Origin of the sequence: Bradyrhizobium algeriense (assembly GCF_003062295.1) — a bacterium.
GTDB lineage: Bacteria > Pseudomonadota > Alphaproteobacteria > Rhizobiales > Xanthobacteraceae > Bradyrhizobium > Bradyrhizobium algeriense.
This window is the reverse complement of the sequence record NZ_PYCN01000013.1, coordinates 1-54,981: the sequence shown is the minus strand read 5'-3', so window position 1 is coordinate 54,981 and position 54,981 is coordinate 1. Positions and strand designations below refer to the sequence as shown.

The window sequence follows — 54,981 nt, the reverse complement described above, 5'->3', positions numbered from 1 at the left end:
ATGTTCGCCAAGATCGACGTCAATGGCAGCCATGCGCATCCGTTGTTCAACCACCTGAAGAATGAGAAATCGGGGCTGCTCGGCTCGTCGATCAAATGGAATTTCACCAAATTCCTGATCGACCGGTCGGGCAGGGTGGTCGGGCGCTATGCCCCGACCGTGACCCCCGAGGGGCTACGAAGAGAAATCGAGGCACTGCTGTGAGCGAGACCAACAAAGCGATGAACGACGAATTCCCCGACCGTCTCTCGGTCGATCCGAACAGCCCGTATTACAATGCCGATATCCTCGCGCGCGACGTCGGCATTCGCTTCAAGGGCGTCGAGAAAACCAATGTCGAGGAATATTGCATCAGCGAGGGCTGGGTGCGCGTCACCGCCGGCAATGCCAAGGACCGCTATGGCAACCCGCTGACGATCAAGGTGCACGGCCCGGTCGAGCCGTATTTCCGCGATAAACCTTCCACCTGACCCCGGCGTCGTCATTGCGAGCGAAGCGAAGCAATCCATCCCTCCGTACGCGTGGCTCGATGGATTGCTTCGCTTCGCTCGCAATGACGACAGAGACTGAAAGCCAATCCCATGTCCGTCCGTATCGTCGACGTCTGCGAAATCACAAAACCGATCTCCTCGCCGATCCGCAACGCCTATATCGACTTCACCAAAATGACGACGAGCCTCGTCGCCGTCGTCACTGACGTCGTGCGCGACGGCAAGCGCGTGGTCGGCTACGGCTTCAACTCGAACGGCCGCTACGGGCAGGGCGGCCTGATCCGCGAACGCTTTGCGCCGCGGCTGAAAGAGGCCGATCCCAGGAGCCTGCTGGATGCCGATGGCGGCAATCTCGATCCGGACAAGGTCTGGGCCGCCATGATGTCGAACGAGAAGCCGGGCGGCCACGGCGAGCGCTCGGTCGCCGTGGGCACCATCGATATGGCGGTGTGGGATGCGGTGGCGAAGATCGCCGGCAAGCCGCTGTTTCGTCTGCTCGCCGAGCGTCACGGCCTCAAGGCCGATCCGCGTGTGTTCGTGTATGCCGCCGGCGGTTACTATTATCCCGGCAAGGACCTGTCGGCGCTGCGCGGCGAAATGCGCGGCTATCTCGACCGCGGCTACAACGTCGTGAAGATGAAGATCGGCGGCGCGCCGATCGCGGAAGATCGCGAGCGCATCGAAGCTGTCTTGAAGGAGATCGGCAGTCAGACACAACTCGCCGTCGACGCCAATGGCCGCTTCGATCTCGAGACGGCGATTGCTTATGCAAAAATGCTGCGGGAGTATCCGCTGTTCTGGTACGAGGAGGCGGGCGACCCCCTCGACTTCGCGCTGCAGGCGGCGCTCGCTGAGTTCTATCCCGGACCGATGGCGACCGGCGAGAATCTCTTCAGCCATCAGGATGCAAAAAACCTGATCCGCTATGGTGGCATGCGGCCGGACCGCGACTGGCTTCAATTCGATTGTGCGCTGTCCTATGGCCTGTGCGAATACCAGCGCACGCTGGCGGTCTTGAAGACCCACGGCTGGTCGCCGAGCCGCTGCATCCCCCACGGTGGTCACCAGATGTCGCTCAATATCGCGGCCGGTCTCGGGCTTGGCGGCAATGAGAGCTATCCCGACCTGTTCCAGCCCTACGGCGGTTTCCCGGACGGTGTTCGTGTCGAGAACGGGCACATCACCATGCCGGACCTGCCGGGCATCGGGTTCGAGGGGAAATCCGATCTCTACAAGGAGATGAAGGCGCTGGCGGTGTGAGCCCGGATCACATAGGAAAAGATTGGCTGTCCAAAAATCTTATGAAATTAGTGGCTTGGATAGGAAATTCGGCTTGGCGCCGAGTGTGAATTTCCACGCCGCCAGCCTGCCGTTCATCGATCTCTGAAGGATGCCGCGATCTTGCCCAGTAAACTTTCCCGTCCCCAACTCTCGCTCTCGAAGCACAAGATCCGGGTCTTGCTTCTCGAAGGGGTCAACGACAGCGCCGTGCAGATGATAGAGGCTGCGGGCTATTCCAACATGGTTCGCTTGTCCAAGGCGCTCGAGGGCGATGCACTCAAGGAAGCCATCAAAGGCGTGCACCTGCTGGGTATCCGCTCACGCACGCAGATCACAACGGACGTTCTTGAGGCCGCGGACCGGCTCATCGCGATCGGATGCTTCAGCGTCGGCACCAATCAGGTGGAAGTTGACGCCGCGCGCCGGAGCGGGATTCCCGTGTTCAACGCGCCGTTTTCCAACACGCGAAGCGTCGCAGAACTGGTGATCGGCGAGATCGTCACCCTGCTGCGCCGGATCGTCTCGCGTTCCAACGCCGCGCATCAGGGGCGCTGGGACAAGTCCGCAAACGACAGCTACGAGGTGAGGGGCAAGACGCTCGGCATCATTGGCTACGGCAATATCGGCTCGCAGCTCTCGAATCTCGCGGAAGCGCTGGGCATGAGGGTCATTTTCTACGATCATACCGACAGGCTTCGTCATGGCAACACCGAGCCGACGGCGACCTTGCATGAGCTGCTGGCGCAAAGCGACGTGGTGACGTTGCATGTGCCGGAGACATCAGCCACGCATGGGATGATCGGGCGCGAGGAGATTGCGGCGATCAAGCCGGGAGCATATTTCATCAACAACAGTCGCGGTACGGTCGTTGACCTCGAGGCGCTCGCGGACGCGCTGCGCGAAGGCAGGCTTCGTGGCGCCGCGGTTGACGTCTTTCCGGTCGAGCCGCGTTCGAACGCAGATCGCTTCGTATCGCCGCTTCAGGGTCTGGAAAATGTTATTCTGACGCCGCACATCGGCGGTTCGACCGAAGAGGCGCAAGAACGCATCGGTGCCGAAGTGGCGCGCAAGCTCGTCGACTACAGCGATTCCGGCTCGACGATGGGCGCTGTCAATTTCCCCCAGGTCCAGCTACCGCCGCGGCCATCGGGGACGCGGTTCATTCAGGTACAGCGCAATCTGCCGGGCATGCTGGGACGTCTGAATGAGGTGCTCGCGCGCCACGCCGTCAACATTGCCGCGCAATATTACGAGACCGACCACGACGTCGGCTATGTGGTGCTCGACGCTGATGCCTCCGCCGCCGACGGCCAGCGCGTGCTCGCGGACATCCGCGCCCTGGAGGGTACCATTCGCGCCCGATTGCTCTATGAATACAAGATCTGAGCCCGGCGCTACGCCGTCTGCCGCATCGGCTGCGCCGCGCCATACATCAGCGTGCGCCACAGCCATTCGACGGGGCCGTACCGGTAGCGGCGCAGCCACCAGGCGCTGAAAAATACCTGTCCGATGTAGACGGCAACGCCGATGGCCAGCGCGCTGGCGACGCCGAGGCGGCCGAACAGGCCTAGACCATAGCCGTAAAAGATCCAGCCGAAGATCAGGGACTGCGCGAGGTAGTTGGTGAAGGCCATGCGCCCCAGCGGCGCGGCCCAGCCGAGCAGCCTCTTTCCGCTCTCGAGATTGGCGATGCCGATGATACCAGCGCCATAACCCAGCGCCAGCAGGATGGTGCCGAGAGGTTCCGCTAGGGCGCGGGTCCGGCCGCCCGTGATAAAGCCGCCGGCATGGCAAAGGATCAATGCTGCGCCAAGGCCGATACAGGCGGCGGCGATCGAGAGGAGCAAATGGCGTGGCGGGTTTCGCAGAATGCCGGTGCGCCAGGCGAACGCGCCGAGAACAAACAACCCGATCGTGCGCGGAAAGATATAGGCGTGCAGGGCAACGAAAAGGGGAATCTCGCGGAGCCGGAACGCCAGCACGTCGAGGAAGCCGCCCGTCGCATAGATGCGGTTGGCATCCATGACATCCTGGGCAATCGCGGCCGTGCCGGGCCACAATCCCGGCGGCGGAAAGACCTGCATCGCAAGGTACAACCCGAGAAACGCCAGCGCGGCGACAGCCAATAGCCAGCGCGGACCGAACAGGAACGGCAGGACGATGAATCCAGCGAGCGCATATTCGGTGAGAATGTCGCCGTTCCAGATCAGGCAAAGGTGGATGAGCCCAAACGCCAGCAACACGATGAGTCGGCGCACGAGCAACAACGTGCGGCGCTCGCTCCTGGCCAGCCGCCCGAACTGGATGGCAAGGCCCGTTCCGAACAGCAGCGAAAACAGCGCAAATGCCTTCAACTCGACGGCCAGCGTCAGGATGGTTTCGATGGCGCTGTCGATTGGCGACAAAGATAGAGGAGGCTTGGGGAAAAGAAACTGCTGGAAGATCGAAACGCGAAATATGGTCACGACGTTGATCGCGAGAACGCCGAGTAAAGCAACGCCCCGCAACACATCGATGGCGTCGATCCGCTCGGCGGGGCTTATCGGCCGGAGAGGTGCGGCGCCATCGGAAGCCATCGCAATATGATTTCCAATCGAGCGGCGGATGAATCCGCGGCCGCTCTACGACAGCCGCATGTCCAGTAGCCGCCGGCCCTCGGTCTTGATCAGTTTCTTCACCGCGCTGGAAGCGGCGATGTCGCCCTGGTTGGCGTAGGCCTCGTGGTTCTTCTCAATGTCTTCCAGCCGATAGAGATAGTTGACCATGATCCCGGCCGACTCACGCAGGCCCTTCGGCGAGAGGTCGCCGAGCCAGTTGATCTTCTCCAGCCGCGCGCCGTTGCCGATGTGGAAGCGCGCCACCGAATCGATCAGCCGGCCTTTTGGCGTACGGGCTTTGAGGAAGTAATGCGCGGCCAGCGGCTCCAGCACGGCGCGCAATTGCGCGGTCAGCTCCGCATCCTCGAACCAGTCCGGCCTGTCGAGCGCCTCCAGCAGCGTCCGTTCCTCGTCGCTGACCGGCGCGTCGTCGGCCTGCTTCAGCCATTGCATGAAGCCCGGCACCGGCGACAGCGTGATGAACGTATCCAGCTTCGGCAATTCGCGCCGCAATTCCTCGGCCACCTGCTTGATCAGGAAGCTGCCGAAGGAAATGCCGCCTAGACCTTTCTGCGTATTCGAGATCGAATAAAACACGGCGGTGCGCGCGCGTTCGATCGGCACTGGCTGACGCTCTGCGGCGAGCAGCGGCGCGATCGCGGTTGGAATTGCCTCGGTCAGCGCAACCTCGACGAAGATCAGCGGTTCGTCGTTGAGCTGGGGATGGAAGAAGGCGTAGCAGCGCCGATCGATCGGGTCGATACGGCGGCGCAAATCGTTCCAGTCGCGGATCGCATGCACCGCCTCATAACGGATGATCTGTTCCAGAATATTTGCTGGCGTCGACCAGTCTATCCTGCGCAGCACGAGAAATCCCCTGTTGAACCAAGAAGACAGCAAATGCACCACGTCGCGGTCGAGCGCGGCCAGATCCTTGTTGCCCTTCATCAGGGCAAGCAGGTCGGCGCGCATCGCCACCAGCTCACTGGTGCCGCCCGGCGCGCGGTTGAGCCGGCGGATCAGCTCCTGCCGCTGCGGCTCGGAAGCAAAGTGAAGGTCGCTGGCATCGCTGTCGTTCGGCTGGCTGCGCCAACTCTCGATCGCCTGCGACAGTTTTTCGCGGTCGGGGCCGAAATCTCTCGCCAGCGTTTCGAAGAAGGTCAGCCGGCCGGCGGCGTCGAGGTCGTGGTAGCGGTCGAGCACATCGCGCGCCATCGCGGTGCCGGACGCTTCGCCGCGGCCGGACAGCAGCGCCTTGCATAGGTCAAGCAGCTCGGAGGCGTCCTGGCGGGCGACTGACGGCTCGCCCCGCCGAAGCAGCGTGCGGCCACGTTCTGATATCGTCGAGAGAAGGTCGGAAAAAAAGGCGTTGGCCATGCGGTGGGTCGAATCCAGCTGATAATGCGGAATCTTATATGAGATTTAGGACGGTGCCGATCACAATCAAGCGTATGGATCGTACGTAAATATGTCATGCCTCTAAAAGCATCGTCATGGCCGGGCTTGACCCGGCCATCCATCTCCTTCTCGGAAAAAGCATTTTACGAAGGTGATGGATACGCGGGTCAAGCCCGCGTATCCCCGGTTTACTCCTTCCCGGCAAATTCCGTCGGCGTTTTTCCGGTAACCTGCCGGAAGGCATGGGAAAACGCAGGCACACTCGCATAGCCCAGATCCGAGGCAAGCTGCTTGACCGAGACGCTCGCCTCCGTCGACAGCTTCTCGATCGCGGCAGCGATGCGGGCGCGCTGGCACCAGCTCTTGAAGCTCAATTGCGTTTCCGACGAGAACAGCCGCGACAGCGTCCGCACCGAGGTGCCGACCTCGCGCGCCAGCGTCTCGATCTCATGGTCGCCGGTCGGGTCCGCCAGCACGATGTCGGCGGCGCGCCGGCAGCGCGGCTCATGTGGCAGCGGGATGAAGGTCGCGGAATCCTCCGCCTGGTCCAATTCCATCATCACCAGCTGCAGCAGCAGCGCGGTACGTTCCCGGTCGCCGCGATCGTCGAACAGCGCCAAGATCGTCTGGTGCAGCAGCGGCGACACCCGCACCACGAATTCCGCATCCAGGCTGTGGCTGCGCGCTTCGCGCTGCAGCCAGTCCAGTTCGAAATAGAGCGTCCGCATCTCGATATCGGCGAGCACGTCGATCGCATGCTCCGACAGCGCAGGCACCCACACCGCGCGGTCCGGCGGCACCAGCCAGCGGCCTTTCGGCGTCGTCACCTGCATCGTGCCTTTGGCGGCATAGACGAGCTGCGCCTCGCGGTGCATGTGGGTGTCGAGCCGGACGCCCTTCTTGTAGCTGTTGGCGATCATGTGGATGCCGTCGCCGGTCGAGGTGAGGCGGCCGATAATGGCGGCAATTGGCTTTTCGGCGATATTCATTGGCGACATCCCGTCAGGACAACCCCGTATAACCTATTTCGGAAAATTGCGGGATTCGGGAATCGACCATGAACAGCCCCAGCCGGGTGATCACTTTCGTCAACGCCGCCCATTTCATCGACCATTATGCGATGCTGATCTTCGCCGCAGCCGTCATCATCATGGGGCCGGCGCTCGGCATGGCCTATTCGGAACTGCTGCCTTACGCCACCCCGGGCTTCGTCGCCTTTGGTGCGGGCTCGCTGATCACCGGCTGGCTCGGCGACCGCTGGAGCCGCCGCCACATGATGGTGATCTTCTTCTTGGGCATCGGCGCGTCGATGATCGCGGTCGGCGTCGTCTCGAGCCCGCTGCAGCTCGGCGCGGCGCTGCTGGCGATCGGCCTGTTCGCCTCGATCTATCATCCCGTCGGCACCGCGATGATCGTGTCCTATGCCGACAAGCTCGGCCGCGAGATGGGCCTGAACGGCGTCTGGGGCAATCTCGGCGTGGCGTCCTCGGCGCTGGTCACCGGGGTGATCGGGCAATATCTCGGCTGGCGCTGGGCCTTTATCGTCCCGGGCATCGTCACCATGCTGATCGGCGTGGCCTTTGCGCTGATGGTGGTGCACGAGGACCGAACCGGCACCAGGCAGGCGGCGGCGCAGGCCAGGGTGGCGAAAGAGGACATGTGGCGGGTGTTGCTGGCCTTGCTGATCGTGGTGATCGCGATATCCACCACGTTCAACGCCATTACCGTGGCGATGCCGAAACTGTTCGCCGAGCGGCTTGCCGGCGTGACCGACAGCCCGGCGTTGCTCGGGGTCATCGCGGCCGGCGTCTATGTCTTCGGCGCGATGACGCAGTATACCATCGGCAAGCTGATCGACCATTATTCGCTGAAGACTGTGATGCTGCCGCTGTCGTTTTTGCTGGCGCCGTTCATGTATTTCGCGGCGACGCTGTCGAACCTGCCGCTGATCATCGCCTCCATCGGCATCGTGATGGGCGCGTTTGGGCAGGTCACCGTCAACGACGCCATGGTCGGCAAATACACCAGCGAGGAATGGCGTTCGCGCGCCTATTCGGTGCGCTACTTCATCGGCTTTACCGCGGCGGGCGCATCCGTCGGCCTGGTGGCGTGGCTCTATGAAAGAGGCGGCTTCGCCACCATGCTGCAGGCGTTCGGCGCGCTGTGCCTGCTGGTGATCGTGGCGGCGCTCATCCTGCCGCAGGAGATCAAGGTGCCGGCGGCGCAGACCGCGCCGTGAGGTCATTCGATCTTCGGCAGCGGGCGGTCGAACTCATGGCGTCATCATTCGGTCATGGTGCCGGCGGCTGCGCATGGGTTACTCACAGCCTGGAAAGCTTGGAATATCAGGCACGTGTGCGCACGACGCGGCTGCTCGTGACGATTTGCTGCGGCGCAATAGCGCAACTGTACGGGCCGTGAACCCAAACAGAACACTTGACCATCGCCACCCTCCTTGTGTGAGGTGCGCGCATGACCCGAATCCGGCTTTTCCTGTTCATCATTGCGATATTGGTGCCCTCGCTCGCGGCGGCGCAGCAGTCCATGAAATTCGAGGAGGCCGGAGCCATGCTGGCCGCGAGCTGCGGCAAGGACATCGATGACAATTGCCGCGGCGTCAATCTCGACGCGACGCGCCTGAAGGAGTGCCTGGGCCGCAACCAGGACGTGGTGTCGGCGAAGTGCAAGGCCGATTATCCCCAGGCCCTCGGGGCGATCCAGCAGCGCATTACCGCGCGCACCTCGCTTGTAAAACTGTGCAATTGGGAATTGAAACACCTTTGCGGCGAGGTTCGGCAGGATCCCGTCAAGGGTCTGCAATGCCTGTTGGACCAGACCAAGAAGGCGACCCCGAACTGCAACAAGGCGATCAGCGCAGCGGGGTATCGCTGATGCTTTGGGGAAAGAAGCCGCGCGGTATCGCTCTCGTGCTGGGCGCCGTGGCCCTGTTTGTCTTGCCGACGGCCGCACGCGCGCAAACGGCGACGTCGACTGGCGATATCATTGAGAAGCTTGCCGTTGAGGCCGAGTCGGATATCGATCTGGCGGCCCTGCGCCAGCAGGCTGCCGACCGCATCAAGGCGAGGGCCGATGCCCAGCCGCAAAAGCGGCCGCCGATCGCGCCCCAACTGACCAAACTGCCGCAAATCCGTTTCGACGTCGTGTTCGACCAGGACTCGTCCCTGATCCGGCCGGCCTCCTACCAGACGATCGGCAGCATCGCCGACGCGCTCACAGATCCGAAGACGCGACCCTATCGCTATCTGATCGTCGATCATGTCGAGTCTGCCGGAAGACGCGACCACAATCTGATCCTGAGCCAGCGGCGCGCCGAATCGGTCCGGGATGTGCTGGTGAACACCTTCAAGGTTGCACCGAAGCGATTGCAGGCCCTTGGACTCGGCGAAGAACAGTTGCAGGATGTCAATCGTCCGGCGTCGCCAGCCAATGCGCGCGTCCAGATCATTGCGATCGGCAAGTTCGAAACGGCCGATCCGGCAACGCCGGCTGCAGCGGCACAAAAAGGCCCCGCTGCGGCCAAGAAAAAGAAGCGCTGATCATCCGTGAAAGGGTGAGCGCGACGCCAGCCGCCGGCTGGGGAAGGAGCACCCGATGTTCAATCAACCTTCGCCGAAAATGGCCGGCCTCTTTCTGGGAGTAGCAGTGATGATGACGGCGCCCGCCGCTGCCGATGCCTTGAAGGATGAAATCGCGCCGACCGGCAAGCTGCGGGTGGCGATTGCGATCAGTCCGGCCGGTGGCGCGTTCTGGTCGACCAGGACCGAAACCGGCTATGCCGGCGTGCCGGTCGATCTCGGCAAGGCGATGGCAGAGCAACTTGGCGTGCCCGTCGAATATGTCGCGCACAACAATTCCGGTCAGATCGTCGATGCGGCGTCGAAGGGCACCTGGGACGTCACCTTCCTGCCGAAAGATCCGGAACGTGAGGGCAGGATGTCGTTCGGGCCGATCTATGAGGTTGCGGACGCGACCTACATCGTCAAGCCGGGCTCGCCGATCACGAATTTCGCAGCGCTCGACCAGCCCGGGATCAAGGTCGCCGCGGTCAACAACACGACCACGATGCGCGGCGCCATCGCGCATCTGAAGAACGCCAAGGTGACAGGCTACCAGACCTACGACGAGATCTTCGGCCTGCTCAAAGCGGGCGAGATTGACGCGTTCGCGCTGTCGCGCGACCAGCTCAACGCCATGGCAAAACAGATCCCGGGCACCCGCGTGCTCGACGAAACCTTCAAGCAGACGGTCACGGCGGTCGCGGTGCCGCCCAATCATCCGCTCTCGCTGGCGTTTGCGGAGAAGTTTCTGACCGAGGCGATCGCGAACGGCACGCTGCGCAAGGCCTATGACAATAACGGCCTGAAGGACCGGCCGGTGCGGACGCAGACGAAGTAGGCCGCGCACCCATAAACTTGGGGGCGTGACGCGACGAAGATTGTGTCCGGTTTGCCTCTTGAGCGACCAAACTTGCGCGGCGGCGCAATATGTCGCGAAGGGCCAGAAGCGGAAATGTCTGAATGCAGCAGCAAGTGACCGTTGTGCGTCTAAAAGTCGATACCTCGTTCCTGTTGAGCGGCAGATTCACAAAGCCCAGGTTGCCGCAGCTAGTGCATCTCAGGCGGCAACAAAGTCACCCTCAGTAGAGGTCGCGTTGCGCCGCGCGCGGCCGGGTATACAGGGCGCCGCTCTATGCGCCAATTGACGCATTCATCTGTCATTTCTAAGCTATGCCGGAAATTCGCGAAGGGGCTAGGTGTGCTTTCAAAACTCAAAAATCTGGCCGCAGGCGCCATGAAAAGCGTCAGCGGACGGTTCGCGAACGCCTCCAGGGCAATTGCGGACCTAGCCGCCAGTCTTGCTAACCGCGCCGCGGCGGCCGCTGATCTGGGCCGCATTCTCGATATCATAGAGATGGTTCCAGGCGTAAGTTTCGACAAACCCGAGCCCGATGCCGACTATCTCAATACGTTGCTGGCTGCGGTGCAGATGGGCGAGCTTACGCTGGCCGTGCATTACCGCCAGCAAACCGAAGCCAGCGTGGTGCGCTTGCATCCCATCGCAACGGCAGAGGCCAATGCACTAGCCGGCTCGGACAATAAGTTCTCCTCGAAAATCCTGGTGGACGGTGAAAGCGACAAACCTGCCATCCAGATGCTGATGAACACCGAGCATTTGGCGGAAAATTACCGGCACGTTTCCGCCGATACGCTGATCAACGCATTGGCCTTCCCGATCGAAAATGTCAAAGGCGGTTTCATCATCGCCAAACCGTTTCGTGCGATCGCGCGACCAATCGCAGGCTGGCTGCTCAACATTATTTTCGACCAGGGCGAAAAACTGCACCGGCGTTTCCTCGGCAATCGCGGTGAAGATCAACCCCAACCACCTTCGCCACCTGCGGACGAGGAACAGACCGATGCGCCGCATGCCTCAGGGACCTCGGAAGGCGGCGACGTCCAATCGGGGCCGCGATCGAACCATCGGCAAGCCGCGGAATGATGGCGCGAATTGCTGGATGTCGAGAACTCCCTTCCTGCGCGGCAGGCGCTAACATATGTGCAACTGCACAAATACAAGGCATTCGCTTCGGTAAGGGCACCGCGCGATAGGGCCATAACCACGTAGAAATACGCGCTTTTTTGAACCTATGGCTCGATTTCGGGTTGGCACATCGATTGCTTAATCCTGTCTCAGTCAATGACGACTGCCGTCCTTTCGGATTGCCAAGGCCAGCGTTGGCCGAAGGCGTTGGGATCAAGCGGCCTCACGTGAGGCGCTTCGAGCAGTCTTCTGGACCACCTCACGATAGCTCGCGCATCTCCAGTTTCTGATCGGGCGTGACCTGCGTCGTTCTGTGCCGTTCAAAGGCGGCGCGGGATTTGTCGCGCACGAGGACGGCAAGATTTTTTCACTTAATCGGTGCACGGCTGCGCAGCATCCGGCGCGCTTCAACGTTGTCTCGAAAGGGGAACTGGAATGGCCTATCTCGCGCCTTCGGAATTCGTGACCAAGATGGTCGACGCCGGAGAATCCAAAATCTTCATGTCGACGCGCGATACGGTCATCCGCGCCTACATGGCCGGCGCGATCCTCGCGCTCGCCGCGGCGTTTGCGATCACCATCAACGTGCAGACCGGCGTGCCGATCGTCGGCGCCGCGCTGTTCCCGGTCGGCTTCTGCATGTTGTATCTGCTTGGCTTCGACTTGCTCACCGGCGTGTTCGTGCTGGCGCCGTTGGCGCTGATCGACAAGCGCCCTGGCGTGACGCTTGGCGGCGTGCTGCGCAACTGGGGCCTCGTCTTCATCGGCAATTTCGCCGGCGCCTTCACGGTCGCCGTGATGATGGCGATCGTGTTCACCTTCGGCTGGTCGCAGCCACCGGACAAGGTCGGCCAGGTGATCGGCACGATCGGCGAGAGCCGCACCGTCGGCTATGCCAATCATGGCGCGGCCGGCATGCTCACGCTGTTCGTCCGCGGCATGCTCTGCAACTGGATGGTCTCGGCCGGCGTGGTCGGCGCGATGATTTCCACGCACGTCAGCGGCAAGGTGATCGCGATGTGGATGCCGATCATGCTGTTCTTCTTCATGACCTTCGAGCATTCCATCGTGAACATGTTCCTGTTCCCGTCCGGCCTTTTGCTCGGCGGCAAGTTCACCTGGTGGGATTATATTTTCTGGAACGAGATCCCGACCGTCATCGGTAACCTCGTCGGCGGTCTCGCTTTCACCGGGCTGACGCTGTACGCCACCCACATCAAGACCGGCCCGTCGCGCAGCGCGTCGGCTGCGGCATCTTCGCGGCCGTCCTCGCGCATTGCCGCTTGATCTTAAGATGAGGATGGGCCTCTCCTCGCAAGGGGAGAGGCCCATTGTCGTGAAAGCCGGGAATGCCGCGTGAGCTGAAAATATCGGTCGGACAATTTTCCGATAAGGGCCTCAAGGAAACCAACCAGGATTTCCATGGCGTCCTGATACCGGACGAGCCGCTGCTCAGCCTCAAGGGCATTTCCATCGTGCTGGCCGACGGCATCAGCACGAGCAAGGTCAGCCGGGTCGCCGCGGAATCGGCGGTCAAGGGGTTTTTGACCGACTATTACTGCACCTCGGAATCCTGGTCGGTGCGCACCTCGGCGCAGCGCGTGCTGGAGGCGACCAATTCCTGGCTGCATTCGCAGACGCGCAGCCAGTATGCCTATGACAAGGACCGCGGTTATGTCTGTACGCTCTCCGCCATGGTCATCAAGTCGACCACGGCGCATCTCTTTCACATCGGCGATTCCCGCATCTATCGTCTCTCCGGCAACACGCTGGAGCAATTGACCAATGACCACCGCGTTGTCATCTCCTCGCAGCAGAGCTATCTCGGCCGGGCGCTTGGCGTAAATCCGCAAATCGAGATCGACTACCAGATGCTGCGGCTCGAGCCGGGCGACGTCTTTGTGCTGGCGACCGACGGTATCTACGAGCATCTCAGCGCCCGCCGCATTGCAAAGGCGGTGAACGAAGGCGGTGCCGATCTCGACGCGGCCGCGAAGGCGATTGTCGACCAGGCTTTTGAAGCTGGCAGCGCGGACAATCTCACGGTCCAGATCGTCCGCGTCGATGAGGTGCCCGATGGCGCCGCAAGCGAAGTGTTCGCGCAGCCGCATGAGCTACCGCTGCCGCCGCTGTTGGAGGCGAGGGCGGTTTTCGACGGCTACCGGATCGTCCGCGAGTTGCACGGCTCCAGCCGCAGCCACATCTATCTCGCCGTCGATATCGAAACCGACGCCGTGGTTACCATAAAAATTCCGTCGATCGATCTGCGCGACGATCCCGCCTATTTGAAGCGGTTCATGATGGAGGAGTGGGTGGGACGGCGGATCGACAGCCCGCATGTGCTGAAACCCTGCCTGCTGCAGCGCAAGCGCAATTTCCTCTATGTCACGACCGAATACATCGACGGCCAAACGCTGACGCAATGGATGATCGACAATCCAAAGCCAGGGCTGGAAACCGTGCGCGGCATCGTCGAGCAAATTGCAAAAGGGCTGCGCGCCTTCCACCGCAAGGAGATGCTGCACCAGGACGTCAGGCCCGACAACATCATGATCGACGCCACGGGTACGGTGAAGATCATCGATTTTGGGTCGACGAAAATCACTGGCGTCGTCGAGGCGGAGCCATCAGGCATGCACAACGACATTCTCGGCACGCAGCAATACACCGCACCCGAATATTTTCTCGGCGAGCCGGCGACGTCGCGCTCCGACCTGTTCTCGCTCGGTGTCATCACCTATCAGATGCTGACGGGAAAGCTGCCCTATGGTGCGCAGATCGCGAACGCGCGGACGCGATCGCAGTTCAACAGGCTGGTCTACCGTCCGGCGTCGCATGGCGACCGGGAATTGCCGCAATGGATCGACGGCACGCTCGAAAAGGCCGTGCATCCCAATCCCTACAAGCGCTATGACAGTTTTTCGGAATTCCTGTTCGACCTGCGTCATCCCAATGCGAACTATCTCTCGACATCATCGACGCCGCTGATCGAGCGCAATCCGCTGCTGTTCTGGAAAAGCACGACCGTCGTGCTGGCGCTGACCGTGATCGTGCTGCTGGCCATGCAGCACGGGATGCATCGGTAGAGCGCCCCGGTCCGCATCTGGCTTTTCTCGGGACGCAAGCCCTACTTTGCATGGGGTTGTTTTCGCGATTTTGTGCCCAGGCCCTGCGGTGCTTTAGTTCGTCGCGCCCGCCGGTATCGGGTCCATGCCGCTCTTGACGATCTCGGGGCGGGCGGCGGGCGAGGCGAGGAACTTGATCAGCGCCTTGCCGGCGTCGGGCTCCTTGGAGACGGTGGCGATGCTTGCGGAAAACACCGTGATCTTCTGCAATTCGTCCGGCAAGGGTCCGACGATGTCGATGCCTTCCACCGGCTTCAATTCGCTCATCTGCTGGAAGCCGATCTCGGCGTCACCGCGCGCGACGATCTCGCCGACGGGCGTGGCCGGGACCTTCCGCGCCTTGTCCTTCATTTCGTCGGCAATGCCGAGCTTGCCGAACATCTCGGTCGAGACATAGACGCCGCTGGCACTGTCGGAATAGGCGACGGTCTTCACCGCCAGCAGCGCGCGCTTGAGCGCATCGGGTGTGCTGATATCCGGCTTCGGCGTTCCCGATTTCACCGCGACCCCGATCGGCGATTTGACGAGATCGACCTTGCTGTCGGCGATCGCCTTTCCCTTCCTGGCGAGATCGTCGAGCGCATAGCCGACCATGATCAGGACATCCGCAGGCTCGCCGCGCTCCAGCCGCACGGGTATGGCGTTGGTCGTCGTGCCCATCGACGGCCCGTAGGCAGTCAGCACCTTGTGGCCGGTGCTGCGCTCAAATTCAGGAACCAGCGCCTTGTAGGCCGCGGCCAGTCCGCCCGAGATCATCACGTGCACCTCGGCAGCGCCGGCCGTAACGGTCAGCAAGAATACGCCGAGAATGGCCAGCGCGAACGCGCGGAAATGGATCGAAAGACGCATGATGGTTCCTCCCGGACGACTCTTGAGCGGTCGGCCTTGGCAGGATGTTAGCGCGCGAACGGGAAGGCGGCTAGAGCCGCTTCTCCGTCATTGCGAGGAGCGCAGCGACGAAGCAATCCATCCCTCCGAGCATGCGAAGCGATGGATTGCTTCGCTGCGCTCGCAATGACGTGGAGAGGTCGGAGGAACAGCCTCACGAATTCACGTGCACGAAATCCCGCAGCAGCGGATAGATCTCGTTGTTCCAGCGCTTGCCGGAGAACACGCCGTAATGGCCGACGCCGGCCTGCATGTGGTGCACCTTGCGATAGGCGCGCACGCCGGTGCAGAGGTCCTGCGCCGCCAGGGTCTGGCCGATCGAGCAGATGTCGTCCTTTTCGCCCTCGACCGTCATCAGGCCCATGCGCCTGATCGAGGCCGGGTTCACGGGACGGCCGCGATGCATCAGTTTGCCTTGCGGCAACAGGTGCTCCTGAAATACGTCGCGCACGGTCTCGATGTAGAATTCCGCGGGCAGGTCCATCACGGCGAAATACTCGTCGTAGAAGCTCTTGATGATTTCCGCCTTCTCTTTCTCGCCCTTCGCCAGGTGATTGGCGAGGTCGATGTGCTGCTTGATGTGCCGCTCCAGATTCATCGATACGAAGGCGGTCAGCTGCACGAAGCCGGGATAGACCTTGCGGAACGCGCCCTTGCATTGCACCGGCACGTAGTTGATCAGGTTTTTTTCGAACCAGTTGATCGGCTTGCTCTTGGCGAATCCGTTGACCTTGGTCGGCTGGATCCGCGTGTCGATCGGCCCGGCCATCAGGGTCAGCGTGGCCGGGCGGGCGGGATGATTGTCCTCTGACATCACGGCGGCGGCGGCCAGCGCCGATACTGATGGCTGGCAGATCGCGACCATGTGCGCGCGCGGACCGATCTTGTCGAGGAAGGTGATCAGGTGGTCGGTGTAGTCCTCCAGCCCGAAGCGGCCGTGGCCAAGTGGAATGTCGCGCGGATTGTGCCAGTCGGTGATGTAGACGTCGTGGTCCTGCAGCAGCGTCTTCACGGTGCCGCGCAACAGGGTGGCGAAATGGCCGGACATCGGCGCCACCAGCAACAGCCGCGGCTGCTCCGGCGCGTTCTCCTTCTTGAAATGCAGCAGCGACCCGAACGGGGTGGCGAAGGTGACTTCCTCGGTTACCTCCAACTCCTGATTGCCGACCAGTATCTTGTCGATGCCATAGGCCGGCCGCGCATAGGTCAGCGAGGAGCGCGAAATCAATTCGAGCGAAGCGGCGAGCCGGCGAAATAACCTGTCGGAGACGCCCTGCGGCACCAGATTGAGATATTTCAGCCCCGCCGCGGCCCCGGTCCGCCACGGCGACGTCAGGTCCATGTGGTTCTGATAGGCCTGGTACATCATTGACATCATTCACGTCCGCCCCCGTCCGGTGATACCATGCAATATCGACGCCAGAGCCGGCCCGGCCGCCTTTAAAACTGGCACGTGGCTTGCTCCGCAAATGCCTGACGCACAGGCATTGGGCGGCGGCGCGGCTGGCTGCCCATGCCTGCGCGGGGGGCGTTTTGGGGTTCGAGGGAAGGCCATATGGCGAAGACCACACTGACCATTTCCAGCAAGAATTACTCGTCCTGGTCGCTGCGCGGCTGGCTGTTGGCGAAATTCGCAGGGCTGGAATTCGAGGAGGTCATCACCGCCCCCGACGATGCGTCGGCGCGGGCCGAAATCCTGCTGCTGTCGTCATCGATCCTGGTGCCGTGCCTGCGCCATGACGGCGCCACCGTCTGGGATACGCTGGCGATTGCGGAATACCTCAACGAGATCATGCCGGACGCCGGCCTGTTGCCGGCGGACCGCATCCAGCGTGCGCATTGCCGCTCGATCTGCGGCGAAATCCATTCCGGCTTCACCACGCTGCGCGCCTCGCTGCCGGTCAACCTGAAGGGCCATTTCCCGGGCTTCAAGATCTGGTCGCGCGCGCAGGCCGATATCGACCGGGTCTGCACCATCTGGCGCGAGTGCCTCGCGGAGTCCGGCGGGCCGTTCCTGTTCGGCGAACGCACCATGGCGGATGCGATGTACGCGCCGGTCGTCACCCGCTTCATGACCTATGATGTGAAGCTCGAACCACGGCTTGCGGCCTACGCCAGCACCATCATGGCGATGCCCGAGATGCAGGAATGGATCGAGGCCGCCAAGGCGGAGCCCGCCGACATCGAAGAGCTCGAGGTCGAATATTAGGCAGGCCTGGCGCGGCCTTGCCTGTTCGAAGGGCTCAAGCTTCGGGCAGGTTATGCTCACGTCGGAGCCAGCCGTGAGCGCGGCGCGACCGGCCACCTGGCCGTTATTCACAGGCCGCTGAAACCAGATTCCTGCCTGCGGCCAAGCGGTTCGGTGCACCGATGCCGGCGGGATCGCCGCACTGCAGCGCGCGTGGCGCGGATTTCGCATAGCAACATGCAGCCGTGAACGCGACGATGCGACGCTGCCGAAAATTTGGACGCCTTCGCCGGTCGCGATCTCGCGAACAAGAACCGTGGAGGCTTCCATGAACAAGCAGGCTGTCGTCAGCAAATTCTCTCACGTCAAACCCGGCGATACCGAATTCAAGGGCGGGGGTCTGCGCGACTTCTTCCTGTATCGCGATCTCGGCATCGCCGACGCCACCGGCGGGCAGGTGATCTGCCATCTGGTCAAGGCCAATCCCGATCTGCCGCCCGAGGAGGGCACCGGCTGGCACAAGCACGAATGCGAATTCCAGATCGTGATCATGACCAAGGGCTGGGCGCGCTTCATGTATGAGGACAAGTCGACCCTGGTGCAGGCCGGCGACGTCGTCCACCAGCGGCCCGGCATCACGCACTACCTGTACGACTACTCGGAGGACATGGAGTATCTCGAGATCGTCAGCCCGGCCGATTTCAGGACTGTCGACGTGCCGCCGGCCGTCGACAAGGTGCCGCCGCCGACCCCCTGGAAGTGACCGCTATGTCGTCGCCCGAGGAATTAACCTTCGTCGTCGGCCGCTGGCCGCGGGCCGATTGTCGTGGTGCTGGATGTGGTGCGCCGCCTCGGATTGCGGACGACATCTAGCCGTGAACAACGGAGTACGGCGCTGAATCAGTGATTCGGGCGCGATTCGTTCCATCGCCGTTCCGAACGTAAAGATCACGCGCGGTTCCGTCGCATTCTGGCACAATGCGAGGGCCTTTTTCGGTTGCGCCAAAGCTCACATCGCGCTGGAGCGTGGTAGCCGCCAGCCGACCACCGTGGCCTCGACCATGCCGCCGGTCCTGTCATTGCGCCATTGGCCATCGATCCAGCGACAGGCGAAGGGCAGTTGATAGGTTCCGCTGTGATCCTCGCAAAGAACTTCCACCGGCTGGTCGGGCGGCGGAGCCCCGTTCCCGTCGAACTGCGCCAGCCGCTTTTCACGCGTTGCCATATAATCAATCTCCATTGCTGCGGCCGTTTGAGGCGCGCGGCAAAATCCATCCACCGTTAACAGGATGAAGCACAACGCCTGAATGAGGTATCAGTATGGTATCACTGGGGTGGGCGGTTTGCTTCGTGCAAATTGCCGTGATGGACGTTCCCCGCGCTGGATGCAGTTGAATGAGGATTTGATGATTGCTTCGATGGCCAGGATCAACTTTGCCGCTTTCGCGCTGCTGATGGTTTCATGGCCGGCGACCGTTCACGCGCAGGACGTTCCCGGCATCGAGATCTGCACTGTGGAAAAAACCATGGAGCGGCGCACCTCGTGCCTGCAAAGCAATGTCGACTTCCTGCAGAAGACGATTAACAAACTCACGATGGACCATCAGCAGAAGATCGACGCCGGCAACCGGCAGATCGAGGCGCTGAAGAACGCGGTCATTGGCTTGCAGAAGGTCGTTAGCGAGTTGCAGTCGGCGCAGAAGGCGGCGGAAGACGCGAAGAAGGCCGCAGCGCCCGCGAAGGATGCGGCGCCGGCTGCGAAGGATGCGGCGCCGACCAAGGACGGCACGAAGTAGCTTCCCGTCCCCGCGGTCAGGACACCCGGTATTGCTCCATGACGGCCTTGTCCGGTTCATAACCGAGCCCGGGCCCCGGGGGGACCTCGACATCGCCGTTGGCATCGACGTCGATGCGGCCGCGCCACAGGCATGCGGCGCGCTTCATGTAAAACACCTCGACGAAGCTTGCGTCGTCGCGCAGCGACATCAGCTGCAGCGTCGCCAGCAAGCCCGGCCCGAAATACGGCGAATGCGGCGCCAGCCTGACGCCGAGTTCGTCGGCCAATGCTGCGACCTTCAGATATTCGGTGATGCCGCCAACCTTGATGACGGAGGGTTGCGCGTGGCTTACCGCACCCGCCTTCATCATCTGCTTGAACTGATGAACCGTGCAGGCGTTCTCACCGGCTGCAACGTTGAGCCCGCCTTTGGTTCGCACTTCGGCAAGCGTTGCAAAATCCTCCGGCGGCCAGACCGGCTCTTCGATGAACATCGGCGCGGCGTCGCGGCAGGAATGCGCGAATGCGATCGCAGCCTCGCCATTCAGCGGGCAGTTCAGGTCGACCATCAACGGAATACCGGGACCGATCGCCTGCCGCGCGGCAAATACCGCAGGCGTTGTGGTCTCATGCAATTTGATCGCCTTGTAACCCCGCCGCAGCGCGGTCTCGCATTCGCTTGCGATCAATTCCGGTTTGCCGATCCGTAGCAGGCTTGCATAGGCAGGAATCCGCGTGCGTTTCGCCGCGCCGATCAACCGATGCAACGGCACGCCCTTCGCCTTGGCGGCAAGATCCCACAGCGCGATGTCGAGCGCCGATATCGCGAACATGGTGATGCCATAGCGGCCGAACAGATGCAGGTTGCGCTGGATCTGTTCCATGAAGGCGGGAATATCAGTTGCGTCGGGAACCTCGAGGCCCTGCGCCTGCGGCGCGATCATTTCCTCGATGGCAGTGTATGTTGTCCGTGGACAGACATACGCAAAGGCATCGCCCCAACCGGTGATGCCGGCATCGGTGGAAACCTCGACCATGACGATTTCCAGCGCGGATATGGCGGACGCGCCTTGCCTGAAGCTCGCCACCCCGGCGTCATAGGGGATGCGGATATGGTGCGCCCTGACATTGGTGATCAGCATGGTTCCCTCCCATCGCGCTCCGATACATTGTCAGCGGCAGGAACGGAGAGCAAGGACTGTCAAATGAAGCGCGCAGCATCAGATCATAATGCGGACGCTTCGCATGAAAGCTGTCAGTCATGAATCCGGCTCAGAAAGCGCTCTGGTACATCGAAAGCCATCTCGCCAAGCCGCTGACGCTTGATGAGATCGCCGGCGTTGCCGGCGTCTCGCGCTTCCATCTGGTGCGGGCGTTTGCCGCGGCCACCGGGTTTTCGGTCATGCGCTATGTGCGTGCCCGCCGGCTCAGCAAGGCCGCGCAGGCACTCGCGGCCGGCGCGCCCGATATTCTCAGCCTCGCCCTGGATGCGGACTACGGCTCTCACGAAGCTTTCACCCGCGCGTTCCGCGACCACTTCGGCGTCACGCCCGAGGCGGTTCGCGCCGCAACGTGCCTCGATCGTCTCAAGCTTCAGGAGCCCATCGTCATGGATTCAACCCTGCTCGACAATCTCAAGCCCCCGCGTTTCGAAACCTCCAAGCCGCTGCTCATCGCCGGTATCGGCGAGCGCTGCACGCATGAAAACGGCGGCGCCGGTATTCCCAATCAATGGCAGCGCTTCCACCAAAAGGTCGACGATATTCCGGATCGCGTCGGAAAAGTCGCCTATGGCGTCTGCTGCAATGGTGACGATTCCGGCAATTTCGATTATATCGCCGGCGTCGAGGTTTCCGACTTCTCAGACCTGCCGCGCGAATTTTCCCGTGTACGGATACCCGAGCAGAAATACGCCGTGTTCACCCACGCCGAACACATCTCGAGCATTCGCCGCACCGTCAGCACGATCTGGAATCACTGGCTGCCGATATCGGGCATGAAGGCGGCCGACGCGCCGTTCTTCGAGCGATACGACGAAAATTTCGATCCAGCCACCGGCAATGGCGGGCTGGAAATTTGGATACCCGTGAGGGAATAGCATCACCGCAATGCTGCCCTGCGCCGCGGGATTGCCCGCGGTTGCTTGGCAAGCGATATCGACTTTGCCATAACATGACGCAACGAATTGTTGCGCGTGCGGGGTCGAGCCTGAAGTCCGCCTGCAGCCAAAAGCAAGCCGGGAGGATTCATGGCCGATATCCGCGTTCTCGCCACCGATCTGGAGTTTCCGGAAGGCCCGGTCGTCATGCCCGACGGCTCGGTCGTGCTGGTCGAAATCCGCGGCAAGCGGCTGACGCGGGTTTATCCTGACGGGCGCAAGGAGGTGGTCGCGCAGATTCCCGGCGGCCCCAATGGCGCAGCGCTCGGGCCCGACGGCAAGATGTACATCTGCAACAATGGCGGCTTCAGCTGGATTCCTACCGGCAAGATGATCATGCCGGGGCCGCAATCCGATGATTATCAGGGCGGCTCGATCCAGCGGGTTGACCTGCAAAGCGGCAAGGTCGAAACCGTCGTCGACAGATGCGACGAGCACGGCCTGCGCGGGCCGAACGACCTGGTGTTCGACAGGCACGGCGGACTCTGGTTCTCCGACCTCGGCAAGCGTCGCGCCCGCGAGATGGATGTCGGCGCGTTCTACTATCTCAAGCCGGGCATGAAGGAGATCGTCGAGGCCGTGCACGGCGTGCTGCCCGCCAACGGCATCGGCCTGTCGCCGGACGAGAAGACGGTCTACATCGCGGAGACGCCGACGGCGCGGCTCTGGGCCTATGAAATTGCCGAGCCCGGCGCCATCAAGCCGCGCGACGTGATCTATCGCGGCGAGCGCGGCAAGCCGATCGCGGGGCTCGGCGGCTACCAGATGTTCGATTCGATGGCGGTGGAGGCGAGCGGGAATGTCTGCGTGGCGACGCTGGTGTCGGGCTGCATCTCGGTGATCGCGCCCGACGGCACGCTGATCGAGCAGGTGCCGACCGGCGATCGTGTCACCACCAATATCGCCTTCGGCGGGCCCGAGCTGAAGACCGCCTACATCACGCTGTCGGGCAAGGGCGAACTGATCGCCATGGACTGGGCGCGTCCGGGTCTGGCGCTGAATTTTTTGAACAAGTGATGGTACCCGTCATTGCCTGCGACAAACGCTTCGCGTTTGTCGCAGGCAATGACGGGGAGAGAGCGGAGTTATAGAATGGCCTTTCTTGAACCGGTTACCCTTCAAGGCGCGCACGCGCGGCTGGAGCCGTTGTCGCACGATCACATCGACGGACTTGTGGAAGCCGTGAAGGACGGCGAGCTGTGGAAGCTCTGGTACACCGCGATCCCGACCGCCGATAACATGAAAACGGAAATCGACCGGCGGCTCGGCCTGTTTGCGGCCGGTTCGATGCTGCCGTTCACGGTGCATGATGCCGACGGCAAGATTGCCGGCATGACGACCTACATGAACGTCGATGCCGGCAACCGCCGCGTCGAGATCGGCTCGACGTGGTACGCCAGGCGCGTGCAGCGCAGCGCGCTCAATACGCAGTGCAAATTGTTGCTGCTGACGCACGCCTTCGAGCAGCTCAATTGCATTGCGGTCGAGTTCCGCACGCATTTCTTCAATCACCAGAGCCGCCGGGGCATCGAGCGTCTGGGCGCCAAGCAGGACGGTATCCTGAGAAGCCACCAGATCGCGCCGAACGGCACGTTGCGCGACACCGTGGTTTACAGCATCATCGCCAGCGAATGGCCGACGGTGAAGGCGCATCTCACCTATCAACTCAACGAAAAGACGCGGTGAACAGGCCGCGCTAGAAACGATACGATGGAAACGTTCGATTACGTGATTATCGGCGCGGGCTCCGCAGGCAGCGTGCTCGCCAACCGCCTTAGCGAAGATTCTGCGAGCCGCGTCTGCGTGCTGGAAGCGGGGCCGAGCGACTGGCATCCCTACATCCACCTGCCGGCCGGCTTCATCAAGACGTTCCACATGAAGAGCGTCAACTGGGGCTACAGCCAAGAGCCAGGCCCTTGGACCGGCGGCCGCAGCATCTATGCGCCGCGCGGCAAGACGCTGGGAGGATCGTCCTCGATCAACGGCCACATCTACAACCGCGGCCAGCGCCAGGATTTCGACACCTGGGCGCAGCTCGGCAATCGCGGCTGGGGCTATCCGGACATACTGCCCTATTTCAAGCGGCTGGAGCGGCGGGTCGGCGAGGGCGACGAGACCTATCGCGGCCGCGACGGCAGTCTCACCGTCACCACCATGGATTGGAACGATCCGCTGTGCGAGGCCTTCATGGAAGGCGCCATGAGCCTCGGGATTCCGCGCAACCCCGACTATAACGGCGCGATCCAGGAGGGCGTGTCCTACTGCCAGCGCACCATCGAGAAGGGCCTGCGCATGAGCGCGGCCAAAGCGTTCCTGCATCCGGCGCGCAAACGAGGCAATGTCGATGTGCGGACCCATGCGCATGTCACCAACCTCATCTTCGAGGGCAAGCGCGCGGTCGGCGTGCGCTATCTCAAAGGCGGCAAGGGCGGCGTGCCCGTCGAAGTGCGCGCCAGCAAGGAAGTCATTCTTTCCGGTGGCACCTACAACTCGCCGCAGGTGCTGCAATTGTCCGGCGTCGGTTCGCCGGAATTGTTGCAGTCGCACGGCATCGAGGTCCGTCACGCGCTGCCCGGCGTCGGCGAAGGCCTGCAGGATCACTACGCGCCGCGCTCGGTCGCGCGCGTCAAGAACATCCGGACCATCAATGAACTCAGGCGCGGCGTGAGCCTGTGGGTCGAGGCGCTGAAATGGGCGACGACGCGGCGCGGCCTGCTCTCGCTGTCGCCGACCATGGTCTATTGCTTCTGGCACTCCGGCGAGACCACCGAAAGCTCCGACCTGCAGCTCACGTTTACACCCGCGAGCTACAAGGAAGGCGTGCAGGGCCAGCTCGAAGACGAGCCCGGCATGACGGTGGCCTCATGGCAGCAGCGCCCGGAGAGCCGCGGCTATGTCCGCATCCGCTCCGCCGATCCATTCGCGGCGCCGATCATCCAGACCAATTACCTGGTCGAAGAGATCGATCGCCGCGTCGTCGTCGCCGGCATGAAGCTGGCGCGCCGGCTGCTGTCGTCCGCGCCGCTCGCGCCCTATTATGCCTACGAGGATTTCCCTGGACCAAAGGTGCAGAGCGACGACGAATTCCTGGCCGCCGCCACCGAGCGCGGCACCACCACGTTCCATCCCGGCTGCACCTGTCGCATGGGACCGGCGGATGCCAAATGGGCCGTGGTCGACGACCAGTTGCGCGTGCACGGGCTGCAGGGCCTGCGCGTGGTCGACGCCTCGATCATGCCGCGGATGATCTCGGCCAATCTCAACGCCTCGACGCTGATGATCGCCGACAAGGCCTCCGACATGATCCGCGGCAAGACCGCGCTGGAGGCGGTGAAGTTTCCCGTGCAGGCCTAGGCCGTGATGAGATTAGGTACTGGATGCCAGAGTTGAGGCGCCTAAGCAGAAGCTAGTCCGGCTAGCCGGCGTAAAGGTCAAGAAGAGCCTTACGTCGAGCCCGCATTGGGTCAATCGCGCCCTTGTCGGGACGGCCGCTTCTGGCGAAAAGCGATCATTCGGCAAATTACCCATGTCGGCTAGGTGCTGCCATGAGCAGACATCGGCCCAAAAGGCGTCTAACGAAAGCCGTTTTTTTTGCTCAGGAGTGACCGAAACGAGTTGTGTTGAAGGGAGACTTCGCAGTGAACTCTCACGCCCCACACCCTCAGATCGTATCCTGTTGCCCGTTTTGCTCCTCGGTCGACATCCACGATACGAATTTGCGCGCGCTCGATGATACGAGCCGTCGGCTTTATCTGGTGTACGAGTGCAGGTCCTGCACCGGCCGCTTCGTTGCCGACCGGCCGGAACGGATTGAAAAGGTCGAGGACGAGACGGCAGCCACCTTCGCGTCGCCTGAAAGGATCGCCCAGCAGCGCGCGCATTTCGCCTGGAAGCGGATTTTCGATGAGAACGATTATCCCTATTCGCTCATTCCATTGATCGAGCGCTGGGCGCCAGGATTACGCGTCCTCGATCTCGGATGCGGGGCCTCGCAGCTGCTGCCGATGTTGATGAAGCGCGGTTTCGACGTGGTCGGCTTCGAAGGCGATCCCGCCCGCGCGGAGGTGGCGCGCGAGAATGGCGTCACCATTGTGTCCGGCGACTGGCGCAAGATCGGTGACATTGTCGGCACCGACCGCTTCGATTGCATCGTTTCGGACCAGGTTTTCGAGCATATGCTCGATCCAGTCGGCACCTTACGCTCGCTCAAGCCCGTGCTCGCCGATGGCGGCGTCCTGATCTTCCGCTTCCCCAATGAAGGAAGTTGGCGACGCAAGGCTGAACTCACCTGGGCGCGGCTTCGCGGCAACAACCGGCCGCTCTCCTACTTTGTCGACCACTGGAATTACTTCAACGAACGAGCGGCGCGCACCTGCTTCTCGGCCGCGGACTACGAGGTACTGCGGATCAAGAAGGATCTGAGTTTGCACGGATTCCTCGTGCGCAAGGTGTTTCCGAATCTCGCGGCCTTTCCCGGCCTGCCGCAACTTGTCGCGCGCACGATCGCAGCGATCGACAGCAATGCGCTATCGAATGGTTTGACGGTGGTGTCGCGCCCGGTTTAATACCGCGTGGACCGGATGATACTAACCTTCCGCTTTGGGACAATCGCGCCCTTGTCGGGACGACTGCTCCTGGCGCAAAAGCGGTTGTTTCGCAAGCGAACCGGAAGCAACTGCGCTGCAATGGGCACTCAGATTTGAATCGCCTCTCAACAGTCGGCCGTCTATGGTGCGCTGATGTCGCGCCTCGTGTTTCCATTGATTGCTATCATCCTATCGCTGCTGCCGGTCGTCGCGCCGGCTGCGCCGGCTCATAAGCGGCCGGCGCCACGCTGGCACGGATACGGCTTCCTGCCGGGCTATCAGCAGCCACCGAATAACAGCCTTCCAGCTGACGCCCGGAAAGCTTCGACTTCGCGCGTGGCGCGCCGCAACCAGCGCCCCTGGTATATCGATCCAACCCCAAGTTATTACGGGTACGATGGCGACTGGCACTATTTCGGCCGGCCTGGCTTTTACGGCGGTCGCTACAATGGCGGCAGCTTCGGCCCCTGCTGGACGCGGACGCCGATCGGGCCGATCTGGAATTGCGGCTGATCAGCCGTTGCTTGAAGACCGCGTGCGCGTGCGCCATCCGGTTGCCCGCAGTGGCGGTTCATGGTGCAGAGCGGACATTCGCCGAAACTCTCATGTCTTGCTCTGCTTCTTTCACGTGCGATGTTCAGCCAACCGGTCCGGGAACCCAATAGTCGCCGGAAAGCGGCCTGACTATTACGCTATAAATTACCCCGAGCTGCAGGCTAGGATCGAAATAGCGCATCGCTCGCTCATTGAGGTCAATGATGCGGCCAGGCGTTAGTGGCCCAACGTCATTTATCTTGACGATGACCTTCTTGCCTACAGCCTCAACGAGGGCATACTTCGGCCTCGCGGCATATCGGACCCCGCCAAATTTCTGGCGCAAGCTCGTCTTGATGGCAGCCGTCCAAACAGAGGGATCATAGCGCTCACCGGAGGCTGTGTTCGGACCACCCTCCCGCCATCCGGGCCGGAACGGATTGTACGTGGATGCAGCGCCAACGATCGCATCCCCGGTAGCGGCATCGACGACGGCGCTTGAATGAACTGCAACGATTTCACTTCGAGCAACGGGCACAGAAAACGCAAGCGTAAGTACGGCGCCGCAAATTGCGGCGCGCGAGCGAAACAACATCATAACTCCTTGATTGATTTTCTAGAACGCTGGGTTCCCGATGCCGCAAAAAAATGGTCAAGCGAACGCGGATGCGTTGACTAACTCGCGCCAATTATTTGCGGATTCGTTCCAATACCGGCAGTGGAACCGTTGTGGGAACCAGTGTGGTCCTCGCACAGGTGTTCTTAGTTCTCATCGACTAAGACAGAGATTGCGTCAGTAACATGGCTGAATAGAATCTATTGACCAGGGCTGAGTAGGAGCAAGCGTCTGACCGATGACCGCGCGGGATGGTCGATGCATCGGTCGAATTTCACGCCCTTCTCCTGGAGATAAGCGAGCTGACGCAACCACGCGGCTTGGATAGGCATTCGACTTCGGCTCAATGACCGCTTCTGGCGCTGGGCGCGCATTCGGCGCTGACGATGTTCGCTTAACGATGCGCCGCTTCCGGCCGGTACAGCGTATCGATGGTGACGACGCCGATCGCGCGCGACACGCAGGGGCAGATCTTGCGATTGTCGTGCTTCTGCTGGTCGCTGAAGAAGACGTCGCGATGGTCGATCTCACCCTCGACGGCAACGACGTCGATTGCGCAGACGCCGCATTCGCCGCGCTGGCAGTCTGAGATCACCTCAAAACCGGCGCCGTTCAGCGCGTCCAGCATCGAGCTGTTCTGCGGCACGACGAGTTCGGTGTCGGTATCCTTCAGGCGCACGCGGAATTCGGCCGTCGGCTTCAGGCCGCTGGAGCCGAAGGTCTCGTAGCGCAGATCGGCCGGCGCGCGTCCCGCGTCGTTCCAGGCGCGCCGCGCCGCCTCCAGCATCCGCATCGGTCCACACATGATGGCGATGGCATCGTCAGGCAAAGCGCGGAAGGTGGCTTCGAGGTCGAACCGGGCGCCTTCATCGGAGGCGTGCACGATCAAGCGATCGCCGAGCAGCGCCGAGAGTTCGTCGAGGAAGGCGGCATCGCCGCGTGATTTGACGGCGTAGTGCAGGGAAGCGGCGATATTCCTGCGGCGCAGGGCAGCGGCGATACCTGTGATCGGCGTGATACCGATGCCGCCTGCGATCAGGCAATAGTTCTTCCTCGTCCAGTCGATGTCGAGCAGGGACGCCGGATTTGACGTTTCGATCCGCGCGCCCGGCGTCAGGCTCCACATGCCGCGCGAGCCGCCGCGGCTGTCCGGCGCTAGCCGCACAGCGATCCGATAGCTGTTGGGATCGCTGTTCTCCACCAGCGAGTAGGAGCGCCGTGTGGGCTGGCCGTCGATCACCACGCTGACGCCGATATGGCTGCCGGCCGGGTAGGGCGGCACGCGGCCGTTCTCGGGACGAAGTCTGAATTCGCGGATCGTGGGCGTCACGTCGCGCATAGCTTCGACGGTGCACCAGCTCCATTGCTCGGCAAAACGCATGGGCGCTTTCCTATTCGGCTGACGATTTGAGCAAAGCGAGCGCCGGCATCAGTTCGAGATGCGTGCGGTTTCGGATCGCGAGCCGCAAATTGCGCGCGGCGAGGCGTGAATGCTCGCGCATCACGGCCTCGGCCCGCGCGCCCTCGCGGTTCTCGATCGCGTCCACCACGATGCGGTGGTGATCCTGCCCGAGCAGCAGGATCTGATGCGCTTCCGGCAGTGCCGACTGCGCCATCACGAAAGCGCTTGGCGAAGCGAACGGCAGCGCGGAGACGCGATCGATTTCGCGGATCAGCGGCGCGCTTGCGGAGAGTTCATTGAGAAGCGCGTGAAAGCGCGCGTTCATGGTCACATAGGCGGAAAAGGCTTCGACCGAAATCGGATCCTGGCGAACCAGTTGGTCGAGATCGGCGAGGCATTCCTTCAATGGTTCGAGGCTGCGCGCGCTGACGCCGCGCTCGGCCGCAAAGCGGGCCGCGAGGCCTTCCAGCGTGCCGCGCAGCTCGATCGAGTCCAAAATGTCGCGTTCGGTGAACGCCTTCACCATGAAGCCGCCGGAGGGGATCGCCTGCAGCAGGCCTTCGTCCTCCAGCCGCACCAGCGCCAGCCGCACCGGCGTCCGCGACACGCCTGTGATCTCGACCGCCTGCAGTTCGGAGATGCGCTCGCCCGGGCGCAGCCGCCCGGACAGGATCATGTCGCGCAGCGCGAGTTGCGCGCGCACGGTTTGCGAGACGGAGCGCTCGGCGTCGCGTTCGCTCATGATCTCACTCCGCGGCTTGCGCGGTATACGGCGCGGTCTCGCGCGCGACCATGCGGTCGATCACGCGCCGCGCCCACATCGCGCCGGCGTCGATGTTGAGGTTGTAGAAGGTGCGGTCCGGATTTTCGTCCATCGCGCGCTGCTGCGCTTCGAGGATGATTTCATCCTCGTGGAAGATGCCGGCAACGCCCTCGCGGATATCGGTGGTCAGCTTCTGCTCGGTGGTCCGGTAATTGCGGACGAAGGCCCAGAAATAGTGACAGGTGGTTTCGGTCTCCGGCGTCATGGTGTTGAGCACAAAGCCATTGACGCCCTGCGAGCGGTCGCCCTCCGGCGCGCCGGTGCCCGCGGGCGCAACGCCGACGTCGATATTGACGGTGCCGGGCGCCTGGAAGTTGATGATCTGCCAGCGGTCGACCGCACCCGGCTTCTGCAACTGCGCCGCCCAGAAGGGCGGGGCATCGATGCCCTTCATCCAGCGCGTCACGGTCACGGTCTTGTCGCCATGGGTGACGTCGAATGGCGCTTCGGCGACGTGGTCGTTGCCGATGCTGGAGCCATGCACGAAGGTCTCGTGGGTCAGGTCCATCAGATTATCGACCACCAAGCGGTAGTCGCACTTCACATGAATGGTCTTGCCGTCGCCGGCCCAGGCCGGATCGTCGTTCCAGTGCATGTCCGGCACCAGCGCGGGATCGGCCAGCGCCGGATCGCCCATCCACAGCCAGATGAAACGATGCCGTTCCACCACGGGATAGGCGCGCACGCAGGCGGAAGGATTGATGGTTTCCTGCGAGGGCATGTAGGTGCAGCGGCCCTGCGCATTGTATTTCAGCCCGTGATAGCCGCAGACGACGGTGTCGCCGTCGAGCCGCCCCTTGGACAGCGGCACCAGCCGGTGCCAGCAGGCGTCCTCCAGCGCGCACACCCGCCCGTCGGACTGGCGGTACATCACGACATGCTTGCCGCAGATCGTGCGCGGAAACAGCGCGTGCTTGAGGTCGACATCCCAGGCGGCGGCGTACCAGGCGTTGAGCGGAAACGAGGATGGCATGGCTGCACTCCCTTACTGAGTGCAAGATGTATACAATAGTTGCTGGAAAATGGCAAATTGGCTTGTTTGACGCATCTAAATACCATTAAAGTATACATACCTTTTGTGAATTACCTCATTTCGCTTGCTCCGGTTAGCCGTCACCCTTCCACGGCCGAGCTTGCAACTCCCATGGACATGCAGGCGTCGTCGGAGCGAATAACTCCCGCCTCGCACTGGCAATGGCCGGCGAAAGCCGCAGCGCCAATCCAGTTCCGAGCAGCGCTCGGCAAACCCGCGGGGAGATCGCATTCGAATCTGCAACGGCAAAAGGAGGCACGATGTCGTCGCAAGTACCAGCCCTCAAGCTTTTCGATTTGATCCAGTCGCACCGTGTCACGGCGGTGATCTATGTCGCCGCCAGACTAGGGCTCGCCGAGCTGCTGCGGGACGGACCGCAGACGCTTGGCAAGCTCGCCAAGGCAACCGGGGCGGATGAACGGGCGCTTGGACGTCTGCTGACCGTGCTCTCCACCATCGGCATATGCTCGCGTAGCGGCGAAGATCGCTACGCATTGACGGAAGTGGGATCCTGCCTCGACAGCGGCGCCGAGCAATCGTTCAAGGGCTGGGCGATCTTTGAAGGCGAGATGATTTCAAAGGCCTGGAGCGGGATGCTTGAATCCGTGATGACTGGCAAGACTGCGGCGGAATTGCAGGGCCTTGCCAACGCTTTCGAGCTGATGGGTCGAACACCTGAAATCGTCGACAAGTTCAATGCTGCGATGACCGAGCTCACGCGGCTGGTGACGCCGGATGTCCTACGCGCCTACGATTTCGGCGGGATACGCCATTTGATGGACGTCGGCGGCGGGTCCGGCGAATTGCTCGGCGCCATCGCACAGCAAAACCGGAAACTGCGCGGAACTGTTTTCGATCTTCCGAGATGTGCCGAAGCCGCAAGCAAGCATCTCAGGCAGACCGGCGTCGATGACCGCGTGGAATTCGCCGCCGGCGATTTCTTCGAGGCGGTGCCGGCGATCGCAGATGCGATCATCCTCAAGAGCATCATTCACGACTGGGACGATGCGCGCAGCGTGACGATCCTGCAAAACTGTCGCAAGGCGCTCCCTGACAGCGGCAAGCTGCTTCTGGTGGAACGGCTGATGCCGGAGGCGCCGACCATGGCAGTTGAGGACAGGGAGCAGGCGTTGAGCGATCTGAACATGCTTCGCGGGCCCGGAGGGCTCGAGCGCACCAAGGCGCAGTACCGCGAATTGCTCGACAGAAGCGGCTTCGATCTGGTCACGACCTATTCAGCCGGCCGCTTCAACGTGATCGAGGCACATCCCGCTTGAGCTTTACCGAGTGACGGAGTCACCGTCACTCGGCGTCAGGCGACGGACTCAGCCGTAAACGAACGCCTTGTCCTTGAGGTCGATGCCCGGGAATTCGTCCTTCTCCGCCCAGTAATCCTGGTTGTGCTGCCATTCCGGCTTCTCGCCGCGCTTGGGCAGCAGATGCATGCCGCGCATCATGTAGCCGGGATTGAAGTTCTCCGGATCGATCCAGGGCAACAGCGGCATGTTGTGGTCTTCGGGACGCAACGCCGGCGTCACCTTTTTCGCGCCGGTCTCCTTCATGTGCGTGAGCAGCCGGCAGACGAAGTCGGCGACGAGGTCGACGCGCAGCGTCCAGCTGGCGCGGAAATAGCCGAACACCCAGACCAGGTTCGGCACGCCGGTGAACATCATGCCGCGATAGGTCACGGTGTCGGCGAAGTCGAGCGGCTTGCCGTCGATGGCGAATTCGATGTCGCCATCGGCACAGAGGTTGAAACCGGTTGCGGTGACGATGATGTCGGCTTCAAGCTCCTTGCCGGATTTCAGCAGAATGCCCTTTTCGGTGAAGCGGTCGATCTCGTCGGTGACGACGGAGGCCTTGCCGGACTTGATGCCCTGGAACAGATCGCCGTCGGGAATGAAGGCGATGCGCTGCCGCCACGGCCGGTACTTTGGCGTGAAGTGCGTCGCGATGTCGTAGTCCTTGCCGAGATAGGCTTCGACCGCCGACAGCAAATCCTTCTTCGCCGCTTCCGGCTCCGCGAACGTCTTGCGCGTGAAGGCGTCCTGATCGAACAGGATTTTTCGTCGCGTGATTTCGTGGATCCAGGTCTCGTCGACCTGCAGTTTCCGCAGCTCCTCGGCGATTTCTATCGCGTTCCGCCCGGTGCGGAAATAGGTCGGCGAACGCTGCAGCATGGTGACATGCGCGCAATCGTTCGCCAGCGCCGGGATCAGCGTCGCCGCGGTAGCACCCGAGCCGATCACGATCACGCGCTTGTTCTTGTAGTCGAGGTCTTCAGGCCATTTCTGCGGATGGACGATGCGGCCCTTGAACCTGGCCATGTCCTTCCATTCCGGCGTGTAGCCCTCGGTGTGGCGGTAATAGCCCTGGCACATCCAGAAGAAATTAGTGGTGAAGCGAAGGTTTTCGCCGGTGTCGGTGCGGGTGGCTTCGATGGTCCAGAGGTTTTCCGCGCTCGACCATTTCGCGGAGGTGATGGTGTGCTGATAGCGGATGTGCGGCGCGAGATCGTTCTCCTCAATCACCTCGCCCATGTATTTCAGGATTTCGGCGGCGCTTGCGATCGGCGCTGATGTCCATGGCTTGAAGCGGTAGCCGAACGTATGCAGGTCGCTGTCGGAGCGAATGCCCGGATAGCGATGCGTGGTCCAGGTGCCGCCAAAAGTCTTTTGCGCTTCCAGCGCGACGAAGCTCGTTCCCGGGCATTGCGTGGCGAGGTGGTAGGCCGCGCCAACGCCCGAAATCCCGGCGCCGGCGATCAGGACGTCGAAATGCTCTGATGTGCGGGGTGAAGCCCTGTCGATCTGGGTTTGAACGTTCATCTTCCCTGTTCTTTTTGGTTTGTTGTGTTTTGAAAGCAAAACGCCAGAACCTTGGGGTTCTGGCGCGGTAGTCGTCAGCGAATCACACTTCGCGCCGGCTGAGGAACGCCAGCCGCTCGAACAGGTGCACGTCCTGTTCGTTCTTGAGCAGCGCGCCGTGCAGCGGCGGGATCAGCTTGCGCGGGTCGCGCTCCCTGAGCATTTCCGGGGTGATGTCCTCGTTCAAGAGCAGCTTGAGCCAGTCGAGCAACTCGGAGGTCGAGGGCTTCTTCTTCAGGCCCGGCACTTCGCGCACCTCGAAGAATATCCGCAGCGCCTCTTCCACCAGGCGTTTCTTGATGCCGGGGAAATGCACGTCGACGATCCGGCCCATGGTGTCGGCGTCGGGGAACTTGATGTAGTGGAAGAAGCAGCGGCGCAGGAACGCGTCCGGCAGTTCCTTCTCGTTGTTCGAGGTGATCATCACGATCGGGCGCAGGCTCGCCTTGATGTTCTCGCCGGTCTCGTAGACGAAGAACTCCATGCGATCGAGTTCGAGCAGCAGGTCGTTCGGAAATTCGATATCCGCCTTGTCGATCTCGTCGATCAGCAGCACCGGGCGCTTGTCATGGGTGAAGGCGTCCCACAATTTGCCGCGCTTGATGTAGTTCGAGATGTCGGAAACCCGGGGATCGCCGAGCTGGCTGTCGCGCAGGCGCGACACCGCGTCGTACTCGTACAGGCCCTGCTGCGCCTTGGTGGTGGACTTGATGTGCCAGGTCAGCAGTGGTGCGCCGAGCGCTTTCGAGACTTCCTCCGCCAGCACGGTCTTGCCGGTGCCGGGCTCGCCCTTGATCAGCAGCGGGCGCTCGAGCACGATCGAGGCGTTGACGGCGACCTTGAGGTCGTCGGTGGCGACATAGTCCTTGGTGCCGGTAAATTTCATCTATCCGTTTGCCTTGTTGCTTCGTTCTTGGGCCGCTCGCGGCCTGAACAGTAAACGACCGCCGGTCCGGCGGTCGCGATTGAAATTGATGCGTTTATCCTCAGCGTCTGATCAGCGACAGGATCACCAGGATGATCACCGCGCCGATGGTGGCGTTGATGATATCGCGGACCCAGCCCACGCCGAGGCTGACGCCCAGTTGCGGCAACAGCCAGCTCGCCAGCAGGGCGCCGATGATGCCGACGACGATGTTGCCGATCAGCCCGAACCCTGCGCCGCGCACGATCAGCCCGGCAAGCCAGCCCGCGATACCGCCGATGATCAGTGCCGCAATGATGCCCATTGAATTTCCCCTGCCGGAATAAGCCGTTTATGGCTCAATTGTAATTGAAAAAGCCTCCCGGTCTAGGCCTGACAGCTATGCGCCGGCCCTTGACGTGCGCCGCCTCTTGACGTGTGCGGTCCGGCGGGCAATCTGTATCCCATGTTCCTGCAATTCTTCACATCGCTGCGCGACGCGCAGGTCCCGGTGACCCTGCGTGAATATCTGACGCTGATGGAGGCGCTCGACGCCGACCTCGCCGATCAGACGGTCGAGAATTTCTACTATCTCTCCCGCGCCGCCCTGGTGAAGGACGAGCGTAACCTCGACAAGTTCGACCGCGTCTTCGGCACCGTGTTCAAGGGGCTGGAAAGCCTGCTGGACGCCATGGAGAAGGCGGACATTCCCGCCGAGTGGCTGAAGAAGCTGGCCGAAAAATACCTCACCGAGGAAGAGAAGAAGCAGATCGAGGCGATGGGCTGGGACAAGCTCATGGAGACGCTTCGCCAGCGCCTGAAGGAACAACAGGGCCGTCACCAGGGCGGCAACAAGTGGATCGGCACGGCAGGAACCTCGCCGTTCGGCGCCCATGGCTACAATCCCGAAGGCGTAAGAATCGGGCAGGAGAAGAACCGCAACAACCGCGCCGTGAAGGTGTGGGACAAGCGCGAGTTCAAAGACCTCGACGGCAATGTCGAGCTCGGCATCCGCAACATCAAGATCGCGCTGCGGCGCTTACGCAAATTCGCGCGCACCGGCGCGCCCGACGAACTCGACCTCGACACCACGATCCGGGAAACCGCCAACCACGGCTATCTCGACGTCCACATGCGGCCCGAGCGGCGCAATGCCGTGAAGGTTTTGGTGTTCTTCGACATCGGCGGCTCGATGGATTCGCATATCGAGCAGGTCGAGGAGCTGTTCTCGGCGGCGAAGTCCGAGTTCAAGCACATGGAGTATTTCTACTTCCACAACTGCCTCTATGAAGGCGTCTGGAAACAGAACAAGCGCCGCTTCACCGACCGCACGCCGACCTGGGACGTGCTGCACAAATACCCACACGACTACAAGGTGGTGTTCGTCGGCGACGCCTCGATGAGCCCTTACGAGATCATGGTGCCGGGCGGCTCGGTCGAGCACGTCAATGAGGAGGCCGGCTCGGTCTGGCTGGAGCGCATCACGCGCACCTATCCGCACACGGTTTGGCTCAATCCTGTGGCGCAGAAGCACTGGGACTATTCGGAATCCACCACCATCATCCGCCGGCTGCTTTCGGAGCGCATGTACCCGATCACGATCGAAGGCCTCGAAGGCGCGATGAAGGAACTGGTGCGGTAGGCCATCGCCGTCATTCCGGGGCGCGCGCAGCGCGAACCCGGAATCTCGAGATTCCGGGTCTGGTCCTTCGGACCATCCCGGAATGACGGTGCAAGAACAACCAAGGAAGAGTTCATGCCCCAGACCATCCACCGCGGCATCAAATCCCTGATCGACGAAGCCAACGCCGCGATCGAGACTGTCAGCGCCACTGACGCCATCAAGGCCGCGCAGGACCCGGGCGTCGTGATCGTCGATATCCGCGACCCCCGCGAGATCGAGCGCGAGGGCAAGATCCCCGGCGCGTTCTCCTGCACCCGCGGCATGCTTGAATTCTGGATCGATCCGCAAAGCCCCTACGCCAAGCCGATCTTCCAGGAGGACAAGAAATTCATCTTCCACTGCGCCGGCGGCCTGCGCTCGGCGCTCGCGGCCAAGACCGCGCAGGACATGGGCCTGAAGCCGGTCGCCCATATGGGCGGCGGTTTCGCCGCCTGGCGCGACGCCGGCGGCCCGATCGAGAAGTGGGAGCCGAAGAAGAAGTAGTTTTTCCCACGTCATTCCGGGGCGCGAAGCGAACTACGATGTGCAATTGCACATCGGAGAATCTCGAGATTCCGGGTTCACGCTTTGCGTGCCCCGGAATGACAGCAAGGATTTTGCCATGCCTACCACCACCGACCCGCTCGTCTCCACCGAATGGCTTGCCGCGCACCTGAATGATCCCGGCGTCAAGGTGATCGACGCCTCGTTCAAGATGCCGGGCGTGCTGCCGCTGCCGAAGGACGATTATCTCGCCGCGCATATTCCCGGCGCGGTGTTCTTCGACGTCGACGCGGTGTCCGATCATTCCAACCCGCTGCCGCACATGTTCCCATCAGCCGAGCAATTCGGCCGTGATGTCGGCGGGCTCGGGATCGGCAATGACGACACGGTTGTGCTCTACGATTCCGGCGGCTGGGTCGCCGCACCCCGGGTGTGGTGGATGTTCCTGTCGTTCGGCAAGGACGTGCGCATACTCAATGGCGGCTTGAAGAAGTGGGTCGCCGAGGGCCGCAAGGTCGAGAACGGTGAGGTGACGCCGAAGCCTGCGACCTTCAAGGCGGCGTTCGATGCGCGGCGCACGCGCAGCATGCAGCAGCTCATCGCCAATCTCGCCAGCCGCGCCGAGCAGGTGATCGATGCACGCGCCAACGAGCGGTACCAGGGCAAGGTGGCCGAGCCGCGGGCGGGCCTTCGCTCCGGGCATATCCCGGGCAGTCTCAGCCTGCCCTACAACCACCTGTTCGATGCCGCGACCGGCACCATGAAATCGCTGGAAGAATTGCGCGCGGCGTTCTCGGGCGCCGGCGTGAAGCTCGACGCACCGATCGTGACCAGTTGCGGCTCCGGTGTCAGCGCCGCCGTGCTGACGCTGGCGCTCTATCGCCTCGGCGTCGAGAACCCGGCGCTGTATGACGGCTCATGGACGGAGTGGGGCGCAGCCGACGGCCCGCCGGTCGCGACCGGTCCGGCCTGAACTCAATCCAGGCACTACCTCGTCGCGCGTGCCACCGGGGTCAGCCCGAACGGATTGGCGAATTGCTGCTGTTGAGCCAGCGCCGCCTCTCGCGCCAGACGCGCCCGCTGCGCAGCAACCCGTCGCCGTTCCTGAACCCGCTGCGCAGTCCGCTTCTTGACGGCGCTCTGGTCCGGCTTCGCTTCCGTCGTCGTGGCTTCCGTGGTCTTCGCTTCCGTGGTCTTGGCCGCTGTCTTTTCGTCGACGACGACGGCGGGACCACCGAGCGTCGCGATCCGGGCGGCGGCGGCGTTGCCTTCGAATGAATAAATATCCGGTGCCAGTGGAGGCGGGGTGGCGGCGGCCGGCTCCGGCGTGTCCGGTATGGCGGCGAGTTTCACTTCCGCGTTGACCGGCGGCTCGGCTGCCGCCGGGGCGGCCGGTGTCGTCTCCGCGATTGCCTCTTTTGCCGGGTCTTCCGGCTTTGCCGCTTCAACCTGCATCGGCTCAGCCGGACTCACGGCTGCCAGTTTCTCGGGCTCCGCCGGAGGGGCGTCGAGGGCCTGTCCGGCCGGCGCCGGGACGTCCGGGGCTGCTGCCGGGACATTCTCCGCCGGCTTCTCTGCGGCCGGCGGATCGACCCGCAGCAGCGCCAGCGTCGGCGGCGGGCCGTCATTCAGTCGGGCAAACATCGGCTCGGGCGTCGCCCGCCGCGAGGGAAGGTTGGCAAATTCCTCATGCGCGGAGCGCAACAGGGCGGCGGCGCCAAGCCCAAAAACCAGGACCGACATCGACAGGACGATCGCAGTGAACAGGAAACGAAAGCCGGGAAGCATGGACTCGAGTTCCACCCTCCTTGATCGCTGGAGGGTTATTGATTGCCAGGGGAACGCGGTGACCACTGTGTGGCCTGATTCGTGAGGCGCGCGTGGGTGCGCGCGAATCAGGCCGATTTGAGAGTATCTCAGTGCCCGGTGGCTTTTTGTTGCAAAATCTTCAGTCTGAAGTCGCTGACCGTCCACAATGGCGATTTCCGGCGCGCTGAGGCATCTGTGCCGCACTGGGCGGCGATCACAAATGACTGGAACGCCGAATTTCGCGGACTTGTCTTGAATGTGCCGCTATCTTCCGTCATCTGCCGTTAACCGTCCGGTGGGGCTTGGGGTCTATACAAAGGCGATGATGAATAACCGCATTCTGACGATTTGTGCTGCCATGGCCGCTGGCTTGGCGGGTACTTCGCTCGCCCATGCGCAGCAGGGCTATCCCGCCCAAGGTCAGGTCTATCAAGGCCAAGTCTACCAGGGCCAGGCGTCCCAAGGTCAGGTCTATTCGACGGCTCCGGGACCGTATGTTCCCGGTGGCTATGCGACTGATGAACGCCGCCGCCCCGGCGAACCCGATTTCGACGCACTTGATGATGACGACGCGCCGGACGGTCAGAACGCGGCCGCGTTGCCGCCGCCCGGCCCGGTGCTGTCACCCAGCGATCCGCGCTATGGCCGTCCGGCCGCCGCCCCGGTCTATTCGGACCGCGGCGCGCCTGTTTATTCTGACCGCGGCGCCCCGACGCCGACTGGCCCGATCCTTTCGCCCGACGATCCGCGTTACGGCCGCCCGGCCGGTCCACCGCCGGTGATCTATGCGGACCGCCCGCCCGGTCAGCAGCAGCAGCAGCCGGCCTATTCGGATCGCGGCGACAGCCGCATTCCCGGCGCCGGCATCGTCTATCCGAACGACGACCGCGCTGGCCTGCGCCCGCCGGGATCGGTCGGCGCCGCACCGGCTACCGGCGCGCTCCCGCAACCGCAGCAGCCTTCGGTTGGCGCCGACGGCAGGCCGGTGCAGCTCGCTGCGCTGCCGCCGGAAGAGCAGCCGGAAGTGGGCCCTGCGCAGCTTCCGGCGCACCTGCGCCGTCAGGAAGTGTCCTTTGCGACCAAGGAGCCCGCGGGCACCATCGTCGTCGATACCTCGAACACCCACCTCTACTACGTGCTTGGTGGCGGCCGCGCGATCCGCTACGGCGTCCGCGTCGGCCGCGACGGTTTTACCTGGAACGGCGTGCAGAAGATCAGCCGCAAGGCCGAGTGGCCGGATTGGCATCCGCCGACCGAGATGATCGAGCGTCAGCCCTATCTGCCGCGCTTCATGGCCGGCGGCCCCGGCAATCCGCTCGGCGCGCGGGCGATGTATCTCGGTTCGACCATCTACCGCATTCACGGCACCAACCAGCCCTCGACGATCGGCAAGTTCGTCTCCTCGGGCTGCATCGGCATGCTGAACGAGGACGTCTCGGATCTGTTCGAGCGCGCCAAGGTCGGCACCCGCGTGGTGGTGATGCCAGGAGGGGCGCCGCCCGCCAACACCGCAAGCGCGTCGGCCGCTCCGGCGCCGTCCGCTGGCCCGGCTGCCGCAGCAGCCCCGGGACCGGCTTCTCAGGCCCAACTGGCGCCCGTTCCCGGCGCGCAGCAGCCGACGGTGGTGCCGCCGCTGCCCGCGCCGGTCACGATTCGCTGATAGGCCTGTTGGCCGGACAAGCATTTAAGGCGCGCCGAGAGCGCGCCTTTTTGTTGGGGTACGAGGTGCAATCGGCCCTCGGCTAATCTGAGTTCCGCGGCTCGCACAGATTTTCGCCGCCGCCACGTTCGCACGCTTGATTTCACATTCGCTCCGACTACCTGCCGCTCGGTCGCAACGAATATGAGGATCACGCCATGCGAATTCTTGTTGCGGGCGCCACCGGCGCCGTCGGCCTTCAGCTCGTTCCGCAGCTCATTGCAGCCGGTCATTCCGTCGTCGGCACGACGCGAACGCCGGCGAAGGCCGTGATCATCAAACGGATGGGCGCCGAACCTGCGATCGCCAATGGGCTCGACGAGGCGGCCATTCTTGACACCGTGATCGCGGCGAAGCCCGACATCATCATCGACCAGATGACCGATCTGGCGGCAGTTACCGATCTCAGGCATTTCGATCGTGCCTTCGCCACCACCAACCGGTTGCGCACGGAAGGCACCGATTTCCTGTTGGCGGCCGCCCGCGAAGCCGGGGTGAAACGTTTCATCGCCCAGAGCTTTTGCGGCTGGACCTACGGCCGCGGCGGCGAGCAGATCAAGGCGGAGGCCGATGAACTGGATCCCGATCCGCCGGAGCAACTGCACCGCACCCTCCAAGCGATCCGGTATCTGGAGGACGCCGTCACCGGCTCGGCAAGTCCGGAAGGTATCGTCCTGCGATACGGATCATTCTACGGCCCGGACACCGGAATGCTCTCGCGCGCGATGATCGACCAGTTGCGCCGCCGGCGCGTGCCGTTGATCGGCGGCGGTGGCGGCCAGTGGTCGTTCATCCACGTCGATGATGCGGCCGCCGCTACCGTTGCCGCCGTCGAGCGCGGCGAGCCCGGCAACATCTACAACATCGTCGACGATGAACCGGCTGAAGTCAGCGAATGGCTGCCCGCCCTTGCCGCCCTGGTTGGAGCCAGGCCGCCGATACGCGTGCCGGCCTGGCTTGGCCGGTTGTTCGCCGGCGAGCACCTGGTTTCGATGATGACCGAGGTGCGGGCAGGCTCCAACGCCAAGGCCAGGCGGGAGCTGGGCTGGCGGCCGGCGCATCCGTCGTGGCGCCAGGGATTCGCGGAGGTCGCGAGCCGGGCCACGCAACACGCCGCTTGAACTCGCTCAGGCCAACCGCTGCTTCGGCTCGCCCTTGAACCAGGCGTCGATGCCCTCAACCATCTGCTGGTAGTGGTTTCGAAAGCTGTCTCCGGTGACGTAGCCGAGATGCGGCGTCAGCACCATGTTGTCGAGCTTGCGGAAGGGATGGTCGACCGGCAGCGGCTCGACCGAAAACACGTCGACGCCGGCGCCCGCGATCTTCTTTTGCGTCAGCGCCTCCAGCAGCGCGCCTTCGTCGACGATCGGTCCGCGCGCGGTGTTGACGAGGTAGGCGGTCGGCTTCATTCGCGCGAGGTCATCACGCCCGACCAGCCCGCGCGAGCGCTGGCTCAGCACGACATGGATGGTGACGATGTCGGCGGTCGAGAACAGCTCTTCCTTGCTGGCGTAGGTCACGCCGGCTTCCTTGCACTTCTCCGGTGTCAGGTTCGGACTCCAGGCGATCACGTTCATGCCGAAGGCCTGTGCCAGTTTCGACACCTTGGTGCCGAGCTTGCCGAGGCCGATCACCCCGAGCGTCCGGCCCTCGATCTCCATGCCGACGAATTTCTGCAAGGGCTCGCCGGCATGCATGCGGGCGTTTTCGCGGCCGATATTGCGGGTCAGTTCCAGGATCAGGCCCATGGTCAGCGGCGCGGTCGGGTCACGGCCCCATTGCGTGCCGCACAGCGTCACCTTGTGCTCCTTGGCGGCTTCCATATCGATGGCGGCATTGCGCATGCCCGAGGTGATCAGGAGTTTCAAATTGGGCAGCGCGGCAAACATCGTGCGCGGGAACGGGGTGCGTTCGCGCATCGCGCAGATAATCTCGAAATCCTTGAGCGCACCGGCAGCGGCCTCAGCCGTAGCAAACGGCTGGTTGAACACCGTGACGTCGACGCGGTCGGAGACTTTGGACCAGTCGGCGACCGAGAGCGCCACATTGAGATAGTCGTCGAGGATTGCACAGCGCAGCCGCGTCATGGGGATGGTCCGTTGATGGCGAGGACGACGGCGGGATGGCCGTCGGGAAAGGTCGCCATGGTTGCGCGCAATCAGAGATGGCGCAAGCGGACTTAAATGCGGGGCTGCCTCAAATAACCGGATAGCTCAGTTCGAACGGCCGGGATGCTTGGCGCGCCAAGCCGGGCCCGGGCCGCGCATATAGTGCAGTTCCGGCCGGTAGGGATCGAACGCTTTGGCGATGAACTGGCGCAAGAAGGCGCGGAGTTCTGCGAAGGGTTTTTCCAGTCCGTCGCGGCTGTTCGCCGGGGCGTGCAGGGATGCCGAGCTGATCGTAGCCATGACGCGGGCCCTTTTTTCAGTCGCGGCGGCTGGCCGCGTAAACGCCTTATTCGGCGCCTGAAAACGAGTTTTCGCCTGATTTATTAAAAGATAGTTTCAATTGTCGGGATCTCGGCCCACATGGTGTCCAACCCGTATTCATCCGTGGTGAACGGATGGAAAACGGGTTCCCGCGGTTGCCCTTTCGGGGCCACGCAGCTACATCAGCGGCAGCAAATCTCCGCAAAATCCAACGATTCTAAGGGCTCTCGATGGCGCGCCAGTTCGTCTATTTCATGCAAGGTCTGACCAAGAGCTACCCGACCCGGAAGGTGCTCGATAACGTCCATCTGTCGTTCTACCCCGACGCCAAGATCGGCGTGCTCGGCGTCAACGGCTCCGGCAAGTCGACGCTGCTCAAGATCATGGCCGGCCTCGATAAGGAATATAATGGCGAGGCCTGGGTCGCCGAGGGCGCCCGCGTCGGCTATCTCGAGCAGGAGCCGCACCTCGATCCTTCCAAGTCGGTTCGCGAGAACGTCATGGAGGGCGTCGCCAAGCAGAAGGCGATCCTCGATCGCTACAACGAACTGGCGATGAATTATTCAGAAGAAACCGCCGACGAGATGACCAAGCTGCAGGACCAGATCGAGGCCGCGGGCCTCTGGGATCTCGACAGCAAGGTCGACCAGGCGATGGACGCGCTGCGCTGTCCGCCCGACGATGCCGATGTGACCAAGCTTTCGGGCGGCGAGCGCCGTCGCGTCGCGCTGTGCAAGCTGCTGCTCGACCAGCCGGAGCTGTTGCTGCTGGACGAGCCGACCAACCATCTCGACGCCGAATCTGTGTCGTGGCTGGAAGGCCATCTGCGTAACTATCCCGGCGCGATCCTGATCGTGACCCACGACCGCTACTTCCTCGACAACGTCACGGGGTGGATCCTCGAACTCGATCGCGGCAAGGGCATTCCCTACGAGGGCAATTATTCGTCCTGGCTGGTGCAGAAGCAGAAGCGGCTGGAGCAGGAAGGCCGCGAGGATGCCGCGCACCAGAAGACGCTCGCCCGCGAGCAGGAGTGGATCGCGTCCTCGCCGAAAGCGCGCCAGGCCAAGTCCAAGGCGCGCTATCAGCGCTATGAAGATCTGCTGAAGCAGGCGAGCGAGAAGCAGACCACGACCGCGCAGATCACGATTCCCGTCGCCGAGCGCCTGGGCCAGAACGTCGTCGACTTCGAAGGTCTCAGCAAGAGCTTCGGCGATCGCGTGCTGATCGATAACCTCACCTTCAAGCTGCCGCCGGGCGGCATCGTCGGCGTGATCGGAGCCAACGGCGCCGGCAAGACCACGCTGTTCCGCATGATCACCGGACAGGAGAAGCCGGACCAGGGCACGATCACGGTTGGCGAGAGCGTGCACCTCGGTTACGTCGATCAGTCGCGCGACGATCTCGACGGCAAGAAAAACGTTTGGGAGGAGATTTCCGGCGGCAACGAACTGATCCTGCTCGGCAAGCGCGAGGTCAACTCGCGCGGCTATTGCTCCTCGTTCAACTTCAAGGGCGCCGACCAGCAGAAGAAAGTCGGCGCGCTGTCAGGCGGCGAGCGCAACCGCGTGCATCTCGCCAAGATGCTCAAGTCCGGCGCCAACGTGCTGCTGCTCGACGAACCGACCAACGACCTCGACGTCGATACGCTGCGCGCGCTGGAAGAGGCGCTGGAGGATTTCGCCGGCTGCGCCGTCATCATCAGCCATGACCGCTGGTTCCTCGACCGCATCGCCACCCACATCCTGTCCTTCGAAGGCGACAGCCATGTCGAATGGTTCGAGGGCAACTTCCAGGACTATGAGAAGGACAAGATGCGCCGGCTCGGCCAGGACAGCATCATTCCGCATCGCGTGAAGTACAAGAAGCTGACGCGGTGATTTCAGGCATTGGCCGATGTGCTGGGCTGCGGCGGCGTAACAAGTGTCGTCCCTGCGAACGCAGGGACCCATACCGCGTGATCTATCGATATGGCAGTAATTGCTAATGCCGTCTAACGCATCTGCGTTCGGTGGCTATGGGTCCCTGCGTTCGCAGGGACGACCTGCTGATAGACTGCGTGCACTTAGCCTGTTCCTGCTTCTCGCTGAACGTAGCTGTAAACGGATGGGCCGGGCGCCGATCGTTGCTCTCGCCGTGCTGACAGCGCATGCTTCTCGATCGCGAGATCAGGCTTGGGCAAACTTTTCGCGCCGGGCGTGCAAGACCGCTATTTTGCCTTGAAGCTAGGAATAACGTGACGATCCCGTAATATCCGCTGCGGCCAGTTGTCGCTTCACAGCGCGGTCAGATTGCGTAGATATAGACCGCCTTCCGCAATTCGAATCCTCCGCAAGCGAGCCCTCCTGAATGTCCCTTACTCCCGAAACACCGTTGCCGCCCAAAGCTCAGAGGAAGGCATTGCGTCCGGTCCCGCTGCTGATCTTCAGCTCCCGCTGGCTGCAACTGCCGCTCTATCTTGGCCTGATCGTCGCGCAGGGCGTCTATGTGGTGCTGTTTCTGAAGGAGTTGTGGCACCTGTTCGCCCACGCCTTCGATTTCAGCGAGCAGCAGATCATGCTCGCGGTATTGGGCCTGATCGACGTGGTGATGATTTCCAACCTGCTGGTGATGGTCATCGTCGGTGGCTACGAGACGTTCGTCTCCCGCCTCAATCTGGAAGGACATCCCGATCAGCCGGAATGGCTCAGCCACGTCAACGCCAGCGTGCTCAAGATCAAGCTGGCGATGGCCATCATCGGCATCTCGTCGATCCACCTGTTGCGCACCTTCATCGAGGCCGGAGGATTGGCCTCGGGCAAGAGCGGCTACACCGAAACCGGCGTGATGTGGCAGACTATCATCCACACGGTTTTCATTCTGTCGGCGATCGGCATTGCCTATGTCGACAGGTTGTCGAATGTTTCCACCGAACATGCCAAGGCCGCCTCGCATTGATGGGCGGCGTGTCGATCGACAGGATTCCGGTTTGCGACAGGGGTTGATAGCCGCGGTTCTGATACTGGCAGCGATGACGCCGGGCGCGGTGCGCCCGGTTCACGCCGCCGATGCTGCTTTCACCCAGTTCATTGCTTCCCTGTGGCCGGAGGCGCAGGCGGCCGGCGTGTCGCGCGCGACCTTCGATGCCGAGACGAGGGGGCTCGAACCCGATTACAAATTGCCCGATCTCCTGCTGCCCGGCCGGCCCGCCACCGGCGCACCGTCGCAAGCCGAGTTCGTGCAGGTGCCGGCCGATTACGTGAAGGAAGCTTCCATCGCGCGGCTCGCAGCCGAAGGGCAGAAGCTGATGCAGAAGCATCGCGCGGCGCTCACCGAGATCGAAAAGCGTTTCGGCGTTCCTTCAAGCATCGTGCTCGCGATCTGGGGCCGCGAGACCGACTATGGCCGCTACCGGCTGCCTTACGACACGCTGCGCGTCGTTGCCACGCAGGCCTATGTCGGGCGACGCAAGGATCAGTACCGGGGTGAATTCATCCTGGCGCTGAAGCTTCTCGGCGAGGGCGCAGTGGCGCGCAAAGACTTCCGCTCATCCTGGGCCGGCGCCACCGGGTACACGCAGTTCCTGCCGTCCGAATATTACAAGCACGGCGTCGATCTCGACGGCGATGGCCGGGTCGACATCTGGCATTCGGTGCCGGACGCGCTGGCCGCTGCCGCGCAGCAGCTCGTCAACAAGGGCTGGCAGCCGGGCGTTCGCTGGGCCTATGAGGTGAAGGCGCCCGCCAATGTCGATTGCACCATGGGCGTGCCCGAGGTGACCAAGCCGATCGCCGAATGGCTGCGCGCGGGTTTTGTGCCGGTGCGCGGACAAAAGCTGAGCGCGGCGGAGCAGGCGCAACCGGCCTCGCTGCTGCAGGTGGAGGGCATCTACGGCCCGGCATTCCTGACCACGAAAAACTACTTCGTCATCAAGGAATATAATTTCTCCGACTTGTATGTGCTGTTCGTCGGCCATCTCGCCGACCGCATGACGAGCCCGCAGCCGTTCGCCACACCATGGTCCGCCTCGACGCAGTTGCGCTCCGCCGATGTCGAGGCGATGCAGCGTCATCTGACGCGCATCGGCCTCTACAAGGACAAGCTCGACGGCAAGGCGGGCATGCAGACCCGCGCGGCGCTCGGCGCGTATCAGAAGTCCGCCGGCCTCAAGGTCGATTGCTGGCCGAGCGAAGCGGTGCTGCGCTCGATCGGCGCGGGGCGTTGACCCGTAGCCCGGATGGAGCGAAGCGCAATCCGGGGGCGGTGCCAGCCAAATGGAATCGCCGGTGGTTTTGTCGCCCCTGTCCCCGGGGTCGCTTCGCTCGCCCGGGCTACAGGACCGGTCAAAGAAAAAGCCCGGCCGAGATATCGGCCAGGCTTTCGATCAAGACGCGCGGCTCGCGCGCCAATCGATCAGATCAGTTGCAGATCTCGACGCGGCGATAGCGCCAGTCATAGCCGTCCCAGAAGCGCTCGCGAACCATGCGGCACGCCGGATAGGGCGCTTCTTCCACATACACCGGACCGCCGTAGGCCGGGCGGCTGGAGGCGATTGCGCCACCGATGATCGCGCCGCCGAGCAAGCCGGCCGCCACGCCTGCGGCAACGCCACGCTGTGCGCTTGCGGGTGTCGAGGCTAGCGAACCGGCAATCGTTGCGACCGCGACCAAGGCAGCAAATGTCTTCTTCATGTCCTGGGCTCTCCTGGGGTGGCGCCTTCGAGCGCCGGGTTTAGGGATGACTCACACGCCGTTTCGAACTGCCGCTTCGACATGGGTCAATCGAAAGTAAACGTTCCCGAAGCGTGACCGGAAAAAGCGGTCTTTTTCGGGCCGGAAAAGGCGTGCATCCCGGAAAAGCCGCGCTGTTCCGGGATGCTAGACGCAATTTAATGAAGATGAACGGCTCGCCATAGCGTTTTCGAGCGAAGTGGATACCGGTTCGCGTGAAGAAAACGCGTCAAAACTAGAATCTAGAGCTTCGGTTCTGATGCAATCAGAACCGATAGCGCTCTAGTCGCAAACCCTGACGTTGCGGACCCGCCAGCCGTAACCATCCCAGAACCGCTGCCGCTGCCAGAAGCAGGATTCGCCGTAGCCGGGATCGACGACATAGGCCGGGCCGCCATAGCCGGGGGAATAATAGCCGGGCCATAATAGTAGCCGTTCTGCGAAGCAATCGCGCCGCCGACGATGGCGCCACCGATCAATCCGGCGGCGACGCCCGCTGCAACGCCGCGCTGCGCCTGGGCGGGAGCGGGGATCGCTACGGCCGAAACGGTCAATGCGGCGGCGGCGCCGAGCGCCATCAATGTCTTCTTCATGGCTTCACCTTTCTCGTGGGGAGCAAAGGACGTCAAATCTTGTCCCGGCAAAAGTTCCACATTTCGCTTGAATGATCAATGAACGGCCTGTGCGTCCGGGGCGACGAAAATGGGACGAACCGGCAAATTGCGGTGTGTAGATACCAAAGGTTCCTCCTCAGCCCCGGAACGCAAGGACACAATGACGAGCGGAATGACGGCATTCATGGTGGCGGTCGGCGGGACGTCGCTGATCTGCTACCTGCTCATGAGCCGGGCGCAAAACCGCAAGACTAGGCGCGAGAGCACAGGTGGCGACGCTTCCGGCATAGGCTCGGGCGACAGTTCCGGCGGTGGCGGCTGGAACCCGCTTTCATGGTTCGGCAGCGACAATTCTTCGTCGGATAGTTCGACCTCGTCCAGCGATTCCAGCGGCGACAGTGGAGGAGGCGGTGGCGACGGCGGCGGCGGTGGCAGTGGTGGCGATTGACGCCGAAAACCTGCCGGTAAATCAGTGCCAGTGTGACCTACCGCAACGACGCCTTTTTAGATTCATTCCAGTGTTCCCCCGGCATCAGTTTGGAATTGCTTGAAAATGCGGCTTTTCCTTTTGCATCTCGTCGCGCTCTTAAATATCGATGAGGTCGCATCACCCAAGGTTTTATCGGTTTCATGATCGTCTGTTCCTGCAACGTTTTGAGCGACCACGATGTCCGTAATGCTGTAAGCGCATCCACGGACCTGCCGCGAAATCCGAAACAGATTTATGGTTGCCTCGGCTGCAGTGCCGAATGCGGCCGGTGCGCGCGCACCATCAAGACCATCATCGACGAAGCGCTCGGTGCCTGCGCCAAGGAATGCTGCTCCGGTTGCCCGCACAGCCGCCAGGCCGCCAACGACGAGCCTGCGCAGCAAGCTGCTCGCCTTCGCCCTCGCGGCCTGCTGAAAACCCCTTCGAATTCCACTGATTTCCGCCGTTTCCACCGCTTTTTTCGCGGAACGGTTGCTCTCGGCACTAAACTCATTTAGAAGCGTTCTAAATGCAGTGGCAGGTCGCGTTTGGCCTGGGAAAATCGGAGTGGACCATGCAGGGCGATCCCAAAGTTATCGACTTCCTCAACAAGGGCCTGCGCAGCGAGCTCACCGCGATCAACCAGTACTGGCTGCATTACCGGCTCCTGAACAATTGGGGCCTTTTGGAAATGGCCAAGGTCTGGCGCAAGGAATCCATCGAGGAGATGGAGCACGCCGACAAGTTCACCGACCGGATCCTGTTCCTCGACGGCTTCCCCAACATGCAGGTGCTCGATCCCTTGCGCATCGGCCAGAACGTTCAGGAGATCATCGAATGCGATCTTGCAACCGAGATGACCGCGCGCACGCTCTATCAGGAAGCCGCGACCTATTGCCATGGCGTCAAGGATTACGTCTCGCGCGATCTGTTCGAGAGCGTGATGAAGGATGAGGAACATCACATCGATTTCCTCGAAACCCAACTCGATTTGATCAAGCGCATCGGGCTTGATCTCTACACACAGAAGCATGTCGGCGGCTTGGAGAACGGGGACTGAGTGTTCCGCTCGCTTTAGCACGCAACGCTATCACTTCGTCATGGCCGGGCTTGTCCCGGCCATCCACGTCTTCGTCGCCGCGATACCGTTAAGTCGTGGATGCCCGGGACGAGCCCGGGCATGACGGAGCTCTACAACTGCGTCTTGTAGCGCTCGTAGATCACGTCCTGGCTTTCGCGCTCGCCAAGACCTGTCTGGTCGTGGATCACTTCGCCGATGCTGGGCATCACCGAGCGCTCCACCCGCTCACCTCCCCACAATTTCGAGCGCATCAGCGCCTTGCCGCAGTGGAAATAGGCCTCCCTCACGTCGATGCGCAGCACGGCGCGCGGCGGTTTGCCGAACTCCACCATCGAGGCCATCAGCTCCGCCTCCGCGGACACTTTGCCCTTGCCGCCGACGCGCAGCGTCTCGTCGATCCCAGGCACGAAGAAGATCAGCTGCACGAAGCCACTTCCCTCGACGATGTTGCGAAAACTGTCGATGCGGTTGTTGCCCGAGCGATCCGGCATCAAGAGCAGGTTCGGTCCCGCGACATGGATGAAGCCGGGATTGCCGCCGCGCGGCGATGCATCGACGCTGCCGTCCGCGCCTGACGTGGCCAGCACGCAGAACGGCGACATGCCGATGAATTTTTTCGCATGGACGTCGATCTCCGGCCGCGCCTTTGCGATGACGCGCGGTGAGGGCGCGGGGTAGATCGCGGCGAGGTCGCTGGCGGAAAAATCAGTCACGGGCGGCTCCTCAGGTTTTCGGTGAGATTATCATTCCGCGTCGCGGGCGTCATCTTGAGAGAATCTAGACCGCGTCCGCCGGCACGAAGCAGCTGATGATGATGCTGCCGCGGTGATGCACATACCACACCACGGCTTCGCCGATCGGGTTACCCTGGTCGCGAATCACCGCGCGCTCGGGCACCTGCATCCATTGGCCCTCGATCGGAACCCAATAGGCGCCACCGCGAACGTCGTAGCTGGTGCGATGTCCGTCCGACTCATCGCAGCAGGGCACGCCGTTCGGCGCGATCACGCTCTTGAACCAGGCGCGGATATCAGGCGGCACATGGCCGAACTGGCCCCGGTCGACGGCGAGCGCTGTGCTGGCCAGCATCGGCAGAAAGGCGATCAAAACGAACTGCGCGAGCCTCCGCATCCGGTCCTCCGCTGTGTTGCCGTTGTCCTCGCGAGCATGCGACCCACGAATCGTTTCGAGGATCGTATCGCGGACAATTCAACCGGACTCCGCTTGCGGATGCGCGCTCAAATAATATGCGATGGGGCCGTTCCCAAAATGATGCGGTGCGAAATCAGGACGTCTGGCTCGCCGTCCCGTACACAGGCTTGATGCGAGCCACGGCTGGCTCAACAGTCGTATCGAACTGACCCGCCTTGAAATAAGGGCAGCATGAACGTGCTATCGATCTTGCGTGTGGATTTGTGGTGAGTACCAGGCGCAGCAGGCTGCCAAACTACGGTCTCGCCGCCTGAGGTTGGTGGAAGGAGCCGCTGCACGGTCATCACCACGATTGGAAACGTCACGATTGGAAAACGTCTTGGGCACGAACCCGAAGATTGCGATAGGACTGCTTTCTCCCGTGGGATTGCTGTTTGCGCTCCCGGTCTTGCTCTGGGCTTTCAGCTTTTCCGAACGCTTCGGGCTGGAGAAATGCAGCATCGGTTCGATTGGCGGTGATGAATACCAGAACATATTGTCGCGCGCCGGCGCGCAACGCTGGACGGTATGGCCTGGTCTGTCGAACGGCGTGTTTTGGCCGTCGGACGCGGGATTTCGGGGCCCGACGGCATCTTTCAGCAGCAATGTAAATGATCAGCTTCTCTCACATGTCAGAGAGCTTGCTGGACCCGATGCGTCTATTAATCGCCAGCTGGCTTCGGGCCATGCCGTTATGCGCAGCATGGGCGCTGAATACGTCCATACTCTAGAAGTGGCGGATATGGGCAGCGCCGCTTCGCACGTTTACTTCAAATACTTCTTGCCCCAGGTTCGGTTCGCGCCTGCGTGTGTCCTTTGCCTGATATGGTGGTACACGACCATTGACGTGATCTTTTCGCATGATCTCGCCACCGACCGATACGAGTTGCAGGCAGTGAACGTTCTGCATGCCGGGCTGAAAGGTAGTCCCGACAAAAACCTCGCGCGCAACGTCCCATGGGGTAGCTGCCCCGAATTTCGGAGATGACGGACGATTGGATCGCGTGCTCGCTTCAATGCGCGTGCCGGCTCACATCGCCCGCTGCGGCGCGGTCTGCAGCAGTTCCTCCAGCTGCTTCTTGTAGAATTTTGCATTGCCGGTCGTGAGATGGCCCCGCGTCTCGCTGGAGGCCGGGATCAGGAACAGGCGGCCGTTCTTGACGCGCTTCAGCGCGGCATCCGTGACGCCGGTTTCCGGCGGGTTGCGCTCGTCGTCGGCGGCATTGATCAACAACAGTGTGGCCTCGATCTTCTCCAGCGACGGCGCTGGATTGTAATCATGCGAGGCTTCCCACTGGTAGATGAAGTCGTTGGCATCGGCGGTGATGGCGGTTGCCAGCCGGTCGTCGACCATCTTGTCGGCTTTCGCCGCCGTCGGCGCCAGCGCCTGATAGGCCAGCGTGCCGCCGCCGGTCGCGATGCCATAGGCGTTGATGGCGTATTTCATCATGCGCGGCTGGGTGATGTAGTTGCCGCGATTGTAGTCGGGATCGTTCTTGATGGTCTCCAGCATCATCCGCCGCAGCATCCAGTTGCGCGCCGCCATCTCGGTCGGCTGCGACGCCATCGGCACCAGCGCGTCCATGAATTGCGGATACTTGCCGCCCCAGATCCAGGTGTGCATGCCGCCCATCGAATTACCGATCACGAGTCGCAGATGTTTGACGCCGAGACCTTCCTTGACCAGGCGATACTGCGCGTCGACCATGTCCTCGTAATTGTATTTCGGAAATGCGGTCTTCATGCCGTCGGAGGGCTTTGACGATTTGCCGTGGCCGAGACCATCAGGAATGATGATGTAATATTTCGCGGCATCCAGCGGCTGGCCGGGACCGAACAATTCGCCGCCAAAACCCGGCGTCAGCATGCTGGCGGCCGAGCCGCCCGAGCCGTGCAGCACCAGCACCGGCTGTCCGGTCGGCTCGCCGATGGTGGTGTAGTGCAGCCGCAGCTCCGGCATCGTCTCGCCGGAGTGGAATTTGAAATCCCTGGCGATCCACTCGCCCTGTTTCGGCGCGGGATAGTCTGCGGCGAAAGCGGTGATGGAGGTAAGGGCCAGTGCGGCGGCCGACAAGGCGGCGTGCGAAAAATTCATGATGGTCTCCCCCAAGGCTTACTGTGCCAAGCTTGCTGTTCCAAGGCTGCGGCTGTCTTTGCGGACCGCTTGGCAGGGAGCCTAGCACACCGGCTATTTCACCGTCACCAGATCGCCGCCTAACCCTCCACTTCGGTCTCTGGCCGGTCATTGCCGGCGGCGGTCTCCGAGTGCCAACGCCCGTCCGGGGTTTCGTATTCGATCATTTCCGTGCGGCCCGGCACCCGCTGCTCGGCCGCCACGCGCCGGGCGGCGGCCAGCGCCGTGGCGCGGTTCGGAAACGGCTCGGAAAACACGCCGTTGACGGTGTAGGCCCAGCCGCCGTCATGTTCGACGATCTTGTAGGTCACATGGGTCATCGGGAACTCGCTGTTTGCATGTACCGACAGGGGTGAACACGCCGCGTGATCCATGACAGAATAGGCCATGCTGTCGGATTTTGCACCGGCCGTTCGTCCTTGATCGACGGCGGGTGCAGAGGAGAAAACCATGTGCCGCAACATCAAGACCCTGTTCAATTTCGATCCCCCGGCTACCCACGCCGAAATCCATGCTTCCGCACTGCAATTCGTGCGAAAACTCTCCGGCTTCAATTCACCGTCGCAGGCCAACGCCGAGGCGTTCAACCGCGCGGTTTCCGAAGTGTCCGACAGTGCGCGGCGCTTGCTGGCCTCGCTGCAGACCAACGCCGCGCCGCGTGACCGCGAGGTCGAGGCCGAGAAGGCGAGGGAGCGCTCGCGGGCGAGGTTCGGCTAGGGCGCGGCGCAGCCATTGCCGCTGAGTATGCGGACGCCTCAAAATCGCGCGGCGATCTCACAAACGCCCCAGGGCTGCTGCGCTCCGGCCTCCCTTCCGTCAAACCAGCATCGCCTCTTCCCTCAAGAATTTGGAAGAACCGTCGGTGGAGGTACCAATGTTATACTCGCAAAGCCCGCCACTGACAGCCGAAGAACCTTCGTACGGCGGGCTTGCGCGCGATCCGGACGTCCGATCCGATCAGCGCATTGGTAGACGGCGCATGAAGCCGTCGATCGATTCTCCCCATCACTACCGCTTCGGGGAGGGACCGCTGGCGAGCGGCCGGCCGTCGATTGGCAAGCGAATATTCCGCTCCCTTACCCGGTTCTCTATTGCAGTTCTCATCGGTGTCGGCGCCACGCTTGGCTGGCAGTCCTACGGTGATGCAGCAACGGAGATGCTGGTAGCCCGGGCTCCGGCGCTGGCCTGGGTGTTACCCGTTTCGACGACGAAGCCGCCGGTCGTGGCTGCAACTTCCGCGGACCCGATGCGGCAGCTTGCGCCCTTGGCGTCCAATCTCGATGTCGTGCGGCGCGGCGTAGAACAACTCGCTGCCAAGCAAGAGCAGATGGCCCAGAACATTGCGGCATTAAAGGCTGTTGAGGAGGACATCAGACAGAAGATGTCGTTCACGCCTCCGGCCCCGGCACAGCAGGCCCCGGCCCAGCAGGCGGCCTCCATCCCGCAGCCCAAACCTCCGCAACCCAAGGCGCAATCATCGGCCGTACAGTCATCGTCGGTGGCTCGCCCGCCGCCTCTCGCCGGACCACAGTTCTCGCGCTGACGGCCGAGATTGCCGGCGGCGAAATTGATCAACGCCTTTCCTTTGCACCATGTTCGATGCTGACCCTAAAGCCAGAGCCGATCTAAGGGCGGGAACCCTTTATGCGATAGCGGGCGAAGCCGCCTGGATTTACTACGGCCAGGTGACGCCGGACAAAGCCATCGGCTTCTTCCGGCGTCGAGAGCACAATTTGGCGGGGCCAGAAGGTGTCTTGTCGTCGAACGTGATGACGACAGTCGTCGTTGCCCATCCATCCATAGGCCGGGCATTGAGGTCCGGTCGATGGAAGAATCTGGGCCGTTTCCCGCTGCACAAAGAGTTGCAGAAGATACGCTATTCAGTTCAGTGGCCGGTAGGAACGTTGAACGTAACGGTATGGGCAGGCGGCAAGCCGAGCCATGACACGCGTGTCGAAGATCCCGCGATCCAGAACATGGAGATTATCGCTGTCTGGGACGCGGAGTATCACATTCCACAGCGCCTCACTGCCGACTTCGGAGAAGAAGAAGCTGAATGGCACATCGGCGGACCAATCTGGCGCGAGCGGAAGGTCAAGGAGGAAACAGCGAGACGTTTTCCTGATCAGCCATGGCACAGGCTCCCCCAGGATTGGGTGCCGACTGGTGGCGACCAAGAGTAGAAAGCGCCGATCCGCTAGTTCGATACCGAATGGCTGAACCTGGCACCTTTGAGACATCCCCTCCTATCCTGAAAGGTGTCTGTTCACCGTGGCAGACCGGAAGTCGCCGTGGTCCGGCCAAACCCACGCGAATGACCCGAATGTATGGTCCGGCCGCGCGTTGCAAGAGGTTTCGTCAACCTGGCAGATGCGGTCTTGCATCAATGTATCCGGCCTCTGATTGGAGCGTGTGGTGCTCCGGGCCATCATGGATATCAGCGCGCACG

General features: G+C 62.3%; 57 protein-coding genes and 2 pseudogenes (1 of these 59 only partly in view). 36 read left to right on the top strand and 23 right to left on the bottom strand.

Annotated elements, in window-relative coordinates; all coding sequences use genetic code 11:
- The 4 genes from C7G61_RS23600 to serA all read left to right on the top strand — a co-directional run.
- Positions 1–204: the 3' portion of a glutathione peroxidase gene (locus tag C7G61_RS23600; RefSeq protein ID WP_108518967.1), read on the top strand. 273 nt of this gene lie to the left of the window's left edge; the window shows 204 of its 477 coding nt (coding positions 274–477); the start codon falls outside the window, past its left edge; the stop codon is at positions 202–204.
- On the top strand, positions 201–470 hold the full coding sequence (locus C7G61_RS23595; RefSeq protein WP_108518965.1) for a DUF3297 family protein: 270 nt from the start codon (positions 201–203) through the stop codon (positions 468–470). Before C7G61_RS23600 ends, C7G61_RS23595 begins: the two co-directional genes overlap by 4 nt.
- Before the next feature lie 111 nt (positions 471–581).
- The gene (locus tag C7G61_RS23590; protein ID WP_108518962.1) at positions 582–1,751 is read left to right on the top strand and encodes a mandelate racemase/muconate lactonizing enzyme family protein; all 1,170 of its coding nucleotides are present in this window, start codon (positions 582–584) and stop codon (positions 1,749–1,751) included.
- A gap of 141 nt (positions 1,752–1,892) precedes the next feature.
- Positions 1,893–3,158, top strand: coding sequence for a phosphoglycerate dehydrogenase (gene serA, locus C7G61_RS23585; protein ID WP_108518960.1), 1,266 nt, complete (start codon positions 1,893–1,895; stop codon positions 3,156–3,158).
- A gap of 8 nt (positions 3,159–3,166) precedes the next feature.
- Here the strand turns inward: serA and C7G61_RS23580 are convergent, their stop codons facing one another.
- The 3 genes from C7G61_RS23580 to C7G61_RS23570 form a co-directional block, all read right to left on the bottom strand.
- The gene (locus C7G61_RS23580) at positions 3,167–4,348 is read right to left on the bottom strand and encodes a DUF418 domain-containing protein (RefSeq protein WP_108518958.1); all 1,182 of its coding nucleotides are present in this window, start codon (positions 4,346–4,348) and stop codon (positions 3,167–3,169) included.
- Between the two features lie 45 nt (positions 4,349–4,393).
- A complete protein-coding gene (locus C7G61_RS23575; RefSeq protein ID WP_108518956.1) occupies positions 4,394–5,746 on the bottom strand; it encodes a malonyl-CoA decarboxylase in 1,353 nt (450 codons plus the stop codon).
- Positions 5,747–5,955: 209 nt separating this feature from the next.
- A complete protein-coding gene (locus C7G61_RS23570; RefSeq protein WP_244608436.1) occupies positions 5,956–6,756 on the bottom strand; it encodes an AraC family transcriptional regulator in 801 nt (266 codons plus the stop codon).
- Between the two features lie 68 nt (positions 6,757–6,824).
- Between C7G61_RS23570 and C7G61_RS23565 the strand changes: the two genes are divergently transcribed.
- From C7G61_RS23565 to C7G61_RS23535, 7 genes are all read left to right on the top strand, one after another.
- On the top strand, positions 6,825–8,006 hold the full coding sequence (locus C7G61_RS23565; RefSeq protein WP_108518951.1) for an MFS transporter: 1,182 nt from the start codon (positions 6,825–6,827) through the stop codon (positions 8,004–8,006).
- Between the two features lie 233 nt (positions 8,007–8,239).
- On the top strand, positions 8,240–8,659 hold the full coding sequence (locus C7G61_RS23560; RefSeq protein WP_244608435.1) for a hypothetical protein: 420 nt from the start codon (positions 8,240–8,242) through the stop codon (positions 8,657–8,659).
- Positions 8,659–9,324: an OmpA family protein gene (locus C7G61_RS23555; protein WP_108518949.1), complete on the top strand. Its 666-nt coding sequence runs from the start codon at positions 8,659–8,661 to the stop codon at positions 9,322–9,324. Before C7G61_RS23560 ends, C7G61_RS23555 begins: the two co-directional genes overlap by 1 nt.
- A 112-nt stretch (positions 9,325–9,436) precedes the next feature.
- A complete protein-coding gene (locus C7G61_RS23550; protein ID WP_420836789.1) occupies positions 9,437–10,183 on the top strand; it encodes a transporter substrate-binding domain-containing protein in 747 nt (248 codons plus the stop codon).
- A 360-nt stretch (positions 10,184–10,543) separates the two neighbouring features.
- Positions 10,544–11,287: a hypothetical protein gene (locus C7G61_RS23545; RefSeq protein ID WP_108518945.1), complete on the top strand. Its 744-nt coding sequence runs from the start codon at positions 10,544–10,546 to the stop codon at positions 11,285–11,287.
- A 477-nt stretch (positions 11,288–11,764) separates the two neighbouring features.
- Positions 11,765–12,616: a formate/nitrite transporter family protein gene (locus C7G61_RS23540; protein ID WP_108518943.1), complete on the top strand. Its 852-nt coding sequence runs from the start codon at positions 11,765–11,767 to the stop codon at positions 12,614–12,616.
- Between the two features lie 62 nt (positions 12,617–12,678).
- Positions 12,679–14,415: a bifunctional protein-serine/threonine kinase/phosphatase gene (locus tag C7G61_RS23535; RefSeq protein ID WP_108518941.1), complete on the top strand. Its 1,737-nt coding sequence runs from the start codon at positions 12,679–12,681 to the stop codon at positions 14,413–14,415.
- Between the two features lie 93 nt (positions 14,416–14,508).
- Here C7G61_RS23535 and C7G61_RS23530 read toward each other — a convergent pair whose 3' ends face one another.
- Both C7G61_RS23530 and C7G61_RS23525 read right to left on the bottom strand, forming a co-directional pair.
- Complete coding sequence (locus C7G61_RS23530; protein WP_108518939.1) at positions 14,509–15,303, bottom strand: substrate-binding domain-containing protein; 795 nt, start codon at positions 15,301–15,303, stop codon at positions 14,509–14,511.
- 193 nt (positions 15,304–15,496) lie between these two features.
- The gene (locus C7G61_RS23525; protein WP_108518937.1) at positions 15,497–16,720 is read right to left on the bottom strand and encodes a polyhydroxyalkanoate depolymerase; all 1,224 of its coding nucleotides are present in this window, start codon (positions 16,718–16,720) and stop codon (positions 15,497–15,499) included.
- 177 nt (positions 16,721–16,897) lie between these two features.
- Here C7G61_RS23525 and C7G61_RS23520 point away from each other — a divergent pair, with 177 nt between their 5' ends.
- On the top strand, positions 16,898–17,551 hold the full coding sequence (locus C7G61_RS23520) for a glutathione S-transferase family protein (protein ID WP_108518935.1): 654 nt from the start codon (positions 16,898–16,900) through the stop codon (positions 17,549–17,551).
- Positions 17,552–17,858: 307 nt separating this feature from the next.
- Positions 17,859–18,293, top strand: a complete 435-nt coding sequence (locus C7G61_RS23515; RefSeq protein ID WP_108518933.1) for a cupin domain-containing protein — start codon at positions 17,859–17,861, stop codon at positions 18,291–18,293.
- Between the two features lie 246 nt (positions 18,294–18,539).
- Here the strand turns inward: C7G61_RS23515 and C7G61_RS23510 are convergent, their stop codons facing one another.
- On the bottom strand, positions 18,540–18,755 hold the full coding sequence (locus tag C7G61_RS23510) for a hypothetical protein (RefSeq protein WP_108519170.1): 216 nt from the start codon (positions 18,753–18,755) through the stop codon (positions 18,540–18,542).
- Between the two features lie 181 nt (positions 18,756–18,936).
- Between C7G61_RS23510 and C7G61_RS23505 the strand changes: the two genes are divergently transcribed.
- Positions 18,937–19,326: a hypothetical protein gene (locus C7G61_RS23505; protein WP_420836788.1), complete on the top strand. Its 390-nt coding sequence runs from the start codon at positions 18,937–18,939 to the stop codon at positions 19,324–19,326.
- 16 nt (positions 19,327–19,342) lie between these two features.
- On the opposite strand, the gene C7G61_RS23500 is transcribed toward C7G61_RS23505, so the two are convergent.
- Positions 19,343–20,449 carry a mandelate racemase/muconate lactonizing enzyme family protein gene (locus tag C7G61_RS23500; protein ID WP_108518930.1) on the bottom strand — a complete coding sequence of 369 codons (1,107 nt, stop codon included), beginning with the start codon at positions 20,447–20,449 and terminating at the stop codon, positions 19,343–19,345.
- A gap of 119 nt (positions 20,450–20,568) precedes the next feature.
- Between C7G61_RS23500 and C7G61_RS23495 the strand changes: the two genes are divergently transcribed.
- The 6 genes from C7G61_RS23495 (at position 20,569) to C7G61_RS23470 (ending at position 26,564) form a co-directional block, all read left to right on the top strand.
- Positions 20,569–21,405, top strand: coding sequence for an AraC family transcriptional regulator (locus tag C7G61_RS23495; RefSeq protein WP_108518928.1), 837 nt, complete (start codon positions 20,569–20,571; stop codon positions 21,403–21,405).
- Between the two features lie 150 nt (positions 21,406–21,555).
- Positions 21,556–22,482, top strand: coding sequence for an SMP-30/gluconolactonase/LRE family protein (locus C7G61_RS23490; protein ID WP_108518926.1), 927 nt, complete (start codon positions 21,556–21,558; stop codon positions 22,480–22,482).
- Positions 22,483–22,557: 75 nt separating this feature from the next.
- Positions 22,558–23,151 carry a GNAT family N-acetyltransferase gene (locus C7G61_RS23485; protein WP_108518924.1) on the top strand — a complete coding sequence of 198 codons (594 nt, stop codon included), beginning with the start codon at positions 22,558–22,560 and terminating at the stop codon, positions 23,149–23,151.
- Between the two features lie 24 nt (positions 23,152–23,175).
- Positions 23,176–24,819, top strand: a complete 1,644-nt coding sequence (locus C7G61_RS23480; RefSeq protein WP_108518922.1) for a GMC family oxidoreductase — start codon at positions 23,176–23,178, stop codon at positions 24,817–24,819.
- A 362-nt stretch (positions 24,820–25,181) separates the two neighbouring features.
- Positions 25,182–26,030, top strand: a complete 849-nt coding sequence (locus C7G61_RS23475; protein ID WP_190241939.1) for a class I SAM-dependent methyltransferase — start codon at positions 25,182–25,184, stop codon at positions 26,028–26,030.
- A gap of 174 nt (positions 26,031–26,204) precedes the next feature.
- A complete protein-coding gene (locus C7G61_RS23470) occupies positions 26,205–26,564 on the top strand; it encodes a hypothetical protein (RefSeq protein WP_108518918.1) in 360 nt (119 codons plus the stop codon).
- A 124-nt stretch (positions 26,565–26,688) separates the two neighbouring features.
- Here C7G61_RS23470 and C7G61_RS23465 read toward each other — a convergent pair whose 3' ends face one another.
- From C7G61_RS23465 to C7G61_RS23450, 4 genes are all read right to left on the bottom strand, one after another.
- Positions 26,689–27,183 (bottom strand): RlpA-like double-psi beta-barrel domain-containing protein, encoded by a 495-nt coding sequence (locus C7G61_RS23465; RefSeq protein ID WP_190241938.1) that lies wholly within the window; start codon positions 27,181–27,183, stop codon positions 26,689–26,691.
- Between the two features lie 412 nt (positions 27,184–27,595).
- Positions 27,596–28,582, bottom strand: a complete 987-nt coding sequence (locus C7G61_RS23460) for a PDR/VanB family oxidoreductase (protein WP_108518916.1) — start codon at positions 28,580–28,582, stop codon at positions 27,596–27,598.
- Between the two features lie 10 nt (positions 28,583–28,592).
- Positions 28,593–29,345, bottom strand: a complete 753-nt coding sequence (locus C7G61_RS23455; protein ID WP_108518914.1) for a GntR family transcriptional regulator — start codon at positions 29,343–29,345, stop codon at positions 28,593–28,595.
- Between the two features lie 4 nt (positions 29,346–29,349).
- Positions 29,350–30,399, bottom strand: a complete 1,050-nt coding sequence (locus C7G61_RS23450; protein WP_108518912.1) for an aromatic ring-hydroxylating dioxygenase subunit alpha — start codon at positions 30,397–30,399, stop codon at positions 29,350–29,352.
- A gap of 320 nt (positions 30,400–30,719) precedes the next feature.
- Between C7G61_RS23450 and C7G61_RS23445 the strand changes: the two genes are divergently transcribed.
- Positions 30,720–31,736, top strand: a complete 1,017-nt coding sequence (locus tag C7G61_RS23445) for a methyltransferase (protein WP_190241937.1) — start codon at positions 30,720–30,722, stop codon at positions 31,734–31,736.
- Positions 31,737–31,784: 48 nt separating this feature from the next.
- Here the strand turns inward: C7G61_RS23445 and C7G61_RS23440 are convergent, their stop codons facing one another.
- The 3 genes from C7G61_RS23440 to C7G61_RS23430 form a co-directional block, all read right to left on the bottom strand.
- Complete coding sequence (locus tag C7G61_RS23440; RefSeq protein WP_108518908.1) at positions 31,785–33,287, bottom strand: flavin-containing monooxygenase; 1,503 nt, start codon at positions 33,285–33,287, stop codon at positions 31,785–31,787.
- An 82-nt stretch (positions 33,288–33,369) separates the two neighbouring features.
- The gene (locus C7G61_RS23435; protein ID WP_108518905.1) at positions 33,370–34,212 is read right to left on the bottom strand and encodes an AAA family ATPase; all 843 of its coding nucleotides are present in this window, start codon (positions 34,210–34,212) and stop codon (positions 33,370–33,372) included.
- A gap of 100 nt (positions 34,213–34,312) precedes the next feature.
- The gene (locus C7G61_RS23430) at positions 34,313–34,555 is read right to left on the bottom strand and encodes a GlsB/YeaQ/YmgE family stress response membrane protein (protein ID WP_057850027.1); all 243 of its coding nucleotides are present in this window, start codon (positions 34,553–34,555) and stop codon (positions 34,313–34,315) included.
- Positions 34,556–34,696: 141 nt separating this feature from the next.
- Here C7G61_RS23430 and C7G61_RS23425 point away from each other — a divergent pair, with 141 nt between their 5' ends.
- The 3 genes from C7G61_RS23425 (at position 34,697) to sseA (ending at position 37,370) form a co-directional block, all read left to right on the top strand.
- Entirely contained in the window at positions 34,697–35,872 is a 1,176-nt protein-coding gene (locus tag C7G61_RS23425) for a vWA domain-containing protein (RefSeq protein ID WP_108518902.1), read from the top strand.
- A gap of 114 nt (positions 35,873–35,986) precedes the next feature.
- Complete coding sequence (locus C7G61_RS23420; RefSeq protein WP_108518900.1) at positions 35,987–36,397, top strand: rhodanese-like domain-containing protein; 411 nt, start codon at positions 35,987–35,989, stop codon at positions 36,395–36,397.
- A 118-nt stretch (positions 36,398–36,515) separates the two neighbouring features.
- The gene (sseA, locus tag C7G61_RS23415) at positions 36,516–37,370 is read left to right on the top strand and encodes a 3-mercaptopyruvate sulfurtransferase (RefSeq protein WP_108518897.1); all 855 of its coding nucleotides are present in this window, start codon (positions 36,516–36,518) and stop codon (positions 37,368–37,370) included.
- A 14-nt stretch (positions 37,371–37,384) separates the two neighbouring features.
- Here sseA and C7G61_RS23410 read toward each other — a convergent pair whose 3' ends face one another.
- The gene (locus tag C7G61_RS23410) at positions 37,385–38,200 is read right to left on the bottom strand and encodes a hypothetical protein (RefSeq protein ID WP_145963673.1); all 816 of its coding nucleotides are present in this window, start codon (positions 38,198–38,200) and stop codon (positions 37,385–37,387) included.
- A gap of 328 nt (positions 38,201–38,528) precedes the next feature.
- Here C7G61_RS23410 and C7G61_RS23405 point away from each other — a divergent pair, with 328 nt between their 5' ends.
- Positions 38,529–39,866 carry a L,D-transpeptidase gene (locus tag C7G61_RS23405; RefSeq protein ID WP_108518892.1) on the top strand — a complete coding sequence of 446 codons (1,338 nt, stop codon included), beginning with the start codon at positions 38,529–38,531 and terminating at the stop codon, positions 39,864–39,866.
- Between the two features lie 197 nt (positions 39,867–40,063).
- Positions 40,064–41,026: an NAD-dependent epimerase/dehydratase family protein gene (locus tag C7G61_RS23400; protein WP_108518890.1), complete on the top strand. Its 963-nt coding sequence runs from the start codon at positions 40,064–40,066 to the stop codon at positions 41,024–41,026.
- A 6-nt stretch (positions 41,027–41,032) separates the two neighbouring features.
- On the opposite strand, the gene C7G61_RS23395 is transcribed toward C7G61_RS23400, so the two are convergent.
- Together C7G61_RS23395 and C7G61_RS23390 are read right to left on the bottom strand one after the other, a co-directional pair.
- The gene (locus C7G61_RS23395; RefSeq protein ID WP_108518888.1) at positions 41,033–41,992 is read right to left on the bottom strand and encodes a D-2-hydroxyacid dehydrogenase family protein; all 960 of its coding nucleotides are present in this window, start codon (positions 41,990–41,992) and stop codon (positions 41,033–41,035) included.
- Between the two features lie 126 nt (positions 41,993–42,118).
- Positions 42,119–42,313: a hypothetical protein gene (locus tag C7G61_RS23390; RefSeq protein WP_190241936.1), complete on the bottom strand. Its 195-nt coding sequence runs from the start codon at positions 42,311–42,313 to the stop codon at positions 42,119–42,121.
- Between the two features lie 251 nt (positions 42,314–42,564).
- Here C7G61_RS23390 and ettA point away from each other — a divergent pair, with 251 nt between their 5' ends.
- The 3 genes from ettA to C7G61_RS23375 all read left to right on the top strand — a co-directional run bounded on the left by ettA (position 42,565) and on the right by C7G61_RS23375 (position 46,538).
- Positions 42,565–44,214 carry an energy-dependent translational throttle protein EttA gene (gene ettA / locus C7G61_RS23385; protein WP_108518886.1) on the top strand — a complete coding sequence of 550 codons (1,650 nt, stop codon included), beginning with the start codon at positions 42,565–42,567 and terminating at the stop codon, positions 44,212–44,214.
- Between the two features lie 469 nt (positions 44,215–44,683).
- Positions 44,684–45,271 (top strand): TIGR00645 family protein, encoded by a 588-nt coding sequence (locus tag C7G61_RS23380; RefSeq protein WP_057853003.1) that lies wholly within the window; start codon positions 44,684–44,686, stop codon positions 45,269–45,271.
- A gap of 73 nt (positions 45,272–45,344) precedes the next feature.
- Entirely contained in the window at positions 45,345–46,538 is a 1,194-nt protein-coding gene (locus C7G61_RS23375) for a lytic murein transglycosylase (RefSeq protein ID WP_244608448.1), read from the top strand.
- Positions 46,539–46,731: 193 nt separating this feature from the next.
- On the opposite strand, the gene C7G61_RS23370 is transcribed toward C7G61_RS23375, so the two are convergent.
- Positions 46,732–47,004 (bottom strand): hypothetical protein, encoded by a 273-nt coding sequence (locus C7G61_RS23370; RefSeq protein ID WP_108518881.1) that lies wholly within the window; start codon positions 47,002–47,004, stop codon positions 46,732–46,734.
- A 321-nt stretch (positions 47,005–47,325) separates the two neighbouring features.
- Positions 47,326–47,636, bottom strand: a pseudogene (locus C7G61_RS23365) (hypothetical protein).
- A 193-nt stretch (positions 47,637–47,829) separates the two neighbouring features.
- On the opposite strand from C7G61_RS23365, the gene C7G61_RS23360 reads away from it, so the two are divergent.
- From C7G61_RS23360 to bfr, 3 genes and pseudogenes are all read left to right on the top strand, one after another.
- A complete protein-coding gene (locus C7G61_RS23360; RefSeq protein WP_190241935.1) occupies positions 47,830–48,105 on the top strand; it encodes a hypothetical protein in 276 nt (91 codons plus the stop codon).
- Between the two features lie 182 nt (positions 48,106–48,287).
- A pseudogene (locus tag C7G61_RS23355) lies at positions 48,288–48,561 on the top strand ((2Fe-2S)-binding protein).
- A 139-nt stretch (positions 48,562–48,700) separates the two neighbouring features.
- Positions 48,701–49,186, top strand: coding sequence for a bacterioferritin (bfr, locus tag C7G61_RS23350; RefSeq protein ID WP_108519161.1), 486 nt, complete (start codon positions 48,701–48,703; stop codon positions 49,184–49,186).
- Between the two features lie 131 nt (positions 49,187–49,317).
- Here the strand turns inward: bfr and C7G61_RS23345 are convergent, their stop codons facing one another.
- Together C7G61_RS23345 and C7G61_RS23340 are read right to left on the bottom strand one after the other, a co-directional pair.
- Positions 49,318–49,920, bottom strand: a complete 603-nt coding sequence (locus C7G61_RS23345) for an MSMEG_1061 family FMN-dependent PPOX-type flavoprotein (RefSeq protein ID WP_108518876.1) — start codon at positions 49,918–49,920, stop codon at positions 49,318–49,320.
- 64 nt (positions 49,921–49,984) lie between these two features.
- On the bottom strand, positions 49,985–50,338 hold the full coding sequence (locus C7G61_RS23340; RefSeq protein WP_108518874.1) for a hypothetical protein: 354 nt from the start codon (positions 50,336–50,338) through the stop codon (positions 49,985–49,987).
- Between the two features lie 388 nt (positions 50,339–50,726).
- Between C7G61_RS23340 and C7G61_RS23335 the strand changes: the two genes are divergently transcribed.
- The gene (locus tag C7G61_RS23335) at positions 50,727–51,386 is read left to right on the top strand and encodes a hypothetical protein (protein WP_145963672.1); all 660 of its coding nucleotides are present in this window, start codon (positions 50,727–50,729) and stop codon (positions 51,384–51,386) included.
- 42 nt (positions 51,387–51,428) lie between these two features.
- Here the strand turns inward: C7G61_RS23335 and C7G61_RS23330 are convergent, their stop codons facing one another.
- Both C7G61_RS23330 and C7G61_RS23325 read right to left on the bottom strand, forming a co-directional pair.
- A complete protein-coding gene (locus C7G61_RS23330; RefSeq protein WP_108518870.1) occupies positions 51,429–52,493 on the bottom strand; it encodes an alpha/beta fold hydrolase in 1,065 nt (354 codons plus the stop codon).
- A 119-nt stretch (positions 52,494–52,612) separates the two neighbouring features.
- Positions 52,613–52,852, bottom strand: coding sequence for a DUF2188 domain-containing protein (locus tag C7G61_RS23325; RefSeq protein ID WP_108518867.1), 240 nt, complete (start codon positions 52,850–52,852; stop codon positions 52,613–52,615).
- A gap of 130 nt (positions 52,853–52,982) precedes the next feature.
- Here C7G61_RS23325 and C7G61_RS23320 point away from each other — a divergent pair, with 130 nt between their 5' ends.
- The 3 genes from C7G61_RS23320 (at position 52,983) to C7G61_RS23310 (ending at position 54,715) form a co-directional block, all read left to right on the top strand.
- On the top strand, positions 52,983–53,249 hold the full coding sequence (locus C7G61_RS23320) for a DUF2277 domain-containing protein (protein WP_108518865.1): 267 nt from the start codon (positions 52,983–52,985) through the stop codon (positions 53,247–53,249).
- Between the two features lie 157 nt (positions 53,250–53,406).
- Positions 53,407–54,075, top strand: a complete 669-nt coding sequence (locus C7G61_RS23315) for a hypothetical protein (RefSeq protein ID WP_108518863.1) — start codon at positions 53,407–53,409, stop codon at positions 54,073–54,075.
- Between the two features lie 49 nt (positions 54,076–54,124).
- On the top strand, positions 54,125–54,715 hold the full coding sequence (locus C7G61_RS23310; RefSeq protein ID WP_108518861.1) for a hypothetical protein: 591 nt from the start codon (positions 54,125–54,127) through the stop codon (positions 54,713–54,715).
- Positions 54,716–54,981 lie beyond the last annotated feature (266 nt).

What these genes read in the sequence shown, in the direction of transcription:
- C7G61_RS23440 (WP_108518908.1), bottom strand. Translation starts at nt 33,287, where the DNA reads ATGAACGTTCAAACCCAGATCGACAGGGCTTCACCCCGCACATCAGAG.
- C7G61_RS23455 (WP_108518914.1), bottom strand. Translation starts at nt 29,345, where the DNA reads ATGAGCGAACGCGACGCCGAGCGCTCCGTCTCGCAAACCGTGCGCGCG.
- sseA (WP_108518897.1), top strand. Translation starts at nt 36,516, where the DNA reads ATGCCTACCACCACCGACCCGCTCGTCTCCACCGAATGGCTTGCCGCG.
- C7G61_RS23425 (WP_108518902.1), top strand. Translation starts at nt 34,697, where the DNA reads ATGTTCCTGCAATTCTTCACATCGCTGCGCGACGCGCAGGTCCCGGTG.
- C7G61_RS23405 (WP_108518892.1), top strand. Translation starts at nt 38,529, where the DNA reads ATGATGAATAACCGCATTCTGACGATTTGTGCTGCCATGGCCGCTGGC.
- C7G61_RS23590 (WP_108518962.1), top strand. Translation starts at nt 582, where the DNA reads ATGTCCGTCCGTATCGTCGACGTCTGCGAAATCACAAAACCGATCTCC.
- C7G61_RS23550 (WP_420836789.1), top strand. Translation starts at nt 9,437, where the DNA reads ATGACGGCGCCCGCCGCTGCCGATGCCTTGAAGGATGAAATCGCGCCG.
- C7G61_RS23470 (WP_108518918.1), top strand. Translation starts at nt 26,205, where the DNA reads ATGTCGCGCCTCGTGTTTCCATTGATTGCTATCATCCTATCGCTGCTG.
- C7G61_RS23430 (WP_057850027.1), bottom strand. Translation starts at nt 34,555, where the DNA reads ATGGGCATCATTGCGGCACTGATCATCGGCGGTATCGCGGGCTGGCTT.
- C7G61_RS23490 (WP_108518926.1), top strand. Translation starts at nt 21,556, where the DNA reads ATGGCCGATATCCGCGTTCTCGCCACCGATCTGGAGTTTCCGGAAGGC.
- C7G61_RS23510 (WP_108519170.1), bottom strand. Translation starts at nt 18,755, where the DNA reads ATGGCAACGCGTGAAAAGCGGCTGGCGCAGTTCGACGGGAACGGGGCT.
- C7G61_RS23325 (WP_108518867.1), bottom strand. Translation starts at nt 52,852, where the DNA reads ATGACCCATGTGACCTACAAGATCGTCGAACATGACGGCGGCTGGGCC.
- C7G61_RS23485 (WP_108518924.1), top strand. Translation starts at nt 22,558, where the DNA reads ATGGCCTTTCTTGAACCGGTTACCCTTCAAGGCGCGCACGCGCGGCTG.
- C7G61_RS23310 (WP_108518861.1), top strand. Translation starts at nt 54,125, where the DNA reads ATGTTCGATGCTGACCCTAAAGCCAGAGCCGATCTAAGGGCGGGAACC.
- bfr (WP_108519161.1), top strand. Translation starts at nt 48,701, where the DNA reads ATGCAGGGCGATCCCAAAGTTATCGACTTCCTCAACAAGGGCCTGCGC.
- C7G61_RS23540 (WP_108518943.1), top strand. Translation starts at nt 11,765, where the DNA reads ATGGCCTATCTCGCGCCTTCGGAATTCGTGACCAAGATGGTCGACGCC.
- C7G61_RS23565 (WP_108518951.1), top strand. Translation starts at nt 6,825, where the DNA reads ATGAACAGCCCCAGCCGGGTGATCACTTTCGTCAACGCCGCCCATTTC.
- C7G61_RS23445 (WP_190241937.1), top strand. Translation starts at nt 30,720, where the DNA reads ATGTCGTCGCAAGTACCAGCCCTCAAGCTTTTCGATTTGATCCAGTCG.
- C7G61_RS23370 (WP_108518881.1), bottom strand. Translation starts at nt 47,004, where the DNA reads ATGAAGAAGACATTTGCTGCCTTGGTCGCGGTCGCAACGATTGCCGGT.
- C7G61_RS23525 (WP_108518937.1), bottom strand. Translation starts at nt 16,720, where the DNA reads ATGATGTCAATGATGTACCAGGCCTATCAGAACCACATGGACCTGACG.
- C7G61_RS23520 (WP_108518935.1), top strand. Translation starts at nt 16,898, where the DNA reads ATGGCGAAGACCACACTGACCATTTCCAGCAAGAATTACTCGTCCTGG.
- C7G61_RS23505 (WP_420836788.1), top strand. Translation starts at nt 18,937, where the DNA reads ATGATTGCTTCGATGGCCAGGATCAACTTTGCCGCTTTCGCGCTGCTG.
- C7G61_RS23495 (WP_108518928.1), top strand. Translation starts at nt 20,569, where the DNA reads ATGAATCCGGCTCAGAAAGCGCTCTGGTACATCGAAAGCCATCTCGCC.
- C7G61_RS23500 (WP_108518930.1), bottom strand. Translation starts at nt 20,449, where the DNA reads ATGCTGATCACCAATGTCAGGGCGCACCATATCCGCATCCCCTATGAC.
- C7G61_RS23320 (WP_108518865.1), top strand. Translation starts at nt 52,983, where the DNA reads ATGTGCCGCAACATCAAGACCCTGTTCAATTTCGATCCCCCGGCTACC.
- C7G61_RS23360 (WP_190241935.1), top strand. Translation starts at nt 47,830, where the DNA reads ATGACGGCATTCATGGTGGCGGTCGGCGGGACGTCGCTGATCTGCTAC.
- C7G61_RS23435 (WP_108518905.1), bottom strand. Translation starts at nt 34,212, where the DNA reads ATGAAATTTACCGGCACCAAGGACTATGTCGCCACCGACGACCTCAAG.
- C7G61_RS23465 (WP_190241938.1), bottom strand. Translation starts at nt 27,183, where the DNA reads ATGATGTTGTTTCGCTCGCGCGCCGCAATTTGCGGCGCCGTACTTACG.
- C7G61_RS23420 (WP_108518900.1), top strand. Translation starts at nt 35,987, where the DNA reads ATGCCCCAGACCATCCACCGCGGCATCAAATCCCTGATCGACGAAGCC.
- C7G61_RS23570 (WP_244608436.1), bottom strand. Translation starts at nt 6,756, where the DNA reads ATGAATATCGCCGAAAAGCCAATTGCCGCCATTATCGGCCGCCTCACC.
- C7G61_RS23555 (WP_108518949.1), top strand. Translation starts at nt 8,659, where the DNA reads ATGCTTTGGGGAAAGAAGCCGCGCGGTATCGCTCTCGTGCTGGGCGCC.
- C7G61_RS23450 (WP_108518912.1), bottom strand. Translation starts at nt 30,399, where the DNA reads ATGCCATCCTCGTTTCCGCTCAACGCCTGGTACGCCGCCGCCTGGGAT.
- C7G61_RS23395 (WP_108518888.1), bottom strand. Translation starts at nt 41,992, where the DNA reads ATGACGCGGCTGCGCTGTGCAATCCTCGACGACTATCTCAATGTGGCG.
- C7G61_RS23400 (WP_108518890.1), top strand. Translation starts at nt 40,064, where the DNA reads ATGCGAATTCTTGTTGCGGGCGCCACCGGCGCCGTCGGCCTTCAGCTC.
- C7G61_RS23330 (WP_108518870.1), bottom strand. Translation starts at nt 52,493, where the DNA reads ATGAATTTTTCGCACGCCGCCTTGTCGGCCGCCGCACTGGCCCTTACC.
- C7G61_RS23375 (WP_244608448.1), top strand. Translation starts at nt 45,345, where the DNA reads ATGACGCCGGGCGCGGTGCGCCCGGTTCACGCCGCCGATGCTGCTTTC.
- C7G61_RS23340 (WP_108518874.1), bottom strand. Translation starts at nt 50,338, where the DNA reads ATGCGGAGGCTCGCGCAGTTCGTTTTGATCGCCTTTCTGCCGATGCTG.
- C7G61_RS23580 (WP_108518958.1), bottom strand. Translation starts at nt 4,348, where the DNA reads ATGGCTTCCGATGGCGCCGCACCTCTCCGGCCGATAAGCCCCGCCGAG.
- C7G61_RS23530 (WP_108518939.1), bottom strand. Translation starts at nt 15,303, where the DNA reads ATGCGTCTTTCGATCCATTTCCGCGCGTTCGCGCTGGCCATTCTCGGC.
- C7G61_RS23515 (WP_108518933.1), top strand. Translation starts at nt 17,859, where the DNA reads ATGAACAAGCAGGCTGTCGTCAGCAAATTCTCTCACGTCAAACCCGGC.
- C7G61_RS23380 (WP_057853003.1), top strand. Translation starts at nt 44,684, where the DNA reads ATGTCCCTTACTCCCGAAACACCGTTGCCGCCCAAAGCTCAGAGGAAG.
- C7G61_RS23480 (WP_108518922.1), top strand. Translation starts at nt 23,176, where the DNA reads ATGGAAACGTTCGATTACGTGATTATCGGCGCGGGCTCCGCAGGCAGC.
- C7G61_RS23560 (WP_244608435.1), top strand. Translation starts at nt 8,240, where the DNA reads ATGACCCGAATCCGGCTTTTCCTGTTCATCATTGCGATATTGGTGCCC.
- C7G61_RS23315 (WP_108518863.1), top strand. Translation starts at nt 53,407, where the DNA reads ATGTTATACTCGCAAAGCCCGCCACTGACAGCCGAAGAACCTTCGTAC.
- ettA (WP_108518886.1), top strand. Translation starts at nt 42,565, where the DNA reads ATGGCGCGCCAGTTCGTCTATTTCATGCAAGGTCTGACCAAGAGCTAC.
- C7G61_RS23575 (WP_108518956.1), bottom strand. Translation starts at nt 5,746, where the DNA reads ATGGCCAACGCCTTTTTTTCCGACCTTCTCTCGACGATATCAGAACGT.
- C7G61_RS23390 (WP_190241936.1), bottom strand. Translation starts at nt 42,313, where the DNA reads ATGGCTACGATCAGCTCGGCATCCCTGCACGCCCCGGCGAACAGCCGC.
- C7G61_RS23535 (WP_108518941.1), top strand. Translation starts at nt 12,679, where the DNA reads ATGCCGCGTGAGCTGAAAATATCGGTCGGACAATTTTCCGATAAGGGC.
- C7G61_RS23460 (WP_108518916.1), bottom strand. Translation starts at nt 28,582, where the DNA reads ATGCGTTTTGCCGAGCAATGGAGCTGGTGCACCGTCGAAGCTATGCGC.